52 protein-coding genes and 1 tRNA gene (1 of these 53 only partly in view) are annotated in these 55494 nt (G+C 71.3%); 21 read left to right on the forward strand and 32 right to left on the reverse strand.

The features are described from left to right. From GC203_RS06960 to GC203_RS06970, 3 genes are all read left to right on the forward strand, one after another. Positions 1-628, forward strand: a 628-nt coding sequence (locus tag GC203_RS06960; RefSeq protein WP_293452793.1) for a TonB-dependent receptor, incomplete at its 5' end; no start/stop codon positions are given. Positions 629-699: 71 nt separating this feature from the next. Continuing rightward, positions 700-1227: a hypothetical protein gene (locus GC203_RS06965; protein ID WP_293452794.1), complete on the forward strand. Its 528-nt coding sequence runs from the start codon at positions 700-702 to the stop codon at positions 1225-1227. An 85-nt stretch (positions 1228-1312) separates the two neighbouring features. Next, entirely contained in the window at positions 1313-1588 is a 276-nt protein-coding gene (locus GC203_RS06970; protein WP_293452795.1) for a hypothetical protein, read from the forward strand. Between the two features lie 25 nt (positions 1589-1613). Here GC203_RS06970 and GC203_RS06975 read toward each other — a convergent pair whose 3' ends face one another. After that, the gene (locus tag GC203_RS06975; protein ID WP_293452796.1) at positions 1614-2510 is read right to left on the reverse strand and encodes a LysR substrate-binding domain-containing protein; all 897 of its coding nucleotides are present in this window, start codon (positions 2508-2510) and stop codon (positions 1614-1616) included. Between the two features lie 254 nt (positions 2511-2764). Here GC203_RS06975 and GC203_RS06980 point away from each other — a divergent pair, with 254 nt between their 5' ends. After that, positions 2765-3814, forward strand: a complete 1050-nt coding sequence (locus GC203_RS06980; RefSeq protein ID WP_293452797.1) for a histidine kinase — start codon at positions 2765-2767, stop codon at positions 3812-3814. Beyond that, on the forward strand, positions 3811-4650 hold the full coding sequence (locus GC203_RS06985) for a LytTR family DNA-binding domain-containing protein (RefSeq protein WP_293452798.1): 840 nt from the start codon (positions 3811-3813) through the stop codon (positions 4648-4650). The genes GC203_RS06980 and GC203_RS06985 overlap by 4 nt, the downstream gene beginning before the upstream one ends. A gap of 28 nt (positions 4651-4678) precedes the next feature. Here GC203_RS06985 and GC203_RS06990 read toward each other — a convergent pair whose 3' ends face one another. From GC203_RS06990 to GC203_RS07010, 5 genes are all read right to left on the reverse strand, one after another. Continuing rightward, the gene (locus GC203_RS06990) at positions 4679-5086 is read right to left on the reverse strand and encodes a hypothetical protein (protein WP_293452799.1); all 408 of its coding nucleotides are present in this window, start codon (positions 5084-5086) and stop codon (positions 4679-4681) included. An 81-nt stretch (positions 5087-5167) separates the two neighbouring features. After that, positions 5168-5926 carry a Sir2 family NAD-dependent protein deacetylase gene (locus GC203_RS06995; RefSeq protein WP_293452800.1) on the reverse strand — a complete coding sequence of 253 codons (759 nt, stop codon included), beginning with the start codon at positions 5924-5926 and terminating at the stop codon, positions 5168-5170. A 25-nt stretch (positions 5927-5951) separates the two neighbouring features. Further along, entirely contained in the window at positions 5952-6308 is a 357-nt protein-coding gene (locus tag GC203_RS07000) for a BON domain-containing protein (protein WP_293452801.1), read from the reverse strand. 224 nt (positions 6309-6532) lie between these two features. Continuing rightward, positions 6533-6823 carry a DUF167 family protein gene (locus tag GC203_RS07005; protein WP_293452802.1) on the reverse strand — a complete coding sequence of 97 codons (291 nt, stop codon included), beginning with the start codon at positions 6821-6823 and terminating at the stop codon, positions 6533-6535. Further along, positions 6816-7121, reverse strand: coding sequence for a YggT family protein (locus GC203_RS07010; protein ID WP_293452803.1), 306 nt, complete (start codon positions 7119-7121; stop codon positions 6816-6818). The genes GC203_RS07005 and GC203_RS07010 overlap by 8 nt, the downstream gene beginning before the upstream one ends. A gap of 96 nt (positions 7122-7217) precedes the next feature. Here GC203_RS07010 and GC203_RS07015 point away from each other — a divergent pair. Continuing rightward, positions 7218-7293 (forward strand) — tRNA-Ala (locus tag GC203_RS07015). A 13-nt stretch (positions 7294-7306) separates the two neighbouring features. Next, positions 7307-8050: a metallophosphoesterase family protein gene (locus GC203_RS07020; RefSeq protein WP_293452804.1), complete on the forward strand. Its 744-nt coding sequence runs from the start codon at positions 7307-7309 to the stop codon at positions 8048-8050. A gap of 22 nt (positions 8051-8072) precedes the next feature. Here GC203_RS07020 and GC203_RS07025 read toward each other — a convergent pair whose 3' ends face one another. The 8 genes from GC203_RS07025 to GC203_RS07060 all read right to left on the reverse strand — a co-directional run bounded on the left by GC203_RS07025 (position 8073) and on the right by GC203_RS07060 (position 17507). Next, positions 8073-8834: a PEPxxWA-CTERM sorting domain-containing protein gene (locus GC203_RS07025; protein ID WP_293452805.1), complete on the reverse strand. Its 762-nt coding sequence runs from the start codon at positions 8832-8834 to the stop codon at positions 8073-8075. 124 nt (positions 8835-8958) lie between these two features. Next, positions 8959-9597 (reverse strand): hypothetical protein, encoded by a 639-nt coding sequence (locus GC203_RS07030; RefSeq protein ID WP_293452806.1) that lies wholly within the window; start codon positions 9595-9597, stop codon positions 8959-8961. A 10-nt stretch (positions 9598-9607) separates the two neighbouring features. After that, positions 9608-10558, reverse strand: a complete 951-nt coding sequence (locus GC203_RS07035; RefSeq protein WP_293452807.1) for a hypothetical protein — start codon at positions 10556-10558, stop codon at positions 9608-9610. Between the two features lie 106 nt (positions 10559-10664). Next, the gene (locus tag GC203_RS07040) at positions 10665-11480 is read right to left on the reverse strand and encodes a LytTR family DNA-binding domain-containing protein (protein WP_293452808.1); all 816 of its coding nucleotides are present in this window, start codon (positions 11478-11480) and stop codon (positions 10665-10667) included. Beyond that, positions 11477-12562 carry a histidine kinase gene (locus GC203_RS07045; protein ID WP_293452809.1) on the reverse strand — a complete coding sequence of 362 codons (1086 nt, stop codon included), beginning with the start codon at positions 12560-12562 and terminating at the stop codon, positions 11477-11479. Before GC203_RS07045 ends, GC203_RS07040 begins: the two co-directional genes overlap by 4 nt. A gap of 175 nt (positions 12563-12737) precedes the next feature. Beyond that, positions 12738-15614, reverse strand: a complete 2877-nt coding sequence (polA, locus tag GC203_RS07050) for a DNA polymerase I (RefSeq protein WP_293452810.1) — start codon at positions 15612-15614, stop codon at positions 12738-12740. Positions 15615-15683: 69 nt separating this feature from the next. Next, entirely contained in the window at positions 15684-16361 is a 678-nt protein-coding gene (locus GC203_RS07055; protein ID WP_293452811.1) for a laminin B domain-containing protein, read from the reverse strand. Positions 16362-16697: 336 nt separating this feature from the next. Continuing rightward, positions 16698-17507 carry an isocitrate lyase/phosphoenolpyruvate mutase family protein gene (locus GC203_RS07060; RefSeq protein ID WP_293452812.1) on the reverse strand — a complete coding sequence of 270 codons (810 nt, stop codon included), beginning with the start codon at positions 17505-17507 and terminating at the stop codon, positions 16698-16700. A 269-nt stretch (positions 17508-17776) separates the two neighbouring features. On the opposite strand from GC203_RS07060, the gene GC203_RS07065 reads away from it, so the two are divergent. Both GC203_RS07065 and recF read left to right on the forward strand, forming a co-directional pair. Then, the gene (locus GC203_RS07065; RefSeq protein WP_293452813.1) at positions 17777-18706 is read left to right on the forward strand and encodes a DUF808 domain-containing protein; all 930 of its coding nucleotides are present in this window, start codon (positions 17777-17779) and stop codon (positions 18704-18706) included. Between the two features lie 25 nt (positions 18707-18731). Then, the gene (gene recF / locus GC203_RS07070; protein ID WP_293452814.1) at positions 18732-19868 is read left to right on the forward strand and encodes a DNA replication/repair protein RecF; all 1137 of its coding nucleotides are present in this window, start codon (positions 18732-18734) and stop codon (positions 19866-19868) included. On the opposite strand, the gene GC203_RS07075 is transcribed toward recF, so the two are convergent. The 3 genes from GC203_RS07075 to GC203_RS07085 all read right to left on the reverse strand — a co-directional run bounded on the left by GC203_RS07075 (position 19829) and on the right by GC203_RS07085 (position 23071). Continuing rightward, positions 19829-21439 (reverse strand): TonB family protein, encoded by a 1611-nt coding sequence (locus GC203_RS07075; RefSeq protein WP_293452815.1) that lies wholly within the window; start codon positions 21437-21439, stop codon positions 19829-19831. The two genes, recF and GC203_RS07075, sit on opposite strands and share 40 nt — an antisense overlap. A gap of 116 nt (positions 21440-21555) precedes the next feature. Next, on the reverse strand, positions 21556-22419 hold the full coding sequence (locus tag GC203_RS07080) for a DUF4886 domain-containing protein (RefSeq protein WP_293452816.1): 864 nt from the start codon (positions 22417-22419) through the stop codon (positions 21556-21558). 31 nt (positions 22420-22450) lie between these two features. Continuing rightward, the gene (locus tag GC203_RS07085; RefSeq protein ID WP_293452817.1) at positions 22451-23071 is read right to left on the reverse strand and encodes a TetR/AcrR family transcriptional regulator; all 621 of its coding nucleotides are present in this window, start codon (positions 23069-23071) and stop codon (positions 22451-22453) included. Between the two features lie 89 nt (positions 23072-23160). Here GC203_RS07085 and GC203_RS07090 point away from each other — a divergent pair, with 89 nt between their 5' ends. Next, positions 23161-23652, forward strand: a complete 492-nt coding sequence (locus tag GC203_RS07090; protein WP_293452818.1) for a hypothetical protein — start codon at positions 23161-23163, stop codon at positions 23650-23652. A gap of 13 nt (positions 23653-23665) precedes the next feature. On the opposite strand, the gene GC203_RS07095 is transcribed toward GC203_RS07090, so the two are convergent. Further along, positions 23666-25267 carry a TonB family protein gene (locus tag GC203_RS07095; RefSeq protein WP_293452819.1) on the reverse strand — a complete coding sequence of 534 codons (1602 nt, stop codon included), beginning with the start codon at positions 25265-25267 and terminating at the stop codon, positions 23666-23668. Positions 25268-25433: 166 nt separating this feature from the next. Here GC203_RS07095 and gyrB point away from each other — a divergent pair, with 166 nt between their 5' ends. The 4 genes from gyrB (at position 25434) to GC203_RS07115 (ending at position 31509) form a co-directional block, all read left to right on the forward strand. Continuing rightward, positions 25434-27863 (forward strand): DNA topoisomerase (ATP-hydrolyzing) subunit B, encoded by a 2430-nt coding sequence (gene gyrB / locus GC203_RS07100; RefSeq protein ID WP_293452820.1) that lies wholly within the window; start codon positions 25434-25436, stop codon positions 27861-27863. A 223-nt stretch (positions 27864-28086) separates the two neighbouring features. Then, positions 28087-28629 (forward strand): PEPxxWA-CTERM sorting domain-containing protein, encoded by a 543-nt coding sequence (locus GC203_RS07105; RefSeq protein WP_293452821.1) that lies wholly within the window; start codon positions 28087-28089, stop codon positions 28627-28629. Positions 28630-28848: 219 nt separating this feature from the next. Next, complete coding sequence (locus tag GC203_RS07110; protein WP_293452822.1) at positions 28849-31077, forward strand: TonB-dependent receptor; 2229 nt, start codon at positions 28849-28851, stop codon at positions 31075-31077. Positions 31078-31155: 78 nt separating this feature from the next. Further along, the gene (locus GC203_RS07115; protein WP_293452823.1) at positions 31156-31509 is read left to right on the forward strand and encodes a hypothetical protein; all 354 of its coding nucleotides are present in this window, start codon (positions 31156-31158) and stop codon (positions 31507-31509) included. Positions 31510-31513: 4 nt separating this feature from the next. On the opposite strand, the gene GC203_RS07120 is transcribed toward GC203_RS07115, so the two are convergent. The 8 genes from GC203_RS07120 to GC203_RS07160 all read right to left on the reverse strand — a co-directional run bounded on the left by GC203_RS07120 (position 31514) and on the right by GC203_RS07160 (position 41142). Further along, positions 31514-33439 carry a pyrroloquinoline quinone-dependent dehydrogenase gene (locus GC203_RS07120; RefSeq protein WP_293452824.1) on the reverse strand — a complete coding sequence of 642 codons (1926 nt, stop codon included), beginning with the start codon at positions 33437-33439 and terminating at the stop codon, positions 31514-31516. Positions 33440-33529: 90 nt separating this feature from the next. Further along, the gene (locus tag GC203_RS07125) at positions 33530-34369 is read right to left on the reverse strand and encodes a LytTR family DNA-binding domain-containing protein (protein ID WP_293452825.1); all 840 of its coding nucleotides are present in this window, start codon (positions 34367-34369) and stop codon (positions 33530-33532) included. A gap of 62 nt (positions 34370-34431) precedes the next feature. After that, positions 34432-36276, reverse strand: coding sequence for a DNA helicase RecQ (gene recQ / locus GC203_RS07130; RefSeq protein ID WP_293452826.1), 1845 nt, complete (start codon positions 36274-36276; stop codon positions 34432-34434). 58 nt (positions 36277-36334) lie between these two features. After that, positions 36335-36808: a BLUF domain-containing protein gene (locus GC203_RS07135; protein ID WP_293452828.1), complete on the reverse strand. Its 474-nt coding sequence runs from the start codon at positions 36806-36808 to the stop codon at positions 36335-36337. 60 nt (positions 36809-36868) lie between these two features. Then, a complete protein-coding gene (locus GC203_RS07140; protein ID WP_293452830.1) occupies positions 36869-37627 on the reverse strand; it encodes an enoyl-CoA hydratase/isomerase family protein in 759 nt (252 codons plus the stop codon). Between the two features lie 133 nt (positions 37628-37760). Further along, positions 37761-38804, reverse strand: coding sequence for a TauD/TfdA family dioxygenase (locus tag GC203_RS07145; RefSeq protein ID WP_293452831.1), 1044 nt, complete (start codon positions 38802-38804; stop codon positions 37761-37763). 11 nt (positions 38805-38815) lie between these two features. Further along, the gene (locus GC203_RS07150) at positions 38816-40564 is read right to left on the reverse strand and encodes an amidohydrolase family protein (RefSeq protein ID WP_366501533.1); all 1749 of its coding nucleotides are present in this window, start codon (positions 40562-40564) and stop codon (positions 38816-38818) included. A gap of 119 nt (positions 40565-40683) precedes the next feature. Beyond that, positions 40684-41142: a hypothetical protein gene (locus GC203_RS07160; RefSeq protein ID WP_293452832.1), complete on the reverse strand. Its 459-nt coding sequence runs from the start codon at positions 41140-41142 to the stop codon at positions 40684-40686. Between the two features lie 170 nt (positions 41143-41312). On the opposite strand from GC203_RS07160, the gene GC203_RS07165 reads away from it, so the two are divergent. The 3 genes from GC203_RS07165 to vsr all read left to right on the forward strand — a co-directional run bounded on the left by GC203_RS07165 (position 41313) and on the right by vsr (position 44094). Beyond that, a complete protein-coding gene (locus GC203_RS07165; protein ID WP_293452833.1) occupies positions 41313-42437 on the forward strand; it encodes a DNA cytosine methyltransferase in 1125 nt (374 codons plus the stop codon). Positions 42438-42577: 140 nt separating this feature from the next. Beyond that, positions 42578-43567, forward strand: a complete 990-nt coding sequence (gene cysK, locus GC203_RS07170; protein WP_293452834.1) for a cysteine synthase A — start codon at positions 42578-42580, stop codon at positions 43565-43567. A 128-nt stretch (positions 43568-43695) separates the two neighbouring features. Next, complete coding sequence (vsr, locus tag GC203_RS07175) at positions 43696-44094, forward strand: DNA mismatch endonuclease Vsr (RefSeq protein ID WP_293452836.1); 399 nt, start codon at positions 43696-43698, stop codon at positions 44092-44094. On the opposite strand, the gene GC203_RS07180 is transcribed toward vsr, so the two are convergent. The 5 genes from GC203_RS07180 to GC203_RS07200 form a co-directional block, all read right to left on the reverse strand. Then, positions 44091-44546, reverse strand: coding sequence for a hypothetical protein (locus tag GC203_RS07180; protein ID WP_293452838.1), 456 nt, complete (start codon positions 44544-44546; stop codon positions 44091-44093). The two genes, vsr and GC203_RS07180, sit on opposite strands and share 4 nt — an antisense overlap. Beyond that, positions 44546-44905, reverse strand: coding sequence for a glycine zipper 2TM domain-containing protein (locus GC203_RS07185; protein WP_293452840.1), 360 nt, complete (start codon positions 44903-44905; stop codon positions 44546-44548). Before GC203_RS07185 ends, GC203_RS07180 begins: the two co-directional genes overlap by 1 nt. A 95-nt stretch (positions 44906-45000) precedes the next feature. Further along, positions 45001-45468 (reverse strand): OsmC family protein, encoded by a 468-nt coding sequence (locus tag GC203_RS07190; RefSeq protein WP_293452841.1) that lies wholly within the window; start codon positions 45466-45468, stop codon positions 45001-45003. Positions 45469-45479: 11 nt separating this feature from the next. After that, the gene (locus tag GC203_RS07195) at positions 45480-47264 is read right to left on the reverse strand and encodes an acyl-CoA dehydrogenase C-terminal domain-containing protein (RefSeq protein WP_293452842.1); all 1785 of its coding nucleotides are present in this window, start codon (positions 47262-47264) and stop codon (positions 45480-45482) included. Positions 47265-47432: 168 nt separating this feature from the next. Continuing rightward, positions 47433-47900, reverse strand: coding sequence for a MerR family DNA-binding transcriptional regulator (locus GC203_RS07200; RefSeq protein ID WP_293453188.1), 468 nt, complete (start codon positions 47898-47900; stop codon positions 47433-47435). Between the two features lie 228 nt (positions 47901-48128). Between GC203_RS07200 and GC203_RS07205 the strand changes: the two genes are divergently transcribed. Beyond that, entirely contained in the window at positions 48129-50555 is a 2427-nt protein-coding gene (locus GC203_RS07205; RefSeq protein WP_293452843.1) for a zinc-dependent metalloprotease, read from the forward strand. A gap of 116 nt (positions 50556-50671) precedes the next feature. Here the strand turns inward: GC203_RS07205 and GC203_RS07210 are convergent, their stop codons facing one another. Next, complete coding sequence (locus tag GC203_RS07210; protein WP_293452844.1) at positions 50672-52369, reverse strand: lysine--tRNA ligase; 1698 nt, start codon at positions 52367-52369, stop codon at positions 50672-50674. Positions 52370-52499: 130 nt separating this feature from the next. Between GC203_RS07210 and GC203_RS07215 the strand changes: the two genes are divergently transcribed. The 3 genes in view from GC203_RS07215 to phnD are tightly spaced (each overlapping or abutting the next) and all read left to right on the forward strand, a layout consistent with a single transcriptional unit that may run on beyond the window. Further along, positions 52500-54032: an alkaline phosphatase D family protein gene (locus GC203_RS07215; RefSeq protein ID WP_293452846.1), complete on the forward strand. Its 1533-nt coding sequence runs from the start codon at positions 52500-52502 to the stop codon at positions 54030-54032. Then, entirely contained in the window at positions 54025-54801 is a 777-nt protein-coding gene (locus GC203_RS07220) for a hypothetical protein (protein WP_293452848.1), read from the forward strand. Before GC203_RS07215 ends, GC203_RS07220 begins: the two co-directional genes overlap by 8 nt. Next, positions 54798-55494, forward strand: partial view of a phosphate/phosphite/phosphonate ABC transporter substrate-binding protein gene (phnD, locus tag GC203_RS07225; protein ID WP_293452850.1) — the 5' portion only. It continues 299 nt past the right edge of the window; only the first 697 of its 996 coding nucleotides appear in the window; its start codon is at positions 54798-54800; the stop codon falls past the right edge of the window. The genes GC203_RS07220 and phnD overlap by 4 nt, the downstream gene beginning before the upstream one ends.

The raw sequence follows: 55494 nt of genomic DNA on the forward strand, positions 1-55494 counted from the left end.
CGTCGACACGACGCTGAACACCGGCGCCCTGCGCACGAAGGGCATCGACTTCAACGCGTCGTACCGGACCGACCTCGACATGATCGGGATCGAGAACGGCGGCGGGATCAACATCAGCTTCGTCGGCACCTGGCTCGACACACTGGAAACCCAGACCCTGCCCGGCGACCCCTATTACGACTGCGCCGGCTACTACGGCACCATCTGCTCGGTCTCGGGCGGCCTGACCTCGCCGAACCCGACCTGGCGCCACAAGGTCCGCCTGACCTGGAACACTCCGTTCGAGGCGGGCGACTGGTTCCACGACTTCGCCCTGTCGCTGCAATGGCGTCACTTCAACAAGGTGAAGCTGGACGCCTACAGCAATGATCCGGCGCTCAACAACCCGGGGCTGCAGTACGAATCGGACCGGGTGCTCGGCTCGCGCGACTACTTCGACCTGACGGCGACGTGGACGGTGAAGGACAACCTCAACTTCCGCGCCGGCGTGAACAACCTGTTCGACAAGGATCCGCCGCTGACGGGTTCGTCGAACTGCCCGACCGGGCCCTGCAACGGCAACACCTGGCCGCAGCTCTATGATTCCTTCGGCCGCTACGCCTTCATCGGCCTGACGGCGGACTTCTAGAGACGGGGCGACAGCCTCGGGAGGCCCGGATGGTTCGCCATCCGGGCCTCTTTCGTTTCAGGAGGACGGCGATGAGACTTCCTGCGACCCTGGCGGCGCTGGCCGGCGCGATCCTCGGCCTCGGCGCGTCGCCGGCCGGGGCCCAGACCCCGGCGCCCGGGCCCTGCGCCGCATCGGAATTCGGCCAGTTCGATTTCTGGGTCGGCCGTTGGGACGTGAGGGTGACCGGCCGCGACAAGGTGGTCGCCCACAGCCTGATCGAGAAACTCTACGACGGCTGCGCGATCCGGGAGAACTGGGCGCCGCTCCAGGGCGGGGCGGGCGGCAGCCTGTCGGGCTACGACGCCCTGAAGCGGGCCTGGCGGCAGACCTGGACCGACGCCTCGGGCGGCTGGGCGGAGTTCGAGGGCGGCTGGAACGACGTGGCCATGGTGCTGACCGGGACCTGGCCGGACGCGCAGCATCCCGACCGCCGCGTGCGCATGACCTACACGCCCGGCGAAGACGGCTCGGTGCGCCAGTTCGGGGAACAGTCGGACGACGGCGGGAAGACCTGGGCGGCGAGCTTCGACTTCACCTACCGCAAGGCGCCCGCCTGAGGCGCCGGCCTGAGGCGTCCGGAGAGGCGACTTTGCCCCTCGCGCATCAGGGTTTAGTCTTCCGCCTCGGAAACGGACGAAGACCATGAGCGATGCTGTCGGCCCCGGCGACCTGGTTCTCTGCGTCAACGCGGCCCCCAACCATGTGACGGGGCGCGCGGTGCCCCTGCAGGCCGGGGAGACCTACCGCGTCATCGCGGTCATGGAGTACGCCTGCCCGTGCGGGCGGTCCGACGCGCTGCTGGACGTGGGCGTCGACTTCGCTTGGTGCCAGACGCGCTTCCGCCTCCTGCCCAAGCCCAAGGCCCAGGCCAGGACGCGCCGGGTCTCGGCGCCCCGGGAAAAGGAAACGATCCGCTGAACGAACGGCCCGGCGCCGCGCGGCCTCAGGCGGCGTGGAGCGCGGGCGGCGGCGCGGTCTCGCCGAGCACGCCGGCCAACCAGTCCACGAAGGCGCGGATCGCGTCGGCGCGGGGCGAGCCGGGGCTCCAGACGGCGGCGTAGTCGTCCGGCAGGGCCGCCTCGGCCTCGAACAGGCGAACGAGCCGGCCGGCACGCAGGTCGTCGCGCGCCAGGAGGCCGCGCGCCAGGCAGACGCCCGCCCCGCTGCGCGCCAGAGCCAGGGCCGCGCCGTGGCTGTCGGCCGTGAGCGCGGCCGGCGTCGGCAACTCGCCCAGGCCCACCTGCTCCAGCCACAGCCGCCAGGGGTGTTCGGGCTGGTGGATCAGCGGCGCGCGGACGAGATCCTCGGGGCGGCGGGGCAGGTCGGCGGCCGGCGCGGCCACGGGGAACAGCGTTTCGCCGGCGAGGCGGCGCTGGGTGAGCCCGGCGCAGGCGCCGGCCCCGTACAGCACGGCGAGGTCGGCCTCGCCGGCGCCGACCTCGGCGACGCCGGCCGCGGTGCGCAGCTCGAGCTCGCGGTCCGGATGGGTGGCCAGATAGCCGGGCAGGCGCGCGGCCAGCACGCGCTCGACGAGACCGGCCGAGGCGGTCACCACCAGGCGGGCGCGGCCGGGCCGCGCGGGCGTCTCGAAGGCCTCCGAGATCAGATTCAGGCTGAGCCTCAGGCGGCTGACGAAGGCGCGGCCGGCCTCGGTGAGCGCCACCGTGCGGCCGTAGCGATCGAAGAGGTCGACGCCCAGCCGCAGCTCCAGCGACCGCACGGCGTGGCTGATCGCGCTCTGGGTCAGGTTGAGCTCGTCGGCGGCCTTGGTGAAGCTCTCATGGCGGGCGGCCGCTTCGAAAGCGGCGATGGCCCGGAGCGAGGGCGGACGAACGGCCACGGCGCGGATTCCTCCCGAGGAGACGGCTTCGACGGGAGCATGCCCGAGCCCGCGGCGGACTCATGAGAAATGCGGCCGGGGGGCCGTTTTGCCGGACCAGCGGCGCGACTTTGCGGCGAGCGGCGACCTGGCGTCGACAAACGGCCTTGGTCGCGCCGCGAAATGCCCGACAATGCGACGCTTGGCGGCCAGGACCGCCGAACGGTTGGAGCGTCGACGGCGGCCGCTGGGGCGCGGAGGCTCCGGGAGTGGGCATGCGGCGTCTGCGCCTCAACAACTATCTCGTGGCGAACTTCGTCCTCTGGACGCTGACCTATGTGATCGTCACGGCGCGCATGCTCGCGGACCCGATGCCGTACGCCGGCTCGATGGCCCTTCGCCGGCTGTTCATGGCCGCCTGCGGATTCCTGGCCTGCGTGGCGATCGGGCGGATCCTGTCGGCGCTGGCCGAGCGGCCGATCTGGCAGCGCCTGGTGGCGGCCACGCTGCTCTCGGTCGCCGGCGGCTTCGCCTATTCCTACCTGAACTACATCGTCTTCTACATGGTCGCGCCCCTGTGGAAGATGGAGCCGCTGACGCCGATCTCGCTGGCGTTCACCGCCTCGATGTTCTTCTGGACGTTCATCTCCTGGTGCGCGCTCTACTTCGCCATCCGCTACGAGGAGGATCTGAAGGAGAAGAACCTGCGGCTGGTGTCGACCCAGGCGCTGGCGATCGACGCGCAGAACCGGATGCTGCGCTACCAGATCAATCCGCACTTCCTGTTCAACACCCTGAACGCGTTGTCGTCGCTGATCCTGGCGCGCGAGAACGACCGGGCCGAGCGGGTGGTGCTGTCGCTGTCGAGCTTCCTGCGCCACACCCTGGAGAAGGAGCTGCCCGACAAGTCGCCGCTCTTCGAGGAGATCGAGGCCCAGCGCCAGTACCTGCTGATCGAGCAGGCGCGCTTCGAGGACCGGCTGAACTACATCGAGGACATCCCGGCGGAACTGCGCGACGCGCTGGCCCCCAGCCTGATCCTCCAGCCCCTGGTGGAGAACGCGGTGAAGTACGGCGTCGCGCGCTCGACGGCGCCGGTGACCATCACCATCTCGGCGGCGGCGCAGGACGGCCGCCTGCGCCTGTCGGTCGCCGACGACGGCGGCCAAGGCGAAGGCCAGGCGCCGCCCAAGCTGGGGCTGGGCCTGGAGAACGTCCGCCGCCGCCTGGACCTGATCTACGGCAAGGCCGCCGAACTGACCTGCCGGCCGCTCCGGCCGCACGGCTTCCTGGCCTCTGTGGAGATTCCGCTGGAACGGGCATGACCAAGATCGACCTCTCACCGCCCCGCGCCGAACCGGCGCAATCCGGGCCCCTGCGGATCGCGCTGGTGGACGACGAACCGCCGGCCCTGCGCCGCCTGGTCCTGGCCATCGAGCAGATGACCGATGCGGTCGTCGTCGGCCAGGCGACGAACGGCGCCGACGCGATGGAGCTGATCCGGCGCGGCGGCGTGGACGTGGTGCTGCTGGACATCCGCATGCCCGGCCTGTCGGGGCTGGAGCTGGCCCGTGCGGTGGGCCGCGACAACGCGCCGGCCTTCATCTTCGTGACCGCCTTCTCGCAGTTCGCCGCCGACGCCTTCGAGCTGGCGGCCGTGGACTATCTGCTGAAGCCCGTGGAGTTCGAGCGGCTGGGCGAGGCCCTGGACCGGGCGCGCCAGAGCCTGGGCTCGCGCGCCGCGGCGCTGCGCATCGCCGAACTGGAGCAGGTGGTGGCCGCGCTGCAGGCGGGCGAGGCGGAGTCGTCGGCCGAGGGCTTCCTGAGCGAGCTGTGGGTGCCGGATCGCGGCGACCGCGTGCGCCTGCCGGTCGACCTGATCGACTGGGTCGAGGCCGAGCGCGACTACGTGCGCATCCACAGCCGCGGACGCAGCTTCCTGGTGCGCAAGCCCATCCGCTCGTTGCAGTCCGAGCTGGATCCGGCCGCGTTCCTGCGCGTGCACCGCGGCGCGCTGGTGCGGCGCGACCGCATCGTGCGCCTGGCGCGGCGCCCGGGCGGGCCGTCGGCGGTGGTCCTGCAGTCGGGCGCCGAGGTGCCGGTGGCGCGCCGTCAGGCCGCCCTGGTGCGCAAGCTGATCGGCGCGCGGGCCGAGGCCTGATCCGGCCGCCGCTCCCGCGGATCGCGCGCTAGAGCGGCGCGCAGCTGCTCATGTTGACGGGCTTGGCCTCGGTGCGCGTCCAGGTCCCGCCCGTCTTGGAGAACAGCGCGAAGGCCGAGCCGGGCTTGCCGGAGGAGCCGTCGGCGTTGCGGCCGTTGAAGCGCATGGCGGCGACGACCTTGGCCGTGACGCCCTTGGCGATCTCGTCCTGGCCGATCTCCTGAGCGGCCTTGCAGGTCACCTCGAAGCTCTCGCAGCCCTTGCCCTCGACCTTGTTCCGGCAGGCGACGTGGTGCGTCTCCAGGTCGGCGCGCCAGTCGAGGATCTCCTTCTCGAGGCCGGCGTAGGCGCCCTGGCCGGCGCTGTCGCCGCCGCCCTGGCTGCATGCGGCGAGGAGAAGGGTCACGGCCAGACCGGCGAAGGCGGGTTTGATCACGAAGAACTCCGAAAGGAATGCGGCGCAGCCCTTAGCCCAACGATCAAGGCCATGTCGTGACGAAAAGATCGCGGGTCGAAATTAGTTGGCCGGCGCCGCCGCCGTCATCACCGGACCGATCTCATCGTGCAGGACGAGGTCGGCGAAGGCGTCGATGTCGGTGGGCTCGCGATTGACGATCGCCAGCCGGGCGCCGTTGCGCTTGGCCAGCAGCGGGAAGCCCGCGGCGGGGTAGACCACCAGCGAGGAGCCCAGCACCAGGAACAGGTCGCAGGCCAGGGTCTCGGCCTCGGCGCGGGCCATGGGCCCGGCCGGCATGGCCTGGCCGAACGAGATGGTGGCGGTCTTGACGATGCCGGCGCAGTCGCGGCAGGCGGGCAGGTCGCCGGTGGCCTCGTAGAGCGCCTTGAGGTCGTCGAGCTCGTGGCGCAGGCCGCATTCCAGGCAGGTCGCGTAGCTGGCGTTGCCGTGCAGCTCGATCACCCGGTCGGCGGGCACGCCGGAGGCCTGGTGCAGGTTGTCGACGTTCTGGGTGATGACGGCGGCGCAGCGGCCCTGGGCGACCAGGCGGGCGACGGCGTGGTGGCCGGCGTTGGGCTCGCGGCCCACCCAGCCGGCGCGGCCGCCGAAGGCGCGCGTCCAGGCCTCGCGGCGGCGCTCCTCGCTGGCCACGAAATCCTGGAAGTAGATGGGCTTCATCTTGCTCCACACCCCGCCCGGGCTGCGGAAATCGGGGATGCCGCTCTCGGTGGAGATGCCGGCGCCGGTGAAGACCACGAGGCGGCGGGCGTCGGCGATGAGCCGGGCGAGGTCGCTGCGGCCGGAGTTTGCGTCGCTCATGGCCGCAGCTTAGCCCGGGCTCGCGCTAGTTGACGAACCCGGTGGCCCAATGGTCGGGGCCGGGCGGCGGCGCGTTGGGATCGGGCCGGTCGATGCGCCGGGTCCCGGGGTGGTGGGCGAGCAGGTTGCGCACGGCGGCGACGCCGGGCGTCGAGCGGGCCAGCATCTCGGCGTGGGCCGCGTCGGAGGCGCCCGGCGCCTCGCCGACCAGGGTGATCACGCCGGCGTCGGCGAAGACCTGGACGCCGCGGGCGTCGAGCAGGCGGTCTTCGGTCAGGCGGGCGACCACGGCGGCGCGCAGGCGCGCGTCCTCGGCGGTCCATTCCCGGGGCCCCTTGCCCGCATGGGGGCCATCATCATCGGACATGGCATCATCGGGCATGGCAGGTTCCTCCTCTCGGAAAGCTACGCCTGAGTTCAACACGCGAACGGCGGCGGCGTTCCAGGCGCAGGCGGCGAACCGGGGGAGGGGATCGGCCCGGCCTTGGTCGGGGATGCCAGGTTCGTGGGCCGGGCCGATCGAGCCGTTCCTGTCCGACAGGCAAGTCGTTGAACGGCGTTCGCAATAACACGCGGGATCGACGCCGGTTCCCGCCGGGGCGGCGATTACGGCGCGCCGAACGCCCGGGCGATGTCGTCGGCGCCAGCGCCGGCGATCTTCAGGCGCTTCACGCGCGCGCCCGCGCCGGCGGCGAGGGTGACGGCCGAGCGGGGGACGCCCAGCGCCTTGGCGACCAGCGCGATCACCGCGGCGTTGGCGGCGCCGTCGGTGGGGGCCGAGGCGACGCGCACCTTCAGGAGGGGGCGGCCGTCGGCGTCGCGCGTCCAGCCCTCGACGGCGTCGCGGCCGCCGCGCGGGGTCACGCGGACGGTCAGGTGCGCACTCGGCTCAGCCAATGAGCGGATAGACCAGACCGTGCAACCACGGGAGCAGGAAGCGTTGCGCTGCCTGAATGACAATGATCGCGATGATCGGGCTGATGTCGACGCCGCCGAGCGGCGGAATCATCCGCTGGAATGGCCGCAACACTGGACGGGTCAACGCATCAAGGGTGCGAACCACTGAGTACGCGAACTGGTTGCGCAGGTTGACCACGTTGAAGGCCACCAACCAAGAAAGGACCGCGCTGGCGATGATCGCAAAGACCAGTAGCGTGAGGATGCTGCTGATGATGCTGAAGATGAAGCTGCCCATCGCCCCGCTTCTACCGGCCTTTGCGGCGGAGGCAAGGCCGCGGCGTTCGAGGCGCTTGACAGGAACGGCCGCAATCGCCTTATTCCGCGCCTTCCTGGGGCCGTAGCTCAGTTGGTAGAGCGCCTCGTTCGCAATGAGGAGGTCAGGGGTTCGACTCCCCTCGGCTCCACCAGGAACCTTCCATCATGACCGGACAGAGACCCTCGCCGAAGCCGCCCTCCACCAGCGGCCGGCTGGTCTACGCCGTGGGCGACGTGCATGGGCACGCCGAGGCGCTGGCGCCGCTGCTCGACCAGATCCGCCGCGACGCCGCCGAGGCGGCGCCGGCCCAGCGGCCGCTGCTGATCTTCCTGGGCGACTATGTGGACCGCGGACCCGACAGCCGCGGCGCGGTCGACCTGATCCTGGCCGCCGAGGCGGACGCGGCCTTCGAGGTGGTTGCGCTGAAGGGCAACCACGAGGACGCGATGATCCGGTTCCTGGAGGAGCCCGGCTTCGCCCAGGCCTGGATCGACAACTGGGGCGAGGCCACGCTGCGCAGCTATGGCGTCGACCCCTGGGGCGGCGAGGCGGTGCAGGCGCGGTTCGGCGCCATCCTCCCGGACGCGCACCGGGCGTTCCTGGGCCGGCTGCGGCTCAGCGTCACGGTCGGCGACTACCTGTTCGCCCATGCCGGCGTCCGGCCGGGCGTGGCCCTGGCCGAACAGGCCGAGCGCGACCTGATGTGGATCCGCTACGAGTTCCTGCATTCCGACGCCGATTTCGGAAAGGTGGTGGTCCACGGCCACACGCCGTCGGAGCAGCCGGAGCTGAAGGCCAACCGGATCAATGTGGACACCGGCGTCTACTTCACCGGCGTGCTGACCGCCGTGCGCCTGGAGGGCGCCGACCGGCGGTTCCTCCAGGCCCGAGGCGCGCCGTCGCGCTGAGGCGCGCGGCGGGGCTGTGGCGTCAGGCGAGCCCGCAGGCGACGCCGCGACGGCGGAGCGTCGCGCCGAGGCCCGCGAAGCCCACGATCATCAGGGCCCAGGCGCCGGGCTCCGGCACGGCGCCCGCGTCGACGGCGCTCACCGTGAGGTGCGTCGGCGCGCCGACGAAGGCGTAGTAGTTGTCGTAGCCGCCCTTGTCGGGATTGAAGGCGTCGTAGTTGAGGAACTGGGCCTGGGAGGCCGCGGCGGACGGCCCGCTGTCGAAGGCCCCGGTCAGGCTCGTCGGGGTCTCGGCCGCCGAGTAGAAGTCGACATAGGCGTACTCGTAGAACGAATAGCCCGACGTCACGGGGTCGTAGTCGTAGCCCGCGACCTGGCTCATCGAATAGTCGTAGGTCGGGGTGTGGTTGTACTGCTGGCGGGCGAAGTCGTAGGTGACCCCATCGAGCCGGAAGACGTCGGTGACGCCGTTGATGGTCACCGAGGCGGCGATGATCGGGGTGTTCTCGGAATAGCCGCTGATCCGGTCGTAGTGGCTCGATCCGTCGTCCATCGTGGTGTGGAAGTCGAAGATCGAGGTGTCGTAGGTGAAGCTCGCCGAGAACGTGGCGCCCGAAAGATTGCCGCCCAGGCCGAACAGGTCGTCGGTGTCGGAACCGCTCGAAATCACCCCGGTATAGGTGGCCACCATCACGGCGGCGGAGGCGGGGACGGCCGCGGCGAAGATGCCGGCCGCGCAGGCGGCGGAAGCGCAGAGGACGCGAAGGGACGGACGGGCTGACACGAAACACTCCTGATTGAAGGTGGCGGCTAGGGAGGCCGCACGCTCGCCGATCGCTCTAGCCCGGCGCCGTCGGCGCGGGCGGGCGGCGCGACGAAGATTCGACGAAGCGGCGCGCGCGGCCGGCCTAGGGCGCGCGGCCCTCGATGCGCAGGGCGACGCGCCGGTTGCGCGCCCGGCCCTCGTCGGTGGCGTTGTCGGCGACCGGCCGCGAGCCGTCGTCGTAGGCCCGCGTGGCGCCGAGCTCGGTGTACCAGGGATGGCCGTAGTTCGACTTGACGACCAGCTTCACCGCGCCGGCCTCGACCGGCTCGATCCGCACGACCTGGCCGGCCTTGTTGCGCTCGAGTTCGAAGCTCGCGCGTCGGGTCAGGGTCGTCTCGCCGGGCCCCGCCCAGACCTCGATCTCGCGCGCCGAGATGCCCGGATGGTCGGGCTCCTCGTCGAGATGGTTGTCGAACACCAGGGTGGTGATCCAGGTCGGGCGATCGAAGCGGATGACGGCCCAGTGCGGGAAGGGCGCCATGCTCGCCGAACTCCAGATGAGGGCGCGCACCGGCGCCCCGGCCTCGTCGTAGTCGGAACGCGAGGGGGTCAGGTTCGAGGCCTCCCAGCCCGAGCCGAACTCTGAGCTGAAGCCGGAGACGCGGGCGCCGTTCTCCTGGAGGAACAGATTGTCCTCGGGCGCTTCGGCGGCCCGCGCCGCGCCGGCGAACAGGAAGGCGAGCGCGGCCGCGGCCGAGGCGAGGAGAGGGGTGCGGAACAAGGGCCGGCTCCTATCTTGCGAGGAAGGCGTCGAGCGGCGACAGGTCGAGCGCGTCGAGCCAGGCGCGGAGCCCGGCTTCCGGCGCCGCCTGCGGTTCGGCGATCGAGTACTCGGCGACCACCACCTGCACGGCGCCCTTGTCGGCCACGGGCCGCATCAGGTCGGGCGCGATCTGGTAGAGCGGCGAGGCGTCGGGCGCTCCGACGACGGCGTAGGCCCAGAGGCTTTCGCCCGAGGTCGCGGCCGAGATGGCGGCCTGGGCGTCGAGCTCGGCCGGCGACAGCGCCGCGCGGCGGGCGCGCAGCCCGGCCAGCTGGGGATCGGCGATCTCCGCCCCGCCGTCGGCGGAGATCCGCTGGAGCTCGGCCTCCCAGAAGGCGAGGTGGTCGCGAACCCGGAAGGGGACGATCGCGCGCCGTCCCCCCGCCCGATACAGCCGCACGGCGGCGTTGTTGTAGGCGATGACGCCGGTGCGCTCGAAGGTCTCGGCGTCCCGCGGGGAAAGCGGGAACACCGCGGGACCGCCTTCGTTCGGCGGCGACGGCAACGCGTGGGCGACGTCGCCGGGGGTGTTGAACGACAGCGTCACGCTGGCCGGCGTCAGATAGTCGGCGCGGCCCTGGTCCAGCGTGCAGCCCGGCCCCCAGACCTTCGGCGCGTGCAGTCCGACCCAGGCGCTGGCCGTGAAGGCGCCGCCTTCGACGACCGGCAGGGTGACGGAGCGATTGGCCTGATAGCGCACGTTCGGGATGGCGTTGAGGCGAGGGTCGCCGCGCAGCATCCGTTCCGCCGCCTCGGTCGCGCCCTTGAGGCGGGCGTAGATCGGCTTGCCGAGCGCATCGCCGGCGCCGGTCACCGGCCTGGCGCGCGTCGGCGCCCAGCAGTCGCCGGCGACGGCGGGCCCGGCGAGGGCCAGGGCGGCGACGAGGATCGGCGCGGCGTGGCGCGAGGGACGAGGCATGGCGGGCTCCGAGGCGGCGGTCGGCGTTTCGGGGCGCGCTCAATAGCGGCGGTTCGCCGATCCGCGCGGCGCCTGCGACGAAGTTTCGACGAAAGCGGCGGCGCGCTCAGGCCGGGGCGGCCTCGAACGGCGGCGGATCGAGACGCAGGGCCGCCAGCAGGTCCTCGGCGTATGTGGGGCCCACCTGGACCACGGCGCCGTCGCGCAGCACCACCGCGTAGAGACCCTTGCCGAGCCGTTGCAGCGCGGTGATCGCGTCGGGCCGCACGAACGCCGAGCGGTGCACCCGCAGCATCTGGCGCGGGTCGAGCCGCTTCTCGAGCGAGGCCATGGTGGCGCGCAGGATATGGCTGCGCACCGAGGTATGGAGCAGGACGTAGTCGCGGGCCGCCTCGATCCAGTCGATGGCGGCGACCGGGACCCGGACGATCCCGTTGCGGCCGGGCGCCCAGAGCTCGTCGTCGTAGCCGGCGGCGGGCGCGTCGGGACGTTGCGCCGCCTTGAGGCTGGCCAGGACGCTCTCCAGTTCCGCCGCGCGGCCGGCGCGGTCGCGCAGCTCCCGCCGTCGGCGCGCACGGTCCACCGCCACGCGCAGCCGTTCGAACTTCACCGGCTTGAGCAGGTAGTCGGCGGCCTCGACCTCGAAGGCGGCGGGCGCGTAGTGGTCGAACGCGGTGACGAAGACGACCTCGGGCGCGGACCCGGCGTCGAGCCCCGCGGCCACGGCGATGCCGTCCTGGCCCGGCATCTGGATGTCGAGGATGACGAGGTCGGGCTTCAGGGCCGCGATCACTCCGGCCGCCTCCAGGCCGTCGGCGGCCACGCCCACGACGGTCGCGCCGGCCAGGCCCTCGAACGCCGCCCGCAGCCGCTCGAGGCCGAGCGGCTCGTCGTCGACCAGCACCACGCGCAGGTCGCTCATTCCGCCGCCGCCCGACCGGCCTCGGTCTCGAAGGGCAGGGTGACGACGCAGGCGAAGCCGTCCGCCGTCGGCTCCGCCGCGAGCCGGCCGCGGTCGCCGTACAGCACCTCCAGCCGCGCCCGCACGTTCGCCAGGCCCACGCCCGCGCCCGGCGCGGCGACCGCGCGGGGGACGGCGGCCCCGTTGTCGGCGATCATCAGCACGAGGTCGTCGCCCGCCCGCCGCGCGGAGATCGCGATCCTCACCGGCGTCCGCGACGGGGCGACGGCGTACTTCACCGCGTTCTCGACCAGGGGCTGGAGCAGGAAGCAGGCGACGCTCGCCGAGCCCAGGCCGGCCGGACAGTCGATCTCCACCACGAGGCGGTCGCCGAAACGCACCTTCTCGATGTCGAGGTAGGCCAGGATGGTGTCGAGCTCCTCGGCCAGGGTGACGGCGCGGTTCGGGTCGGCGGCCAGGCTCGCGCGGAGGAAGTCGCTGAGCTTCTCCATCATCTGCTCGGCCTCGGCGTTCCGCTGCTTGAGGATCAGCGACGAGATCGCGTTCAGGGTGTTGAAGAGGAAATGGGGATTGAGCTGGAACCTGAGGGCGGCGAGCTGCGCCTCCTGGGCCGCGGCGCGCGCCTCGGCGAGCTGGCGTTCGCGGATCCGCATCGCCTCGTTGGAGATCATCAGTCCCACGATCGCGGCGAAGAAGGCGTAGAGCCAGACGTAGATGATCACGTTGATCGACAGGTTCACCGGCGGCTTCAGCCCGGGCGCCAGGGCGGCGAACAGGGCCTTGAGCAGCATGATGTCGAGGCTGGCGTGCAGATAGGCGCAGGCCAGGACGGCCACGGCGAGCGCGCCGAAGCGGGGCAGCCGCGGCCATGAGACGCTCGCGAAGATCGCCAGATAGAGCGCGGGGAACAGCGCCAGGTGCGGCAGGACCGAGGCGACGTTCGCCACATAGGCGATCGGCGGGTACCGGAAGGGCTCGATCAGCACCGGAGCCAGGAACACGATGTAGCTGAAGCCCGTGAACGCCAGCGACAGCTGGGCCGCCGGGCGCACGTTCGATCGCCATGTCCGACGCGGGTTCATTCCGGGCGGATCATAGAGCCCGGCGCGCGCGGGCGCGTCCGGCTTCGTCGCACGGAGGTCGGGCTTCGACGCATTTATGTCCGCCACGGCCGCCCTCTGGGGCCCCGAGGCTCGACGCCTTGAACTCGCGCGCGAACCCTTCGCCGCGCCGGCTTCCGCCTCGGCGGATCGCGCACTAGTGCGCGTCGTCCCAGTTGGCGGCGGCGCGGGCGTCGACGACCAGCGGGACGGAGATCTGCAGGGCCGGTTCGGCGGCGCGCTCCATCACCTTGCGGGCGACCGCGATGACGGCGTCGGCCTCGGCCTCGGGGGCCTCGAAGACCAGTTCGTCGTGCACCTGCAGCAGCATCTTCGCGCTCAGGCCGGCGTCGGTCAGGGCGGTGGGCATGCGGATCATGGCCCGGCGCATGACGTCGGCGGCCGCCCCCTGGATGGGCGCGTTGATCGCCGCGCGGTCGGCGAAGGCGCGTTCGGCCTGGCTCTTCCCGCGGGCGGCGGGGATGTGGACCTTGCGGCCGAAGATCGTGGTGACGAAGGCCTCGGCGCGCACCTGGCGGGTCATGCGGTCCATGTAGGTGCGGATGCCGGGGAAGCGCTCGAAGTAGGTCTTGATGTAGGCGCCGGCCTCGTCGCGCGGGATGCCCAGCTGGTTGGCCAGGCCGAACGCCGAGATGCCGTAGATGATGCCGAAGTTGATCGCCTTGGCCCGGCGGCGCGTCTCGGATGGCATCCCCTCGACGGGCACGCCGAACATCTCCGAGGCGGTCATGGCGTGGATGTCGAGGCCGTCGGCGAAGGCCTTCTTGAGCTGGGGGATGTCGCCGATGTGGGCCAGCAGGCGCAGCTCGATCTGCGAGTAGTCGGCGCTGATCAGCACGTGGCCGGGCTCGGCGATGAAGCAGCGCCGGATCTTGCGGCCCTCTTCGGTGCGGACCGGGATGTTCTGCAGGTTGGGATCGGTGGAGGCGAGGCGCCCGGTGGTGGCCGCCGCCAGCGAATAGGAGGTGTGGACGCGGCCGGTCTTGGGATTGATCGCGGCCACCAGGTTGTCGGTGTAGGTGCCCTTCAGCTTGGAGAGCTGGCGCCAGTCGAGCAGGGTGCGGGGCAGTTCGTGGCCCTGGGCGGCCAGCTCCTCCAGCATGGAGGCGTCGGTGGAGGCCGCGCCGGTGGCGGTGGTGCGGCCCGAGGACAGCCCCATCTCCTTGAACAGGATGTCGCCGATCTGCTTGGGGCTGCCCAGGTTGAAGGGCCGGCCGGCGAGGCGGTGGGCCTCGGCCTCCAGCTCGCCCATGCGCACCGAGAAGTCGTTGGAGAGCACGCGGAGCTGGTCGGGATCGACCTTCACGCCGGCCAGCTCCATGCCGACCAGCACCGCCGGCATCGGCCGCTCGGTGGTCTCGTAGACCGTGGCCAGGTGTTCGTGCGCCAGCCGCGGCTTCAGGTGCTGCCAGAGCCGCAGCGTCACGTCGGCGTCCTCCGCCGCGTAGCAGGTCGCCGGCGCCAGCTCGACGTGCTTGAAGCTCTTCTGCGCCTTGCCGGTCCCGGCCACCGTCTTGAACGAGATCGGCTCGTGGCCCAGCAGGCGCATGCTGAGCTCGTCCATGCCGTGGCTCTTGTGCAGGCCCCCTTCGAGCGTGAAGGAGATCAGCATGGTGTCGTCGATCGGCCCCACCTCGACGCCGTAGCGGGAGAGCACGGCCAGGTCGTACTTGGCGTTCTGGGCGACCTTCAGGACCGAGGGGTCCTCCAGCATCGGCTTCAGCCGCGCGATGGCCTCGTCCAGCGGGATCTGGGTGAGGTCGGCGGTCTCCTCCAGGGCCAGGCCCTCGGCGGCCTCGTGGCCCACCGGGATGTAGCAGGCCTCGCCCGGCGTTATGCCCAGCGACACGCCGACGAGGTTGGCGCTGGCGGCGCCCAGGGCGTCGGTCTCGGTGTCGAAGGCGACGACGCCCGCCTCGTAGGCGCGGGCGATCCAGCGGTCGAGTTCGGCCAGGTCGCGGACGCACTTGTAGCCGTTGACGTCGATCGGCGCCTGGGCCGGCGCCTCGGGGGCCTTGGCGGCGGGCGCCGGGGTGGCGGGGACGGCGATGCCGCCGCCGGCCTCGCCCGCCTTGCCGTCGCCGATGCGCCGGGCCAGCGTGCGGAACTCCATCTTCTCCAGGAAGCCCTGGAGGACCTCGGGGTCGGGATCGTCGGCGACGAGGGCGTCGAGCGGCTCGGGCAGGGGCGTGTCGCAGTCGAGCTGAACGAGCTGGCGCGACAGGCGGATCTGGTCGGCGAACTCGATCAGGGTTTCGCGGCGCTTCTGCTGCTTGATCTCGCCCGCGCGGGCGAGAAGCGTGTCGAGGTCGCCGTATTCGTTGATGAGGGCCGAGGCGGTCTTGATCCCGATGCCGGGGGCGCCGGGCACGTTGTCGACCGAGTCGCCGCACAGGGCCTGGACGTCGACCACCTTGTCGGGGGCGACGCCGAACTTATCCATCACCTGGTCGGGGCCGATCTTCAGGTTCTTCATGGTGTCGAGCATCGACACCCGGTCGCCGACGAGCTGCATCAGGTCCTTGTCGGACGAGACGATCACCACCTCGCCGCCCAGGTCGCGCACCTTGCAGGCATAGGCCGCGATGAGGTCGTCGGCCTCGTAGCCCGGAAGCTCCAGGCTGGGCACGCCGAACGCGCGGGTGGCCTCGCGCACCAGCGGGAACTGCGGCACCAGATCCTCGGGCGGCGGCGGCCGGTGGGCCTTGTACTGGTCGTAGAGGGCGTTGCGGAACGTCTTCTCGGAGTGGTCGAACACCACCGCCAGGTGGGTCGGGGCGTCGGCGCTGGTCTTCATGTCGACCAGCAGCTTCCAGATCATGTTGCAGAAGCCCGACACCGCGCCGATCGGCAGGCCGTCCGACTTGCGGGTCAGCGGCGGCAGGGCGTGGAACGCCCGGAAGATGAAGCCCGAGCCGTCCACGAGGTAGAGCCGGATCGCCGGCCCGTCCTGGGTGTTGTCGCGCGGCAGGTCGGGCAGCGTCTTGGGGGCGGCGTCGAGGGTGTCGGTCATGCCGCCAAGATAGGGCGCGGCGGACGGCAGGTCATCCGTCCTGCGCGGCGATTCCGGACGTGCGGCGGGTCAGGCCGCGGCGCGCCCGCCTCGACGCAGCGCCGCGCCCATGACGCCGAAGCCCGTCACGGCCAGCGCCCAGGCGGCGGGCTCGGGGACCGCGCCCGAGGTCAGCACCACATTGTCGAGCCGCGCGGCGTCCTCGCCGCTGTGGAAGTCGGCGTTGATGGCCAGCTGGTCGACGTGGCGCAGCGCCTCGGCGAAGGCGGCTTCGGACACCTGGGTCCCGGTCAACAGGCCCGGGTCGCCCAGGAGGAAGGTCGCGGCGCTGATAACGATCTCGTAGTGGGTGAAGCCGCTGGCGGCCGGCGGGGTCGTGACGACGCCGCCGTAGTAGAGCTGGCCGGCGCTGCGGAAGGTGACGAGGGCGGTCACGACGTCGCCGTCGTTGAGGTCGTCGCCGAGATCGAAGCTCAGGGTCCCGCGGTTGGCGGCCCGCTGGTCGCCGCGGAAGGCGGCCGGCGCCAGGAAGGCGTTGTAGGGGAAGGCGTCGGCCACGGTGATGAAGCCGGCCGGGTCGTAGGCGACCGGGCCCGTCGAATTGCCGACGGTGAAATCGCCGTCCAGCCAGCCCTCGGCGCCGTCGTCGAAGGTGCTGGCGGCGATGACGGCGGCCGCGGCGGGCGTGGCCAGGATCAGCGCGGCGGCGGCGGCGAGGCCGCCCAGGCGGGCTTTGGAGACGGGCAAGCTGGGATCGATTCTTCTGTCACAGGTCCGGGCGAGAGTGCGGCGCACGGAACGCGCCGGACCCCCGGACCCCGCCTAGGGCGCAAACCGGCCCGCAGGAATCGATCCCTGCTCACGACGGTTGTGAGGGGGATTCACAGCGCCGAGGTTTGGGCCTCAATGCCACCAATATTCGCCGTCATCGCCCGGCTTGTCCGGGCGACCCATGAACACGGACATCGGCCGGTCTGGCGTCGCCGCCGCGTCCTCGTCTGCGCGCCCTGTGTTCATGGGTGGCCCGGACAAGCCGGGCCATGACGATCCATAATATTTTCAATATGTTGATCGGATCAGGCCCTAGCGGCTGAAGCGCTTCTGGAGCTGGGGCGCGCCTTCGCCGGCGGCGATCAGGGCCGCGGAGTCGCCGGTGGCCAGGAAGGCCGAGGTCGCCCGCGACAGGGCCGCGAAGGCCGCGCGGAAGGTGCCGGTCCCGGCGCTGAGGCGGCGTGCGCCCAGCCCGGCCAGCGCCTTGGCGTCGGGGACGCCCGGCCAGGCGATGACGTTCAGCGGCGCGGGAATGGCGGCGGCCAGGCGGCCGATCAGACCGGCGTCCACCGCGCCGGGCACGAAAACGCCGCTGGCGCCGGCTTCGACGTAGAGCCGGCCGCGCCGGATCGACTCGGCCTCGGCGGCGTCGCCCTGGGCCAGGCCCTTCAGATAGATGTCGGTGCGGGCGTTGATGTAGAGGGCCACGCCGGCCTTCTCGGCGGCGGCGCGGGCGGCGGCCACCTTGCGGGCGTGCAGGTCGGGATCGCGGGCGCCGTCCTCGAAGTTGATGCCGACGGCGCCGGCCTCGATCACGCGGGTGATGTTGTCGGCCAGGGTGGCGAGGTCGTCGGTGAAGCCGCCCTCGAAGTCGCAGCTCACGGGCACGTCCACGGCGCGGACGATCTCGGCCACCATGGCGCAGGTGACCTCCACCGGCAGGATGTCGCCGTCGGCCTGGCCGTGGGCCCAGGCGACCGCGGCCGAGGAGGTGGCGATGGCCTCGGCGCCGGCGTCGGCGGCCACGGCGGCGCTGGCCGCGTCCCAGGCGTTGGGCAGGACCAGGACGTCGGGCCCCTGGTGCAGTTTGGCGAAGTCGGCGGCTTTGGTGGCCTGGCTCATTGGATTTCCCCATCCTCGATGCGTCGTTCGGCGCAAGGACGTGGATATGGGGAGCGCTGTGACATCCCGCTGGCGGAATTCGGACATGAACGGAAGGTCGCGCGGAGAAACGAACCACGGATTTCGCGGATGAACACGGATGGCGTCCGGATGCGTCGGGCGCATCCGTCAAATCCGTGTCATCCGTGGTTCTCTGGCCACCGACCGGATGGCTCTTTACGCCGGGCCCGCAACCGCCTAGCCGGGCGTGGAACGGGGAGACGTGGCGCATGGCGTCGGGACTGGTGGCGTTGCTCGACGACGTGGCGGCGATCGCCAAGGTGGCGGCGACCTCGCTCGATGACGTGACGGCCGCGGCGGGCAAGGCCGGGACCAAGGCCGTGGGCGCGGTCGTCGATGACGCCGCGGTCACCCCCAGCTACGCCATGGGCTTCACCCCCGACCGCGAGCTGCCGATCGTCTGGAAGATCGCGGTGGGGTCGCTGCGCAACAAGTTCCTGTTCCTGGTCCCGGGCGCCCTGGCGCTGAGCGCGTTCGCGCCGTGGGCGGTGACGCCGATCCTGGTGCTGGGCGGGACCTATCTGTGCTTCGAGGCCGGTGAGAAGATCCTCGAGGCGATCCTGCACGAGGACCATGCCGACGAGGCGGGCGAACTGGCCCTGGGCTCGGCGGAACTGGAGCGCCAGAAGGTGTCGGGCGCGATCCGCACCGACCTGATCCTCTCGGCGGAGATCGTGGCGATCTCGCTGTCGAGCGTCACCGACCGGCCGCTGCTGGTTCAGGCCGGGGCCCTGGCGCTCGTCGGCCTGTTGATGACCGTCGGGGTCTACGGCGCCGTCGCCCTGATCGTGAAGATGGACGACATCGGGCTGCACATGGCGCGCCGCCCGGCCGCGGCGGCCCGCCGGGTGGGCCGGGCGCTGGTGAAGGCGATGCCGATGGTGCTCTCGGCCCTGTCGGGGATCGGGACCGTGGCCATGCTGTGGGTGGGCGGCGGCATCCTGCTGCACGCCCTTGAGCACTACCACGCGCCGGTGATCCCGGACCTGGCCCACGCCATGGCCACGGCGCTCGGAGACGTAGCTCACGTGGGCGGCCTTCTGGCCTGGACCGCGACGGCGCTCTACGCGTCGGCCCTGGGCCTCGTCCTGGGCGGGGTGCTCGCGGGCGGCCTGCATCTGGCGCGGCATCGACGCTGACCGGGGGCGAGGCTAAACACCGCCCGTGCGCACGGTCCTGACCCGCCTCTCCCTGACCGAGTTCCGGTCCTACGCCGCCCTGAGCCTGGAGATGGACGGCCGCTCGGTATGGCTCGCCGGGCCGAACGGGGCGGGCAAGACCAACCTGCTGGAGGCGGTGAGCTTCCTCATTCCCGGCCGCGGCCTGCGCAACACGGTGCTGACCGAGATGGGCCGGCGGCTGCCCGGCGAGCGCGAGGGCCGCGCCTGGGCCGTGTCGGCGGTGGTGCGCGCGGGCGACGACGAGACCCGGCTGGGGACGGGGGTCGAGCAGGCCGGCGGCGCCCGGCGGCTGGTGCGGGTCGACGGCGAGCCGGCGCCGCCCGGACGGCTGGCCGACCACGTCCGGCAGGTGTGGCTGACCCCGGCGCAGGACCGGCTGTTCCTGGAGAGCGCGGGCGACCGGCGCCGCTTCTTCGACCGGCTGACCTACGCCGGCGAGCCGCCGCACGCGGGCAACGTCCAGGCCTACGAGAAGGCGATGCGCGAACGCATCCGGCTGCTCACCGACGGGTCGCCCGACCGCGCCTGGCTGGAGGCGCTGGAGGCCCAGCTCGCCGAGCGCGGAACCCTGATGGCCATGGCCCGCGCGCGCACGCTGGGGGCGCTGTCGGCCGAGATCGCCACGCGCGGCGAGCGGCCCTTCCCGCAGGCGCGGCTGTCGCTCACCGGGGAGTGGGAGCGCCTGGCGCTGGAGGGGGCGGCCTTCGACGACCTGCAGGACCGGCTCGCCCGCGCCCTGGCCCAGGGCCGCGACCGCGACGCCGCCGCCGGGCGCGGCCTGGTCGGCCCCCACCGCACCGACCTGTCGGTGGTCCACCTCGGCAAGGACCGGCTGGCCGCCGAGTGCTCCACCGGCGAGCAGAAGGCGCTGATCCTCAACATCGTGCTGGCCCAGGCCGCCCGCCTGGCCCGCGCGGAGGGCCAGCCCGCGCCGATCCTGCTGCTGGACGAGGTGGCGGCCCACCTGGACGTTCGCCGCCGCGCGGCGCTGTTCGACGAGATCGAGGCCCTGGGCCTGCAGGCCTTCCTGACCGGCACGGACGAGATGCTGTTCGAGGGCCTGGCCGGCCGCGCCCAGGGCTACCGCGTCGAGGATTCGGGGCTGGCCGCGGTGGGGTGAGCCTTTGGTTTGGCTGCGACGTCGATTCCGCACGCCCGGGTCTTGCAGAACTCTCTGCGCGCGTCGTCTGTGACGCGCTCCATCTCATATTTCAGAGCGTTCAACAGCGCTGTTTCGGCCTTGTCCCCACGCTCCTTCTGCGCCTTCCAGCCGGGCGAGTCTCGGAAGGCCAGAAGCGCGGTCAGCTGGTCTTCACTGAACGTCGCGGCAAGGGCGGCGACGTTCTCTTCCTGCACGACATCGAGCGCCTCCCGCACGCCCTGGCGACAAGCTTCGATGAGCCTTTCGAAGGTCTTCGGGTCGGCGCCGTCGGGCGTATGGCCCTGGATCACCAGCAGCTGCGCCTCGATTTTGCGGCGGTAGGTTTCCATGGTTTCGTCGCCGCGCCCGAGCCTACGCGCGAGCTCGACAGCCGAGGTCGTGCGGGGTGTTGGCAGCGCGACGGGCTCGCTCGGCGGGGGTGAATTGAAACCAATGCGCAAGGTGACCTGCTTGCCCTCGGCGCCGGACGCGAGGCGATACTTGTCGACCAGTTCAAGCGCCGCCGCCCCGAAGCCCAGACCGGAAGGGAACTCTTCCTCCACAACGCAATGATCCAACCGCCCGTCCTTCAATGCCGCGCAACTCGCGCGGACGGCGCCATCGAGCCCGACGAGCTGGGCGACGTCGGGTTTCGAGCTCGATATGTCCTTTGCAGACGGCTCCGATAACCACTTCGGGCTGTCGATCCGCTCATCGTCCGGTTCGGCCGCGCGCCAAATCCGTTTCGCGTCGGACTCGGTTAGGCAGGCGTCGCGGCGACAAAAGGCGTCGTGGGATGCGACACGGAACGCGCGTGGGAAGTCGGCGCCGATCTGTCGCTGGAGAGCCGCAAAGCGCGTGTCGCTTTTGATCTCGCGGCCCGGGCCCGTGGCGAAATCGGCGATCGCGGCCATCTCTGCGACGCTGAAGACCGAGGCGAGAGCGCGCGCGTAGACCTGACGGAGATCGTCGCGACGGGCGGCGAGTGCGAAGCGCAGCGCTTCGGCCGCGCTGGTCGCCAGTGCCGGCGCGTCGGCATCGGCCTTCACGTCGGACAGCAGAGCCTCTTCGACCTTCGGGAGGGACGCCATGACATCCATGGCGTCGACCAGACGCAGACCTTCGCGAAGGGCGCCCGGGCTCGTTGGCTCCGGGGGGGCTTCTGCGGCTGTCCGATCCTCGGGGAGGCTGAAACGGATGGGAATTCGAACTTCCCCGCCATCCACCGGCCTCCCGTCGAACAGCTGCGGCCGCATCTGAAACCATTGGCTCATGGCTAGAGCCGCCTTGCCGAAGCCGAGCCCCGCCGGCTCCTCCGACGCCACCCCGCAACCCACCAGCCGGCCCAGGGGATTGACCTTGCATTCGACGATGACGAGCGCCTCGATGCCAAGATGGTTGGCTATCTTCGGATAGTTTTCGGCGAGTGCCTGTGGGCTGGGCAGTGTCTCCCAATCCGGGTTGGTGACTGTCGCGCGCTTTGCGGGCCCGGCTGTCGCGGCGGTCGACGCCAGAGCCGCGAGGGCCGCCACCGCGATCCGCCAAACCATTCATCCCCCGAAATTTGCCGCTGCGATGTCCGCGCAGCTCCACCATAGGACGCGGGGCGGCCGTCGCTCAATCTCTGCTCAACGCGGGCGCGGAACCCTTTGCGGTGCGCCGAGTGTCAGCGCGCCGCCAGTTCGTCGTGGGCCGCCTGGCGCAGGCCCTGGGCGATGGCCGGGGACAGGCCGAGGTCGACGGCCGCCTGCTCCTGGGCGCCCAGGCTCAGCGGATCGACGCCGGTGACCTGGCCGAAGATCACCAGGGCGGCGAGGTAATAGCCCTCGGCGCTGGCGTGGTACTGGTCCCAGGTCCAGAGGCTGACCTTGCCGAAGTCTATGCCGTCGTAGGGGTTGGGGTCGGCGACGCCGGCATGCACGGCGCGGGTCCAGGCCGTCCCGACCGGGATCGCCGCCGTCAGGTCGGGCGAGGCCTTGAGCGCCTGGGCGCTGGCCGCCGCCAGGTCTTGCGCCATGGCTTCGATGGGCCGGCCGGCCCAGTGCCCTTCGGGCCTGAACGTCTGGTCGGCCCGCGACCAGGTGCTCTCCAGATAGACCTTCACCTTGGGGTTGGCGGCCTTGAAGATCCGCGCCAGCTCGGCGGCGGCCTGGATGTGGGCGGCGGGATCGCCGGGCTTGGCCGGGTCGAGCGTGCTGTAGCCCTGGAGGATCACCACGTCCCAGGCCCGGTCGATCACCGCGCGGCGGTTCGCCAGGTGCCAGGAGAGCGGCTTGCCGGGGGAGGTCTCCAGCGAGACGTCCTCGGTGAGGCCGGCTTCCTCGGCGAAGGTCCGGAACAGGGCCGGCACGCCGCCGATCCCCTCGCCGTTGAGGTCGGTGACCTTGTCGGGCCGGAACCGCATCACCGGCGAGCGGGCGCCGAAGGTGAAGCTGTTGCCGACAAACAGCACGGACTCGGCCGACGCCGCCGTCGCGGCCGCCGCCAGCAGGCCGGCGGCCAGGATCCCGAGCACCCGCAGGCGGTTCATCGTTCGCTCCCCCAATTCCGTTTTGGACAGGCTAGGGCGCGGCGTCGTCGTCCGCCAGGGGCCGGCCGCCGCGGGCGTGCAGGTCGGCCAGCAGGGTCCGGATCGCCCAGCCACAGGCCTTGGCGATCTCCGCGCCCGACAGGCCCCACTGCTGGCGCATCTCGATCCAGGCCTGGCCGCCGTGCAGCAGCTGGATGACCGCCGCCGCCATCGTCGCCTCCCGGTCCGACAATCCCTCGGTCGCCGCCGCCGTGGCCTGGCGGAAGGCCGCCGAGCGCTTGGCGCGCACCGACAGGCGCATGGCGCGCCCCTGGGGCGTGCTCTGGGCGATGGTGATCAGCTCGGCGTCGCGGTCGAAGGCGGCGTACATCGGTCCCAGGAGGGCGGTCAGCGCCCCTTCCTCGGTGGGCAGGCCGGCGGCCGAGAAGCGCGGATTCAGCCGTTCCCACAGCGCCGCCATCAGGCTCTCGCGGTCGGGGAAGTGGCGGTAGACCGTCTGGCGCGAGACGCCGACGCGCTTCGCCAGCGCGTCGTGGGTGGCCTGCTCCAGCTCGCCGGCCGCCATGGCCGCGACCAGGGCGTCGACGATCAGGTTGCGGGTCTGGGCCTTCTGGCGCTCGCGCAGCGAGGGCGGCGGGGTTTCGGTCGGCATGACCCAGCACTACCGCCTGAAATTTCGCGTGACAACTTGTAAAGTCGCGTTACAAAACGTCCCACGAAACCACGAACTTCGAGACCAAGATGATCTTCCACCTGTCCATCGCCGCCCGTGATCCCCGCCACGTGGCCTCCGTCATCGCCGAGCTGTGGGGCGGCGAGGCGCTTCCCTTCCCGCCGGTGGCGCAGGGTTCCTGGGTCGCCATGGCCGGCGACGAACGCGGCACGACCATGGAGGTCTATCCGGCCGGCGCCGAACTGCGGCCCGCCGAGGGCGACGCCGACGCCACGGCGGCGATGAACCCGTCGCCGGCCCGGCATGTGGCGACCCACGCGGCCATCGCCTCGCCGCTGAGCGCCGAGGCGGTGCAGGCCATCGCCGCGCGCGAAGGCTGGCTGTCGAAGTACCGCAAGCGCGGCGGGGTGTTCGGGGTCATCGAGTTCTGGCTCGAAAACGCCGTCATGCTGGAGGTGCTGACCCCGGAGATGCAGCAGGAGTACACCGGCTTCATGTCGCCCGACGCCTGGCGCGCCATGCTGGCGGCCGGCCCGCCGGGGGCGGCGGCGGCGGGCTGAGCGGGCCGGAGGGCTATCGGCCCGGCGCGGGCTTCTCTGGCGGCGGAGGCGCGGTGGCGCTCGGCGGCGGGACGCACTCGCGGGACTCGCAAAACCGGGCGTGGGCGTCCTCGTCGATCCGCCAGGCGACATAACGCCAAGCGTTCCCCAGCGCGGTCGCCAGTTCCTTCGTCCTCTCGGCCTGCGCCTTGCCCGCGGGTGAGGTCCGAAATCTCAGGAGGCTGGCGAGCTGTTCTTCGGTGAATTCGGCGGCCATCAGCGTGGCGCTATGTTCGAGCAGTTCGGGCTCAACCTTCCGAAGCGCGTCGCGAAACGCCCTTGCGACTGACTTGTCGAACTCCGTTCCGTGCTCGGCGGCCGATACGAATGTGTTCGCGCCGGCCTCGAACTGCGTGGAGAGGGCGTCGACGTCCTGCAACTGGCGGGCCAGATCGAGCGCAGCAGCAGAGCGGGCGGGCGGAGGCTGAAATGCGGCGTCGGATTCCGTTGCGCCGAACCCGACCCGCACGACGACCCCGGTCGCGGGCGTCCGCGACGGCCTCTGGACCGAGTTGAGCCGATATTTCGGAGCGAGACTCTTCGCCGCGTCGCCGAAGCCAAGATTTGCGGGCGCCTGATCCTCCACGACGCAGTCGAGCGGCCGGTCGTCGTCGTCGAGTGCACACGTCAGGCGCACGGCGCCGGAAAGGTTCAGCAAGGCCGCGCCGGGCGGACGGCCGAGGCGCAGCGCCTGTTCGCTCGGCGCTTCGATCCACTGCGGATTGTCGATCACGCCCTTGGCGCGGTCCGGCCGCCAGACCCGTTCCACCTCGGCGGGCGAAAGGCACTTGTTGTCGCTGCAATAGGCGTCACGAGCATAGGCAAGCGTCGCACGCAGCGCATCTCGAAAGACCAGGCCGATCATCGTCCGATAGGTTGCGTTGTCAGTCAGCGCCCGCGAGGCCGGGGCTTCGGCGAAGTCGGCCATCGCCGCCAGTTCGCCCTGGCTGAAGACGGATGCGTAGGCGCGCGCAGCGTTCTCCCGGAACTCGGCCTTGTGCGTTTGGAGCGCGGCCCGCAGCGCGTCCGCCGCTTCGCCGCGGACCGCTTCCGAAGCCGAGGGATCGGGCGTGAATTCGATGCGCCGGGCGTTCGCCTCGAACCCGTCGACCGCCTGGTCGGAGAGCCGTAGCGAATCGACGATGCGATAGGCCTGCGTCAGGTCGTCGCCAGCGGGAGGTTGCGGAGGCGGGCCTGGCCTCTCGCCGGGGAGGCTGAACCGGATGGGAATCCGAACCTTACCGCCGTCGACAGGCAAGCCGTTCACGGTCTGCGGCCGCATCTTGAAGCTTGCGCTCATGGCGAGCGCAGCCTTGCCGAAGCCGAGATCCTTGGGTCGTTCGAGCTGGACGCCGCAGTCCTCCAACTCGCCCCTGACATTCACGCGGCAGCCGATGACGGCGTAGCCCTCGACCGTCAAGGCGCTGGCGATCTTGGGGTATAGCCTGTCGAAGTCCGTGGGCCCCGGCAGGGTGATCCAGTCGGGATTCGTGATGCTGCTGACCGGCGGCGCCGCCGACGCCGGCGACGCGATTGCAGCCAGCGCGGCGACCGCCGCGGCGCCGTATATCCTCATGGCCATCCCCCCCAACGCCTGCGGCGCCGAAACGCGTGCAGAATCAGCCCCGAACCCTATATAGAGAGGGTACTTCCCTGGCTCTGCGCGACGCGCGCGGCGCCACCATAGGGCGCCCGGGTCATCGAGCCCAACCTCTCCGAGCGGCGCCCCAGTCGGACATGAGATGAGCGAAGACAGCGAGACGCCGGAAAACGGCAATGGCGCGGGCGAGTACGGCGCGGAATCCATCAAGGTTCTCAAGGGCCTGGACGCGGTCAGAAAACGTCCGGGCATGTACATCGGCGACACCGACGACGGCTCGGGCCTGCACCACATGGTCTACGAGGTGGTCGACAACGCCATCGACGAGGCCCTGGCGGGCTACGCCACGCGCGTCGAGGTGATCCTCAACGCCGACGGCTCGTGCACCGTCACCGACGACGGGCGCGGCATCCCCACCGCCATCCACGAGGGCGAGGGTGTCTCGGCGGCCGAGGTCATCATGACCCAGCTGCACGCCGGCGGGAAATTCGACCAGAACAGCTACAAGGTCAGTGGCGGCCTGCACGGCGTGGGCGTGAGCGTGGTCAACGCGCTCTCCGACTTCCTGAAGCTGAAGATCCACCGCAACGGCCAGGCCCACGAGATGGAGTTCCGGCTGGGCGACGCGGTCTCGCCCCTGGTGGTGACGGGCAAGTCGCCGCTGCGCGAGAACGGCGAGCCGCTGACCGGCACCGAGGTCACCTTCCTGCCGTCGCTCGACACCTTCAAGTTCATCGAGTTCGACCTGAAGACCCTGGAGCACCGCCTGCGCGAGCTGGCGTTCCTCAACTCGGGCGTGACGATCTGGCTGAAGGACCTCCGCGGGGCCGAGCCGTTCGAGGAGGTGATGCACTACGACGGCGGCATCGAGGCCTTCGTGCGCCACCTCGACAAGGCCAAGTCCCCGCTGATCAAGACGCCGATCGTGATCAAGGGCCGCCGCGAGAACGTCGAGGTCGACATGTCGCTGTGGTGGAACGACGGCTACCACGAGAACGTCCTCTGCTTCACGAACAACATCCCCCAGCGCGACGGCGGCACCCACCTGGCGGCCTTCCGTTCGGCGCTGACCCGGATCATCACGAGCTACGCCGAGGCCTCGGGCGCGGCGAAGCGCGAGAAGGTCAGCGTCTCGGGCGAGGACGCCCGCGAGGGCCTCACCTGCGTGCTGTCGGTGAAGGTGCCCGACCCCAAGTTCTCGTCGCAGACCAAGGACAAGCTGGTCTCCTCCGAGGTGCGCCCGGCCGTCGAGGGCCTGGTCGGCGAGGGGCTCTCGACCTGGTTCGAGGAGCACCCCAACGAGGCCAAGCTGATCGTCCAGAAGATCGCCGAGGCCGCCGCCGCCCGCGAGGCGGCGCGCAAGGCCCGCGAGCTCACCCGCCGCAAGTCGGCGCTCGACATCACCTCCCTGCCCGGCAAGCTGGCCGACTGCTCCGAGAAGGACCCGGCGAAGTCCGAGATCTTCCTGGTCGAGGGCGACTCGGCCGGCGGCTCGGCCAAGCAGGCGCGCAACCGCGAGAACCAGGCGATCCTGCCGCTGCGCGGCAAGATCCTGAACGTGGAGCGGGCCCGGTTCGACAAGATGTTGTCGTCGGACCAGGTGGGCACCCTGATCACCGCGCTGGGCGCCGGGATCGGCCGCGACGACTTCGACATCGAGAAGATCCGCTACCACCGGATCGTGATCATGACCGACGCCGACGTCGACGGCGCCCACATCCGCACCCTGCTGCTGACCTTCTTCTACCGGCAGATGCCGCAGGTGATCGAACGCGGCTATCTCTATATCGCCCAGCCGCCCCTCTATAAGGCGACCAAGGGCAAGTCGGTGCGCTACCTGAAGGACGACGCCGAGCTCGAGGCCTATCTGATCGACGAAGGCGTGGACGGCGCCGTCCTGGATCTCGGCGACGGCACGCGGATGGCGGGCCAGGACCTGCTGGCCCTGGTGCAGAGCGCCCGCAGCGCCAAGGCCAACATCGAGCGCCTGGCCAGTCGGGCGCCGGCCTTCGCCATCGAACAGGCGGCCCTGGCCGGCCTGCTCGGCAACGCCGAGGACGTGGCCGAGGCCGCCCGCCGGCTCGACCTCTACGCCGAGGAAGGCGACGGCGCCTGGGAAGGCGAGCACGCCGCCGGCGGCGGCTACGTCTTCAGCCGCGTGCGCCGCGGCGTCTCCGAGCGGCTGGTGCTGGACGAGGTGCTGCTGCACGCCGCCGACGCGCGCCGCCTGGCCGAACGCGCCGCCAAGATGAGCGAGACCTTCGCCAAGCCGGCCGTCTTCACGCGCCGCGAGCGCACGACCAAGGTGCGCGGGCCGCTCGACCTGGTGAACGCGGTGATGGACAACGGCCGCCGCGGCCTCTCCATCCAGCGCTACAAGGGCCTGGGCGAGATGAACGCCGAACAGCTCTGGGAGACCACGCTGGACGTGGAGGCCCGCACGCTGCTGCAGGTGAAGGTCGACCACGCCGACGACGCCGACGACCTGTTCGCCCGGCTCATGGGCGACGTGGTCGAGCCCCGCCGCGAGTTCATCCAGGAAAACGCCCTGGACGCCGAAGTCGACGTCTAGATCGACGCGCCTGGCGTGATCTGTTCTGCCAGGACATCTTGGCTTCGGCCGATACAAGCTTGACCGTTGCTTGGCGGGCGACCGGTTCTACGGTCACGCGCCAAACCTGCGGCGTGCAAGTCTTTCCCCGCTGAGGGGAACTCCGTTTCTGTGGCTCGGACGGGATGCCAGATTGTCGGCCGACCACAGGTCAGCGTGACAGTAGCGGGGGTAAATCATGCGGATGCGACAACTTCTTGCGGCGGCGTCCATGGCCGCGGCCGTGCTCGGCGGCGGGACGGCCCATGCGGCGCTCGTCTTCGTCGGGAGCTGGCAGGTCGACGAGGGGCCGAGCTGGAGCTCCAGCCCGCCCGACGGCCCGCTCGCCTACACCGGCCAGGAAGCCGCGGCCCTGCTCTTCGGCGGCAGCGCGGGCGACTACGTCATCTCGACCCAGGGCGTGGATCCGAACGCCGTGGACTTCAACGCCTGGTACTCCGTGATCGGCTACGCCGACGGGGTGCTCTTCGCGCAGGACTACAGCAGCAAATATCTCGGCCTGTACTATGGTCCGACGAGCGGATATCCGGACCAGGACATCGGCGCGGCGGCGTCGGCCTATGTCAGCGACAACGCCACGGGAGCGACCTACACCAACTACGCCTTCATCGACGATGGCCAGGGCGGCGTGGGCGGGGTGCCCGAACCGGCGACCTGGGCGCTGATGATCACGGGCTTCGGCCTGGCCGGCGCGGCCATGCGCCGCCGGGCGAGCCTGACGGCCTGACGCCGTCGACTTCGACGCTTCGAAGCGCCGCCGCCCCTCCGGGCGGCGGCGTTTTTCGTTGTGGGCCGCCCCGCCACACGACTGTTGCGCCAAGACAACGCTCGGCGTCAGATTTGTGACAACGAAGCGGCAAATGGCGCCGGTTGCGTACCTCCTGGTGTAGCTAGGGCCGCAGAAGGCGAGTCCCTCCCCCTCGCCGTCAGACAGAGGTTCCCAAGAATGAAGACGTCCGCGACGTTGCGCGCCCTGCTTGTGGCCGGCGCATCGGCCACCGCGTTCGCCATGGCGCTCCCGGCCCAGGCCGAGGAAGCCACCGTTGGCGAGGTGATCGTCACCGCCCAGAAGAAGTCGGAAAACATCAACGACGTGCCGCTGTCGGTGACCGCGGTGCAGGGCGCCAAGCTGGACGCCTTCCGCTCGGGCGGCGGCGACATCCGCATGCTCTCGGCCCGCGTGCCCAGCCTGACGCTGGAATCGAGCTTCGGCCGCACCTTCCCGCGTCCCTACATCCGCGGCCTGGGCAACACCGACTTCGACCTGAACGCCTCGCAGCCCGTGAGCTTCGTCTACGACGAGGTGGTGCTGGAGAACCCGGTCCTGAAGGGCTTCCCGCTGTTCGACATCGACCAGGTGGAAGTGCTGCGCGGCCCGCAGGGCACCCTGTTCGGCCGCAACACGCCCGCCGGCGTGCTGAAGTTCGACAGCGCCAAGCCGACCAAGGAATTCACCGGCTACGGCTCGGCCTCGTACGCCACCTACTCGACCATCAACCTGGAAGGCGCCGTCTCGGGCCCGATCCTCGGCGAGACGCTGACCGGCCGCCTGTCGGGCCTCTACCAGCACCGCGACGACTGGGTGGACAACACCTTCACCGGCGAGAAGAACGCCAGCGAGGGCTACGACCAGTTCGCGCTCCGCGGCCAGCTCCTGTGGGCGCCGACCGACCAGTTCAGCGCCCTGCTGAACGCCCACTACCAGCACCTCGACGGCACGCCGCGCGTGTTCCGCGCCAACATCATCGCCGTGGGCGGGGGCTTCGTTCCGGGCTTCAAGCGCGACGAGATCGCCCAGGACGCCCAGCCGCGCGCCGTGCAGAAGGTGGAGTCGTCGGGCGTCAACCTGAAGCTCAACTACAAGCTGGCCGAAGACGGTCCGGAGATCACCTCGATCACCGCCTTCGAGCGCCTGCACACCTATTCGCGCGCCGACATCGACGGCGGCTTCGGCGCCGCGTTCGCGCCGCCCTCCGGCCCGGGCTTCATCCCGTTCCCGTCGGAGAGCGCGGACGGGATCCCGATGCTGGGCCAGTTCTCGCAGGAGACGCGCCTGTCCGGGAAGAACGGCGCGCTGGGCTACACGATCGGCGCCTTCTACTTCCATGAAGACGTCAAGATCGACAGCTACGACTACAACACCCTGGCCGGCGGCGCGCTGGACGGCTTCGCCTACCAGCACCAGAAGACCGAGAGCTGGGCGGGCTTCGCCAACCTGGACTACCAGGTCAACGACAGGCTGAACGTCGGCGGCGGCCTGCGCCTGTCGTACGACAAGAAGAAGTTCCTGGCCCAGCGCACCATCTCGCCGATCGGCGGCGGCGCCACGGGCGTGCTGCGGGCCAGCCCCAGCTCGAACGAGCTCAGCTACAACGTCAACGCCACCTATGCGGCGACCGACGACCTGAACCTCTACGCCCGCATCGCGCGCGGCTACCGCGCCCCCTCGATCCAGGGCCGGCTGCTGTTCGGCGACAGCCTTTCGGTGGCCGACAAGGAAACCGAGATGTCGTACGAGGCCGGCGTGAAGGGCAAGCTGCCCAACGCCCGCGTCCGCTTCGACGCCGACGTGTTCTACTACCGGGCCAGCGACCTGCAGCTCACCGCGGTGGGCGGCGGCGCCAACTTCAACCGGCTGTTGAACGCCGACCACGCGACGGGCTACGGCTTCGAGTTCAACGCCGAGGCCGAGCCGATCGACCGGCTGATCCTGACCGCGGGTCTCTCGTACAACCACACCAAGCTGGACGACCCGAACCTGGCCACCGCGCCCTGCGGGTCGGGCTGCACGGTGCTGGATCCGGCCGGGGCGCTGGCGGGTACCGTCAACATCGACGGCAACCCCCTGCCGAACGCGCCGAAGTGGATCGCCAACGTCACGGCGGGCTACTCGTGGCCGATGGCCTCGGGCGAGGTCTTCGTCTTCACCGACTGGGCCTATCGCTCGAAGATCAACTTCTTCCTCTACCAGTCGGCCGAGTACCAGGACGGCCACCTGCTGGAAGGCGGCCTGCGCCTGGGCTACCGCGCGGCCGGCGGCGCATGGGAAGTGGCGGCCTTCGGCCGCAACATCACCAACGACAAGAGCCTGGAAGGCGGCATCGACTTCAACAACCTGACGGGCTTCGTGAACGATCCCCGCACGGTGGGCGTGGAAGTGAAGGCCAACTTCTAGGAATCTGAGTCAGATCAAGGCGGGCGGCCGCAGACGGCGGTTCCCTGGCGAGGCGGAAGCCCAACCCGGGAGCCCCAGATGCGTGTCGCCCTTCTTGTCTTGGCCGCCGCCTGCGCGGCCGCCTCGCCGACATTCGGCCAGCCCGTTCTCGATCGCGCCGCCTACGCCGCCGAGATCGCCGACCAAAACCACCGAACCGACCTGCTGAACGCCGCCACCGTGCAGCGCAACGCAGAGATCGACGCGCGCAACGCCGCGACCAAAGCGGCCTACGAGGCCGCGGTGGCCGACCATCGCCGCGCGCTCGAGGCGCACGACGCCGCCGCGGCCCAGGCGGAGACGGAACACCAACGGGCGATGGAGGCCTGGCGGGTCGCGGTGGCCGCCTGCAAGGCCGGCGACCTCTCGGCCTGCGCCGGGCCCAAGCCCTAGTCCGTCAGGGAGCCGCCGGGTCGAGGGCGTAGGCGATCAGCGCGTCGCTCTGGACTTCCTCGGTGATCTTGGCCGAGCCGCCCGCGGCGATCACCACGTACTGACGGCCGCCCACCTCGTAGGTCATCGGTGTGGCGTGGGCGCTGGCGGGGAGTTCGGCGTTCCACAGCTCCTCGCCGGTCTCGGCGGAGAACGCCCGGAACCGGCGGTCCAGCGTGCCGCCCGAGAAGACCAGACCGCCGGCGGTGACGATCGGTCCGCCCAGGGCGAGCGAGCCCTTCGCGACCTCGCCGATGCCGGGCGCGATGTCTTCCAGCGAGCCCAGCGGCGTGCGCCAGGCGATCTCGCCCTTGGCCAGGTCAAGCGCCACCAGTTCGCCCCAGGGCGGCGGCACGCAGGGCGCGCCCGCGACCGGACCGCGCAGCGGCTGGCGGCTCATGGCGTAGGGCGTGCCGTGCTGCATGGTGGTCTCGGCGCGCAGGTCGCCCCGGTCGCCGCCCTCGAACTTCTCCTTGGGGATCAGGCGGACTTTGACCGGCAGGTTCGAGACCGAGACGATCAGGCGTTGGCGCCTGGCGTCCCAGGCGAAGCCGCTCCAGTTGATGCCGCCCACATTGCCGGGAACGGCGAGCGCGCCGGTCAGGCTGGGCGGCGTGAAGATCGAGGTTCCGCTGAGCTCGGCCAGGGCGGCTGCGCAAGCGCGGCGATCCTCGTCGTTGAGCCCGAACGCCTGATCGGGCGTGAAGGTCTGGGGCGCGAGGCCCGGCAGGGTGACGGGGAATGGCTGGGTGGGCGAGGCGGTCTCCCCGGGCGTGTCGCTGGGCGGGACGGGCCGCTCCTCGATGGGCAGCACCGGCGCGCCGCTCGCCGGATCCAGAGCGTAGACCATGCCGGTCTTGTTGCCGGCGATGACCACGGGCGTTTCGCGGCCGTCCAGGGTGAGGGTCGTGGCCAGCGGGGCGGCGGCGGTGTCGTAATCCCACAGGTCGTGGTGCACGAGCTGGAAGCCCCAGGCGAGCTTGCCGGTGCGCACGTCGAGGGCGACCACCGAGTTCGACCAGCGGTCGTCGCCGGGGCGAAGGCCGCCGTAATAGTCGGGGCTGGCCGAGCCGGTCGGCACGAACACCAGATGGCGGGCGGGATCGGCGGAGAGGATCGTCCAGGCGTTGGCCGCCCCCGTCTTCCACGCCTCGGGTGCGACGCCTTCGGGCCGCTCGATCGGCTCCCACGACCAGAGAAGCTCGCCCGTGCGCGCATCGAAACCGCGGACCACCCCGTCCGGCATCTCGGCGTCGCCGTTGTCGTCGATCGCCGAGCCCACCACGACGACGTCGTCGACCACCACGGGCGGCGAGGTCATGTGGTAGTAGCCGGGCCGATAGCGTTTCACGTCCGTGAGGCTGACCTGGCCGTCGGTCCCGAACTTGGGGCAGGGCCGGCCGGTCGCCCCGTCGAGGGCCACGAGGCGGGCGTCGAGCGTCGCCTCGAAGATGGACAGCGCGCAGAGCGCGCGGCCGCCCTTCGGATCGGTCCAAGCGGCGACTCCACGATTGATGAGGCCGTCGCCGTACGGCAGCCGGCGGTCGATCTTCGGATCGAACGCCCAGAGCCGGCGGCCGGTGGCCGGATCGAGCGCCACGACGCGGCTGAAGGGCGTGGTCAGATACAGCCGGCCGTCGACCATCAGGGGGGTCGTCTCGAAACCGCTGCGGGGGCCGTCGGAGCCGTCGGCGATGTCGCCGGTGTGGAAGGTCCAGGCGGGCTTCAGGCGGGCGACGTTGGCCGGCGTGATCTGGTCCAGCGGCGAGAATCGCGTCCCGCCGGGGTCGCGGCCATAGGCGCCCCATTCGTCCGCCTGCGCCCCGCCGCCACCCGCCAACGCGAGCGTGGCGGCGGCTCCGAGCAATATCCTTCGCGCCAGTCCGGCCATGTCCCAACCTCCGATGCGGCGACCATGGCGGGGCCGACCAAGAGCGTCGAGACGGCTGGGACGAACGGCGGCGTGGCGGGGACGAACCCCTCAGGCGGCCACGGCGTCGCCGCCGCGCAGCGCTTCGAGCGCGGCGGGGAAGCGGCGGGACAGGGGCGCGGTCACGCCGCCGGACAGCTCCAGACGCATGTCGCCGCTCGACGTCGGCGCGACGACGCGGACGTGGGCGGGATTGACCAGCCACGAGCGGTGCGTACGCAGGAAGCCGGCGTCCGCCAGGTCCGCCTCCACCTTGGCCAGCGTGTCGCGCGCCAGGGTCCGGGCGCCGTCGGCCAGATGGAACTCGACGTAGTTGCGCGCCGAGTTCACCGCGACGATGTCTTCGACGGGTGCGCGTAGCGTCCGCGCTCCGTCCCGCACAACGTAGAGGCGCGGCTCGCCCTTCGCCGCGGACGCCGAGGCGTGAAGCCGCGCCGCCCAGTCGGACGTCCAGATCACGGCGGCGTAGACCACGTAGGCCAGCACGTCCTTGCGGTACTCGTAGAGCGGCTGCCACCAGCCGTAGGACCAGCCGGCGATAGCGAAGGCGGCTTTGCGCAGCGCCAGGAAGCCCACGATGTGCAGGACGCTGAAGGCGATGGTGGCCGGCGCGTGGACGAGCACGAAGCGCAGCCACCGGCCGCGCCCGGGCGGCGCGATCCGCAGCGTCCAGGCGACGAACGGCACCAGCGCCAGGTGAGCGAGGCCGCTGGAGTATTCCAGGATGAACGGCCTCACCGGCTGAAGGTCGGGGTTCTCGGCGAGCCGGGAGAGGGCGTTGACGGTGTTCTCGAGGGCGAAGAACAGGCCGATCGCGATCCACGCGGCCAGCAGCGCGCCCCGGGAACGGGCGGCGGCGGCTTTCTGATCGGACGTCGAAGGCGTGGTCATCGCGAACGAAGGCGGGTGGCTCGCTCCTGACTAGCGTGTCCAGGCGCCGGGCGGGAAGGTTTTCACCCGCCGAACCCCTCCACCACCTCCAGCACCGCCGCGCCGTAGTGCGCCAGCTTGGCCTCGCCGACGCCGTTGAGGCGGGCCAGCGCCGCGCGGGAGCCGGGCCGGACCGTGGCGATCTCGGCCAGGGTGCGGTCGTGGAAGATGACGTAGGGCGGCACGTGCTGGGCCTTGGCCTCGGACGCGCGCCAGGCCCGCAGGGCCTCGAACAGCGGCCGGTCGGCGGGCGACAGGGCTTCGGTCTCGCGGCTCTTGCGGCGCGACTTGCCGCCGCGCTCGGTCTCGTGCGGCTTCAGCATGGCCACCGGCCGCTCGCCGCGGAAGACGGCGCGCACGGCGTCCGGGTCGCCCAGGCCCACCAGCGGGCGGCCGTCGTTGGGATCCTCGCGCAGCAGGCCCTCGAAGAGGAGCTGTTCGACGAGATCGCGCCACTGGCCGGCCGGGAGCTCCTGGCCGATCCCCCAGGTCGAGAGGCCCGTCTCCCAGTCGCTGACGTCCTTGGTCTTGCCCAGCAGATGGTCGACCAGCCGGCCGCGCCCGAACCGCCCGTTCAGGCGGTGGGCCGCCGACAGCGCCTTCTGGGCGGGCACGGTGGCGTCGACGGTCTCGACGCCGCCCGAGCAGACGTCGCACTGGCCGCAGGGCTCGACGCCCTCCTCGCCGAAGTAGCGGCGCACGGCGGCGGCGCGGCAGCCGGTGCCGTCCAGCATGGCGTAGAGCTGGCGCACCTTGCGCGCCTGGACCTGCTTGACCGCCTCGTCCATCTCGCGCTCGGCCGTGCGGCGCAGCGCCCAGGCCATGTCGGAGGCGCCGTAGAGCGTGATGCCTTCGGCCGGCTCGCCGTCGCGCCCCGCCCGGCCGATCTCCTGCCAGTAGGCCTCGATGGAGGCGGGCGGGTCGGCGTGGATCACGAAGCGGACATCCGGCTTATCGACCCCCATGCCGAAGGCGATGGTGGCCACCATCACCGCCGCGTCGGCCTCCAGGACCTCCTCCAGCCGGTCGGTGCGCACCTGCTTGTCGAGGCCGGCGTGGTAGGCGAGCGCGGGCACGCCCGCCGCGCGGAGGGATTCGGCCAGGGCTTCGGTCTTGTCGCGGGAGCCGGCGTAGACCACCCCCGAACGGCCGGGCCGGGCGGTCACCAGCTCGATCACCCGCTTGCTCGCCCCGCCCCGCTTGCGCTCGGCCGACAGGATCAGCTCGGGGCGGGCGAAGCTGGCGACGAACTCGGCCGAGTCCTCCAGGCGAAGCTCGGCGCGGATGTCCTCGCGGGTGCGGGCGTCGGCGGTGGCGGTGACGGCCAGCCGCGGCACGGCGGGGAACAGATCGGCCAGGCGGCCCAGCATCCGGTACTCGGGCCGGAAGTCGTGGCCCCACTGGCTGACGCAGTGGGCCTCGTCGATGGCGATGATCGAGAGCGACAGCCGCGAGAGCCGGTCCAGCATGTGGGGCTGCATCAGCCCTTCCGGCGACACGTAGAGCAGGTCCAGCTCGCCGCGCTCGATGCGCCGCCAGGTCTCGGTGCGCTCGTCGAGGCCGATGTTGGAGTCGAGCCGCGCGGCGGCCACGCCCGATTGGATGAGGGCGGCGACCTGGTCGGTCATCAGGGCGATCAGCGGCGAGACCACCAGCCCCAGGCCGGGGCGCAGCATGGCGGGGATCTGGTAGCAGAGGCTCTTGCCGCCGCCGGTGGGCAGCACGGCCATGGCGCTGCGCCCCGCCATCACCTCGCCGATGACGTCGGCCTGCAGGCCGCGGAAGTCGGCATGGCCGAAGGTGCGGCGCAGGACGTCGCGCGCGGCGTCGAGCGGCGAGGGCCGCGCTTCGGCGAGGGCGGAGGTCATCCGATCCTTATGGACCCGACTCGCCCGTGGGCGCCATGCGCGGCGCGTGTTTTCCGGGTCAGACGATGGCGTCGAGCGTCGTGCGGTGCTGGATGCCGCGCACCGCCTTCAGCAGCCGCAGGGCGCCCGCGCCCGACAGCGTCGCGGGCCGGAAGGCCTCGCGCTGCGCCAGGGCGTCGAGGATCGCGTCGTCGGCCGCGCTGAGGCGGCGGGCGCACATGTTCCAGTCGCCGAACTCGCGGGCGTCGGCCGGGCCGGCGGAGAGCAGCTTGAGGTCGTCGTGCCGCGGATCGTCGAGGATCCGGCGATAGGTGGTCATGACCGCCTCGGCGGCGCCTTCGAGCGCCTGGACGAACCAGCCGTCGTGAACGAGCAGGAGGCCGGTCAGGCCGACCTCGCGGTTCCGGGCGATCGAAGCACGGATGATCTCGCCCAGGGCGTTATCGAGGTCGCCGGGCGCGATGCGCTGGCGGCTGGCGTAGATGAGGCGGTGCAGCGTGCGGCTGCTGGAAATCGCGTCGAAGTCGGACATGCGGAGGCTCTTGAAGAGATCCGCACCCTCTCAAATCAGGCTCAAGATTCGGCTAACGGGTCAGCCGGCCTGCTTCACCGACTTGCTCTGGAATCCCGCGATTCGCTCGGCCATGTCAGGGCCGCGCCCCTCGCCGCGGTAGATTTCGTGGGCCAGGCCCTCGGAAAGCGTGAGGCCATCTGTCGCACGCAGCAGGCGCTTGTTGGCGCGGTGGCTGAACCAGGAGTTGGCCAGGATGTCGGCGCAGAGCTGCGCCAGCCGGTGGTCGAACTCGGCGTCGGGGACGCAGAAGTCGGCCAGACCGATGGCGGCGGCCTCCGGCCCGCGCACGGTGCGGCAGGTGAGCATCATCTCCCGCGCGCGATAGGTCCCGACCCGGCGCGGCAGGCGCTGGCTCATGCCCCAGACCGGGGTCAGCGCCCACTTGGCGTGGGTGTCGGCGAAGCGCGCGTCCTCGGCGGCGAAGACGATGTCGCCGGCCAGGGCGAGCTCCAGCGCGCCGGTGTAGCAGTGGCCGTGGACGGCGCTGATCACCGGCTGCGGCAGGTCGGCCAGCCGCTCGATCACCTTCGACTGGAAGAAGGGCTCGGGCAGCTTCTCGCCCGTGGCGATGTCGGAGAGGTCGTGGCCGGCGGAGAAGCAGCGCCCGGCGCCCTTCACGACCACCAGGCCCACGGTCTCGGTCTGGCCGGCGATGGCGCGCACGTGGGCGTCCAGTTCCCCGAACAGCTCGACGTTCAGCGCGTTGAGCTTATCGGGCCGGTTCAGCGTGAGGATCGCCGCGCCGTCGCGGTCGGTGCGGAGGACGAGGTCGGTCATTGCGGTTTCCTGGCGCGAGGTCGGAGCGAGGCCCCCTCCACCGCGTTCCGCGGTCCCCCTCCCCCGCGTCGCGAGGGAGGAGCGCTCCTCCCCCGCTGGCGGGGGAGGTGGCCCGAAGGGTCGGAGGGGGCGCTCACGCTTGAGCGTCCATGCGGCTGATCGAGAGCTTCTTCGCCCAGTGGGTTCCCATGCGGTTCACGAACTGGGGCGGGCGTTCCGTGAGCACCTCGGTCTCCAGCCACAGGCGCTTCAGGTGGCGGATCTTCCCGGCGGCGCGGTCGTCCACGTAGGGCGTGCGGCCGTGCAGGACGTGGAAGTTGTTGATGAACTGCAGGTCGCCGGGGCGGAAATCCATGATCACGGAATACTCGCCGCCCTCGGCCGTCTCCTGCATCCAGGTCAGGGCCTCGGCGGCCGCCTCGGTCAGGCGCGGGGCGTCGGCGTGGCGCTGGCTGGCCAGGATGTAGGGCCGGATCAGGCGGATGAAGAGCCGGTCGTTCAGCCGTGTGAACACCGGCATCAGGTACCAGCCGGGGCGGCCGGGCGCCTGTTCGCCGCGGTAGTCGAAGGGCTGCGGCTTGTAGAGCTCGGCCGCCAGGTCGGGGCGTTCGCGCACCAGCCGGTTGTGCAGGGCCACCGAGTTGCAGACCGCCGACAGCCCGCCCGAGACGCCGGTCTGCAGGCACATCAGGCCCACGAGGTCGGAGCCGTCGCAGTGGAAGTCGAGGCCGACGAGGCCGATCTCGTTGCCGCGGCTGGTGGGGTCGCCCGGCGCCTTGCCGTGGTCGGTGACGTCGCCCAGCAGGTGGCCCTTGGCGTTCTGCGGCCAGGGCTTGCCCAGGTGCATGCCGATTCCCCAGTAGGCGAGGCACATCTGGTCGTTGGTCCAGCGCTCGCGAGGCAGGCCGCGGATCAGGACGAAGCCGCGCCCGTCGATCAGCTCCGCCTCGATGGCCTTCAGGCGGGGCGCGAGCGTCGGCAGCGGGAAGTCGGCCTTGCCGATCGCCATGAAGTCGGCCGACCGCGCCGCGGCGTGGGCCACGGCCGCCTCCAGTTCGTCCACCTCGGCGGGGGAGAGATGTTCGGTCCAGGCGGCCGGGTCGGCCATGTCCTTCGCCGTCCACTCGCAGGCCGTCTCCAGGACCTCGGGGCGGAACTCGGGGGTCACCGCATTCATGGGCCGGCCTCCTATTCCGCGGCCATGGCGGCCGGGGCGTGGGTGGCCCCGCGCAGCAGCCGCCCGGGCAGGGCGCCCGTGGGCTCGCCGTCGCGGTAGGTGACCTGGCCGGCGACGACGGTGGCCGTGTAGCCTTCCGCGCGCTGGATCAGCCGCCGCCCGCCGGTGGGCAGGTCGTAGGTCACCTGGGGCGCCTTCAGCTTCAGGTGGTCGTAGTCGATGACATTGAGGTCGGCCCGGTAGCCGGGCTGCACCAGGCCCCGGTCGTAGAGGCCGATCAGTTCGGCCGTATCGCGGCACTGGCCCTTGACCATCTTCTCCAGCGGCAGCGTCGGGCCGCGCTTCCGGTCGCGCGTCCAGAAGGCCATGTTGGTGGTCGGGAACGAGCCGTCGCAGATCATGCCGACGTGGGCGCCGCCGTCCGAGAGGCCGGGGACCACGCAGTCGTGCTGCAGCATCGTGCGCACATGGTCGAGGTTATTCTCGGCGTAGTTCAGGAGCGGCAGGTAGAGCATGCCGCGACCGTTCCCCTCCCCGCCGTCCAGCATGTGGTCCAGCGCCACCTCGTAAGGATCGACCCCGCGCGCCGCGGCGATGGCGGCGATGGAGCGGTCGGGCGTGGGTTCGTAGTCGGGTTCGTCGCCCATGGGATAGATGCGGTCCCAGGCTCGGGCGGGCGACAGGCCGGGCGCGCGGGCGTTCTCGGCCTCCTCGGCCAGCAGGCGGGCGCGGAAGCCGGGGTCGCGCAGGCGGGCCACGCGCTCGGCCAGCGGCAGGGCCTTGATCTCGCGATAGCTGGGGTGGCTGGAGAACGGATTGACCGTCAGCTCCAGGCCGAACAGCACGCCCACCGGCCGGGTGGCCACCTGGGCGCGGATGGTCAGGCCCGCCGCCTTGGCCTCGGTCATCTGCGCCAGGAAGAACTTCCAGGAGTCGGCGTTCAGCGGGCTCTGCAGCAGCGAGAAAGACATCGGCCGGCCCGACCGCTCCACCACCCGGCGCAGCATGGCGAACTCGTCCTCGGCGTCGCGGAAGTCGGAGACCACCTGCAGCGCGCCCCGGCCGGCGGCGGCCATGCCCATGGCGATGCCGGTCAGCTCGTCCTCGCCGGCGGTCAGGGTGGCGATCGGCGAACCGTCCGAGCTGCGGTGGTTGAGGGTGCGCGAGGTGCCGAAGCCCAGGGCGCCGGCTTCCATCGACCGCTTGGCGATGGCCGCCATGGCGTTGATGTCGGCCTCGGTGGCCGGCTCGCGATCGACGCCGCGCTGGCCCATGACGTAGACGCGCAGCGCCGCGTGCGGAAGCTGGCTGCCCACGTCCACGTCGAAGCGGCGCTTGCCGAGGCTGTCGAGATAGTCGGGATAGCTCTCCCAGTTCCACGGCAGGCCGTCGGCCAGCACGGGGAAGGGGATGTCCTCGACGCCCTCCATCAGCCGGATCAGCCGGTCGTGGTCGCCGGGCCGGCAGGGGGCGAAGCCGACGCCGCAGTTGCCCATGACGACGGTGGTGACCCCGTGCCAGGACGACGGCTGCATGCGCTCGTCCCAGGTGGCCTGGCCGTCGTAGTGGGTGTGGACGTCCACGAAGCCGGGCGTGACGATCTGGCCGCGGGCGTCGATTTCCTCGGCGCCTGCGCCGGCGATGCGGCCCACGGCGGCGATGCGGCCGTCGCGCACGCCGACGTCGGCTTCGAAGCCCGGCGCGCCGGTCCCGTCCACCACGGTCCCGCCCCGGATGACGAGGTCGAAGGCCTTGTCCATGGCGTCCTCCCGATCCGCGGTCCACGTACCGCGTTTTCCGACATTAAACCCCCTGCCCCAGGGGGAGGGTCAAGCGGAAGCCGAGGAAGGGTCCGGACGGCGGGCGCCGGCGCGGAGGGTCAGCTCGCCTTGGCTGCCGGCGCCGCCGGCTTCGCAGGCGCGGAAACCTTGGTCGCGCAGCCCTGCAGGACGTCGGTGGTGACGTCCACCTCGGCCGTGTAGGGCATCCGCTTCTGCTCGGGGTTGTTGTCGCAGAAGCTGGAATAGAGCGTGACGGTGAAGACCTGGTTGTCCGGGCTGATGGCCTGCCACTGCGCCTGGCCCGGCTCGATCGTCGCCCCTTCCGCCGTGGCGACGACATCGGCCTCGCCCTCGCGCTTCAGGGTGAGGGTCGTGCCGTCGATGGTCAGCGACCAGGCGGGGTCGTCGCCCCGCGCCGTGATGACGCCGCTGATGTCGATCTTGGAGGGCGGGTGGCTGGGCGCGGGCGCCGGGCCTTCTTCGTCGCGGGTGCAGCTGGCGAGAATGAGGGCCGCGCCCAACGGGACGAGCGCCGCGATGAGAAGTTGTTTGCTCATGGTCCCCCCATACCGGATCGGCTGTGGTCGGCGCCAGGGGCCCCGCCCGGCGACATGGCGACACGGGCCTCGTCGTCGCGACCATCCGGGTCTTCGAGGTTGGCCCGCCGCGCGCGCGGGCCGCGGGCGCATCTTCCGATCCGCCCGACGCAGGCTAGACTCGCCGCGAGATGAGTCGGCCGCCGCTCTCCTTCTACGAATTCTTCGCCGGCGGCGGCATGGCCCGGCTGGGCCTCGGCGACGGCTGGCGCTGCCTGTTCGCCAACGACTTCGACCGGGTGAAGGCGGCGACCTACCGGGCGAACTTCCCCGACGCGGACGGCCATTTCCACGAGGGCGACGTCTGGGCGCTGGACGCCGCCGGCCTGCCCGGCCGCCCCGACCTCGCCTGGGCCTCCAGCCCCTGCCAGGACTTCAGCCTCGCCGGCGCCCGCGCGGGCCTGAACGGCGGCCGCTCCTCGGCCTTCTTCGGGTTCTGGCGGCTGATGGAGGCGCTGGACGGCGAGGGCCGCGCGCCGCGGGTCATCGTGATCGAGAACGTGGTGGGGCTGCTGAGCTCCCACGGCGGGGCCGACTTCGCCGCCCTGGGCGCGGCGCTGGCCGCCCGCGGCTACCGCTTCGGCGCGCTGGAGATCGACGCGGCGGCGACGCTGCCCCAGTCCCGGCCGAGGGTGTTCGTGGTGGCCGCGCGCGAGGCGCCTCCGGCCCTGACCGGCGACAGCCCGTTCCACACCCGCGCCGTCCGCCAGGCCGCCGCGACGCTGCCGCCCGAGGTGGCGGCCCATTGGGTGTGGTGGCGGCTGGCCGCGCCGCCCGCGCGCAACACCGACCTCGCCGCGATCCTTGAACCCGACTCCGCCGTCGCCTGGCATACGCCGGACCAGACCGCGCGCCTGCTCGGACTGATGGGGCCGCTGCACCGCGCGCGGGTGGAGGCCCAGAAGGGCCGCGCCGTGGGCACCGTCTTCCGCCGCACGCGCCTCGAGGACGGACAGGTCGCCCAGCGCGCCGAGGTGCGGTTCGACGGGCTCGCGGGCTGTCTGCGCACGCCGCGCGGCGGCTCCTCGCGCCAGGCGATCCTGGTGGTGGAGCGGGGCCGGGCGCGCTCGCGCCTGCTCAGCCCGCGCGAGGCCGCCCGGCTGATGGGCCTGCCCGAGAGCTACCGCCTGCCGCACGGGGTGACCAACGCCCTGCACGTGGCCGGCGACGGGGTGGCGGTCCCGGTGGTGCGCTGGCTGGCGCAGGAGCTGCTGGAACCGCTGCTCAGCCCCGCGGCGGCGATGGCGGCGGAGTAGCTGGCGGCGACAAGGCGGGAGGATCGATCCGCTCCGCCCCCAGGCCCGCGCGCCTTCTTCGCACGCCCGGCTGGCGAGAGGCGTTCGGAAGTCCTAGGTTCCGCTCACGAAGGGCAGCCGAAACGCCAAGAGGCCCGATCATGGACGCCACCCCCGACAAATCCTACGACGCCGCGCGCTACCATCGCTCGGGCCGCGGCCGGATCTACGACTCCGTCCTCGACCTGATCGGCGACACGCCGCTCGTGCGCCTGCCGCACCTGACCGCGGCGCTGAAGCCCAAGGCCGAGGTCGTCGCCAAGCTGGAGTTCTTCAACCCGATCTCCTCGGTGAAGGACCGCATCGGCGTGGCCATGGTGGAGTATCTGGAGGCCAAGGGGGTGCTGAAGCCCGGCGGCCAGATCGTCGAGCCCACCTCCGGCAACACTGGCATCGCCCTGGCCTTCGTCTGCGCGGCCAAGGGCTACAAGTGCACCCTGGTGATGCCCGAGAGCATGTCGCTGGAGCGGCGCAAGATGCTGGTGCTGCTGGGCGCGCACCTCGAGCTGACCCCGGCCGAGAAGGGCATGGCCGGCGCCGTGGCCCGCGCCAAGGAGATCGTCGACGCCAACCCCGGCGCGGTGATGCCGCAGCAGTTCGACAACGCCGCCAACCCGCTGATCCACCGGGTCTCGACCGCCGAGGAGATCTGGAACGACACCGACGGCCGCGTCGATGCGGTGATCTCGGGCGTCGGCACCGGCGGCACCATCAGCGGCGTCGGCCAGGTGCTGAAGGCGCGCAAGCCCTCGGTGAAGATGATCGCCGTCGAGCCCCAGGCCTCGCCGGTGCTGTCGGGCGGCCAGCCCGGCCCGCACAAGATCCAGGGCATCGGCGCGGGCTTCGTGCCCTCGATCCTGGACCGCGGCGTGATCGACGAGGTGGTGCAGGTCTCCAACGACGACAGCTTCGCCATGGCCCGGCGCGTGGCCCGGGACGAGGGCATCCCCGTGGGCATCTCCTCGGGCGCGGCCCTCACGGCGGCCTTCGACGTCGCCAGCCGCGACGACATGGCCGGCAAGCTGGTGGTGGCCATCATCCCGAGCTTCGCCGAGCGCTACATCTCGACCGCCCTGTTCGACGGGCTGTGATCCGGCCGCGCCCCCCAAGGCCCTCTCCCCCTTGCGGGGAGAGGGTTGGGAGTGGGGGTGTCGTCTCCGAGAGTCCGGTTCTCGCACCCCCACCCCCAGCCCCTCCCCGCAAGGGGGAGGGGAGCGACGTGTTCGACCCCGAGAAGCGCTCGGCCGTCATGCGGCGGGTGAAAGGGCGCGACACCTCGCCGGAGCTGAAGGTGCGCAAGGCGCTGACCCGGCTGGGCGCGCGCTACCGTCTTCACCGGAAGGACCTGCCCGGCAGTCCCGACATCGTCATGCCGGGCCGCCGCCTGGCGATCTTCGTCCACGGCTGCTTCTGGCACGGCCACGACTGCGCGCGCGGCGCCCGCGTCCCGAAGCAGAACCGCGACTACTGGGTGGCCAAGGTGGGCCGCAACGTGGCCCGCGACGCCCGGACCGCCGAGGCGCTCGCCGCGCTGGGCTGGCGCGTCGAGACGATCTGGGAGTGCGAGCTGAAGGACGCCGCGACGCTGGAGGCGCGGCTCGCGGCGCTCCTCTCCTAGCTGACGCCGTCCGGCGTGCCGTTCTTGGCGGGCGGCGGCGCGCAGTTCCCGGCGCGGGCCTGGACCACGTAGAGCAGGGCGCGGGTGTGGGCGTAGGCGTTGTGCTCGGCCAGCGGCGTGGTGGGATCGCCGGTGAGCAGGCTGGTGCTCTCGCCGTCGCCGCCCGGCTGGGTCAGGGCCTGCTGGTTCCAACGCGAGAGCTGGGTCCCGCAGGCGGCCGCCACGGCCTCGGCGACCGCGCCGGCCTCGTCGCGCGACGGAGCCAGGCTGTAGGCCCAGCGGCGCACGCAGTCGTCCAGCGCCGCGGCCTCGGCGGAAGCCCCGGGCGCCGGCGTCGCCTTGGGCGCCTTGAAGTCGAAGCACATGGCCGCGTTCGGCCGCTGCGCGGGCGGGCCGCCGCACCCGGCCAGGGCGGCGGCGGCGAGGGCCAGGCCCACCAGGGTCGGGCGCATCAGCGGCGGTCGCTCACCGGCTGCACGGCGACCACATTGCCGTACTGGTCGTAGTAGACCTTGCGGACCGCCCCGGCGGGCTCATGCGAGCTCGATGAGGTCCTGGAGGAGGTCCGGTTCGACCGCGAACTGGCGTAGCGCGGGGCGCTCTTGCACCCGGCCGCGCCGATCTCGTGGCCCACCACGGCGCCGCCCAGGCCGCCGATGAGCAGGCCGCCCGCGCCGTGCGAGACGGCGTTGCCCAGCACCGCGCCGCCCACGCCGCCCAGCACCGTGCCGGTGGTCTTGCGGCTCTTGCAGGTGGCTGCGTCGGCGTTCAGCGGCGCCAGGGCGAGGGGCAGCGCCAGGAGGGCGGCCACGCCTGCCGAAATCGATGTTCTGCGCATGATGGTCGGTGTCATCCCAGTTTCGTCCCGGCGCAGGTAACGCGCGAAACGCGATCGGGATGCAGGGCTCAGGCGGGGACGACCTCTTCCACCGTCACCTCGGTTTTCACCGAGTTGGCGATGAAGCACTCCTCGTGGGCTTCGTGGTGCAGGGCGTCGCGTTCGGCCTCGGTGGGGCGGCGGCCCTCGTAGGTGATCTCCGGCCGCAAGGTCACGCGGGTGACGGCCATGCGGTCGCCGTCGATCTTCTCCATCACGCCCTCGGCCACGTCGCGGTAGGCGGTGACGACGAAGCCCGCCAGCCGCGCCTTATGCAGGAAGGTGAGCATGTGGCAGTTGGAGAGCGCGGCGACGAACATCTCCTCGGGATCGACGGCGCCGGGCGCCGCCCACTTGCCGACCACATGGCGCGAGGCGGTCGCCGGCACCACGTGCTCGGCGAAGCTGACGGTGTGCGCGCGGCCGTAGCGGCCCTTGAGGAAGTCGTCAGGCGTCTCCCGCAGCGTCCACGCGATCGTCGCCCGATAGGTCGCCACGGGACCCCTCCTCAGAAAGCCTCGGCCGGAAGTTTCATCAGCAGATCGGCGCCGGTCTTCAGCTTCGCAAGGTGGGAGGCGGTCTCGGGCAGCACGCGCTCGATGTAGTAGCGGCCGACGGTGAGCTTGGTCTGGTAGAACGGGTCGGCGTCGCCCGCCGCGATCTTCGCCAGCGCCGCCTTGGCCTGCAGCGACCACATGTAGGCCAGCGCCGTCAGGCCGAAGAGGTGCAGGTAGTCGGTGGAGGCGGCCCCGGCGTTGTCGGGATTGGCGAGCCCGTTCTGCATCAGCCACATGGTGGCCTCCTGCAGCTCGGCCTTGGCCCGGGCGAGGCCGGTCGTGAACGGCTTCATGGCCTCGTCGGTCTCGGCGTCGACGAAGGCGTCCAGCTCGGCGAAGAAGCTCATCACCCCGCGCCCGCCGTCGGCGGCCAGCTTGCGGCCCACGAGGTCGAGCGCCTGCACGCCGTTCGTGCCCTCGTAGATCAGGGCGATGCGCACGTCGCGCAGGTACTGGCTGGCGGGGAAATGCTCGGTGAAGCCCGAGCCGCCGTGCACCTGCATGGCGTCGGAGCAGACCTGGAAGCCGCGATCGGTGAGGAACGCCTTCACCACCGGGGTCATCAGGGCCATGTAGTCGCGGCCCTTCTGCTGCACGGCCTCGTCGGGACTGGCGTGGGAGAGGTCGCCGTGCAGGGCGGTCCAGGTCATGAAGGCGCGGCCGCCTTCGACGATGGCGCGGGCGTCCATCAGCATGCGCCGCACGTCGGGGTGGACGATGATCGGGTCGGCCGGGCCGTCGGGGTTCTTGGGGCCGGTGAGCGAGCGGCCCTGCAGCCGGTCCTTGGCGAATTCGGCGGCGGCCTGGTAGGCGGCCTCGGCCTGGGCCACGCCCTGCAGGCCCACGCCCAGGCGGGCCTCGTTCATCATCACGAACATCAGGCGCAGGCCGGCGTTCTCCTCGCCGATCAGCCAGCCGGTCGATTCCTCGTGGCTGATGACGCAGGTGGCGTTGCCGTGGATGCCCATCTTCTCTTCCAGGCCCAGGCACTTCACCGAATTGCGCTGGCCGGGATTGCCGTCGGCGTCGGGGATGAACTTGGGCACGATGAACAGGCTGATGCCGCGCACCCCCGCCGGCGCGCCCTCGATGCGGGCCAGCACGAGGTGGACGATGTTTTCCGTCAGGTCCTGCTCGCCGCCGCTGATCCAGATCTTCTGGCCCGAGATGCGGTAGGTCCCGTCGGCCTGCGGGACGGCCTTGGTGCGCAGCAGGCCCAGGTCGGTGCCGCAGTGCGGCTCGGTGAGGTTCATGGTGCCGGCCCACTGGAACGAGGCCAGCTTGGGCAGGTAGAGCGCCTTCTGCTCGGGCGTGCCGCCCGCGAGGATGGCCGAATAGGCGCCGTGGGTGAGGCCCGGGTACATGGAGAAGGCCATGTTCGCCGAGCTGCTCATCTCGGAGAAGGCCAGGTTGACCACGTGGGGCAGGCCCTGGCCGCCGTACTCCGGCTCGGAGCCGAGGCCCGGCCAGCCGCCCTCCACCAGCTTGGCGTAGGCGTCCTTGAAGCCGTCGGGGGTCTTGACGGTGAAGTCGGGGCTCCAGACGCAGCCCTGCTTGTCGCCGACGCCGTTCAGGGGCGCGAGCACCTCGGACGTGAACTTGCCGGCCTCTTCCAGGATGGCTTCGACAGTGTCCATGGACGCGTCGGCGAAGGCGGGCAGGTTGGCGTAGCGGTCCAGCTGCAGCACGTCGCGCAGCAGGAACACGTAGTCCCGCACGGGGGCCTGATAGGTCATGGGAACTCCAACCTTCGATAGCGTCATGGCCCGGCGTGTCCGGGCCACCCATGAACACCGCGAAACCAGATGATCCGCAATGGCTCCGCGGCGCCTGCCCGTTCGACGCCGCATTCATGGATCCCCCGGACGAACCGGGGGCTGACGGCGTTCGACGGGCTGAAGGGCCTAGGCCTCGGCCCCGTCGAGCTGGCGGCGCAGCATCTGGTCGTAGTCGACGGCGCGCGGCAGCAGGTCGGGCCGGGTTTCGGCCAGTCGCTGTTCCATGGCGCTGATGCCCTTCTGCAGCTCCTCGATGGCGTGGTCGATGTCGAGCTTCTGCTGTTCGAGCGCCACGATCCGCTCGCGGAACTTCCGCAGGCTCTTGGCCGCCTGCTGGGCGCCGGATTCGTCGGCCTCGTAGAGGTCGAGGATCTCGCCGATCTCGGAGAGGGAGAGGCCGACCCGCTTGCCGCGCAGGATGAGCTGGAGCCGGGCCCGGTCGCGGTAGGAATAGACCCGGTTCATCCCGTCGCGCGCGGGGTTCAGCAGGCCCTTGTCCTCATAGAAGCGCAGGGCGCGCGGGGTGCATTTGAACTCCAGGCAGAGCTGGCGGATCGTGTAGGTCCGGGCCGGACGACGCAGGTCCATGGGCATCTCGGACATCCTCCCTCGGTTATCTCGTTAGTTGACAGCGTAAGGCCACGTTTCCGTTTACGTCAAGGGATAGCCGCAGGGTCAGTCTGCCCCTGCGTCAGGCTCGGCAGATCATCGGATCGTCATGTGGCGGCCGCGTGACGCGACGGTGTCAGCGGGCGGGTGGAAGGCCCTCAAGCAGCGGTCTAGGGTCGCGCCACGAGTCGTGCGGGGAGTTCCGACGTGAAGATGGGTTTGTGGGCAGGCGCGGCCTGTGCGGCGGTGTTGGCGGCGACGGGCGCGGCCCCGGCCTGGGCGGCGAGCCCGCCGCCGGCGGCCGATGCGACGGCGGGGCTGGCGCGGCAGGAGGGGCTGGTCCCGGTCTATGTCGACAAGGCCAAGGGCCGCATCCTGGTCGCCCTGCCCGCGCCCGGGGCGGACGGCGTGGCCGGTCGCTATCTCTATGTGACCGCGCTCAAGACCGGCCTGGGCTCGGCGCCCATCGGCCTCGACCGCGCCCGGGTGGGCGGCACGCAGGTGCTGGCCTTCCGGGTGATGGGCGGCAAGGTGCTGGCCGAGTTCGAGAACCCGCGCTTCCGCGCCGCCGGCGCCCCGGCCGACGAACAGGCCGCCGCGCGCGACGCCTTCGCCACCTCGATCGTCTGGACCGGCAAGGTCGAGGGGACCACCGCCGACGGGCGCCCCCTGGTCGACCTGTCGAGCTTCCTCACCCGCGACGTGGCGGGGATCGCGCGGGCGCTGAAGGGGTCGGGCGAGGCGGGCTGGAAGCCGGTGGCCGACCTCTCCATCGCCGAGCCGGGGGCGGTGAAGGTGTTCCCCGAGAACGTGGAGTTCGAGGCGATCCAGACCTTCGCCTCCGACACGCCGGGGCCCGAGGTGCGCAACATCGCCCCCGACCCGCGCACGGTCAGCCTGGTGGTGCGCCACAGCCTGGTGAAGCTGCCCGAGCCGGGCTTCGTCCCGCGGCCGTTCGATCCGCGCTCGGGCGCCTTCGACATGGCCGTGCTCGACTACGCCGCGCCGCTCGACAAGGACATCGTCCAGCGCCTGGCGGTCCGCTTCCGCCTGGAGAAGACCGATCCCACGGCCGCCGTCTCGCCGGTGAAGAAGCCCATCGTCTTCTACATCGACCGCGCCGCCCCCGAGCCGATCCGCTCGGCCCTTCGCGAGGGCGCCTCGTGGTGGGCCAAGGCCTTCGAGGCGGCGGGCTACAAGGACGCGTATCGCGTCGAGATCCTGCCCGAGGGCGCCGACCCGCTGGACGTGCGCTACAACGTCGTCAACTGGGTGGACCGCGCCACTCGCGGCTGGTCGTACGGCCAGGCGGTGGTCGACCCGCGCACGGGCGAGATCATCAAGGGCTCGGTGCTGCTGGGCGCGCTGCGCGTGCGCCAGGACATGCTGATCTTCGAGGGGCTGGTCGGGGCCGACAAGGACGGCCAGGGCGGCCCGAACGACCCGATCCAGGTCTCGCTCGCCCGGCTGCGCCAACTGGCGGCGCACGAGGTGGGCCACTCGCTGGGCTTCGCCCACAACTTCGCCGCCTCCAGCCAGGACCGCGCCTCGGTGATGGACTACCCGGCGCCGCGGGTGAAGCTGACCGACGGCAAGATCGATATCTCCGACGCCTACGGCGTGGGCGTCGGCGCCTGGGACCGCTTCATCGTCGACTGGCTCTATGGCGACGGCGACCCGACGGCCAAGGCGGCCAAGGCCATGCAGACCCTGCGCTACGTGGCCGACCAGGACGCGCGCGGCGTCGAGAGCGGCCAGCCGCACGGCGCGATCTGGGACGACGGCGCCGACCCGGTGGCCGAACTGGCGCGGGTGATGGCCGTGCGCCGCTACGCCATCGACCACTTCGGCCCGCAGGCCCTGCGCCCCGGCGAGGCGGCCCAGGCGCTGAAGCGCAAGTACGTTCCGATCTACCTGCTCCACCGCTACCAGCTCGAGGCGGCGGCCAAGCCGCTGGGCGGGGTCGACTTCAGCTATGCGGTGAAGGGCGATCCCGGCATGACCGCGCCGGTGGTTCCGGCCGACCAGCAGCGCGCGGCGCTTTCCGGCCTGCTGGCGGCCATGGCGCCGGCCGAGCTCGACACCCCCGAGGCGCTGATCCCGCTCCTGTCGTCGGGCCAGTCGGGCGACGAGGACCGGCAGTACGCCATCGAGGTGTTCGACGGGGCGGGCGGGCCGGTGTTCGACAGCCTGGCCGCCGCCGACGTGGCCGCCGGCATGGTGCTGGACGCACTGCTCTCGCCGCCGCGGCTGGACCGGCTGGTCGACCAGCACCGCCGCGATCCCGGGGAGCCGGGTGTGGGCGAGGTGACCGACCGGCTGATCGCCCAGGCGTTCGCGCCCGCCCAGGGGCGTCTCGCGGCGATCGCGCGCCGGGTGCAGACCCGCACGGCCCTGGAACTGGCGGCGGCGTCGCGGGACAAGGACGTGGCGCCGGAAGCCCGGGCCGTGATCGCCCAGCGGCTGGCCGATCTCGCCGCCTCGCTCAAGGCCAAGCCGGGCGCCGATCCCGACGAGCGGGCCCATCGCCTGCAGCTCGCCGCCCTGCTGACCGACAAGGACGAGCTCACCCGCGTCCTGGCCGAGCCGAAGCGCCGCCCCGAGCCGCCGCCCGGAATGCCGATCGGCAGCGACGAGTAGGCGGAGCGAGATCCTCCCCCCAAGGGGGAGGTGGCCCGTAGAGGGCCGCGCTCAAAGGCTGCTGAGGACCCCCTCAGTCGCTTCGCGACAGCTCCCCTAGGGGGAGCATCCGGGCCCTATGCCGCGACCAAGTCCCCCGCCAGGGCGCGGTCGATGAGGTCGATGGTGCGGTCGACGCCGAAGATGGCCACGAACGAGCCGAAGCGCGGCCCCTGGCTCTGGCCCAGCAGCACCTCGTAGAGGGCGGAGAACCACGCGCGCAGCGGCTCGAACCCGGCGTCCTTGCCCACCTCGAACACCTCGTTCTGGATCGCCTCGGCGTCGGCGCCTTCGGGCAGGGCCTTCAGCTTGGCGACCAGGGCTTCCATCGCCGCCCGCTCCCGGGCGTCGGGCGCGCGGAAGCGCTTCGCGGGCTTAACGAAGTCCTCGTAGTAGTGGATCGCGTAGCCGGCCAGCTTGTCGAGCAGCGGCTCGGACTGCGGCGTCGCGCCTGGCAGGTAGCGGGCGATGAAGGCCCAGAGCAGGTCCTTGGTCGAGGCGTCGGCCGCCGAGACCAGGTTGAGCAGCAGCGAGAAGCTCACCGGACTGCCCTTCTCGGGCGGGGCGCCGCGGTGGACGTGCCAGGCCGGATTGTCGAGCTGGGCGGCGTTGTCGCCCTCCGCCCGCTTGCGGTTCAGGGCGTCGAGCTGCTGGAGGTACTCGTCCGTCGCCTTGGGGATGACGTCGAAATAGAGCCGCTTCGCCGACTTGGGCGACTGGTACATGTAGTAGGTCAGGCTCTCGGGCGCGCCGTAGCGCAGCCATTCCTCGATGGTCAGGCCGTTGCCCTTGGACTTGGAGATCTTCTGGTTGTTCTCGTCCATGAAGAGTTCGAAGTGGAAGGCCTCCGGCGGCTCCCCGCCCAGGGCCTTCACGATCCGGTTGGAGACGCGGACCGAGTCGACCAGGTCCTTCCCCGAGGCCTCGAAGTCCACCTCCAGCGCCGTCCAGCGGGCTGCCCAGTCGGGCCGCCACTGCAGCTTCACATGGCCGCCGGTCACCGGAACCTCGGTCAGCGTCCCGTCCTCGTCGGGGAAGACGATGGTGCCCTTCTCGACGTTGCGCTCCAGGGTCGGCGCCTGCAGCACCTTTCCGCTCTTCGGGCTGATCGGCAGGAAGGGCGAATAGGTGGCCCGCCGCTCCTCGCCGAGCGTCGGCAGCATGATCGCCTGCACCGCCTCGAAGCGGTCGAGGATACGTAGCAGCACCTCGTCGAACCGGCCGGACTTGTAGGTCTCGGTCGAGCTCATGAAGGTGTAGTCGAAGCCGAAGCTGTCGAGGAAGGCGCGCAGGCGGGCGTTGTTGTGCGCGCCGAAGCTCTCGTGCTCGCCGAAGGGGTCGCGCACGCTGGTGACCGGCTTGTCGCGGTCCTCCTCCAGCATCTCGCGGTTGGGCACGTTGTCGGGGATCTTCCGCAGGCCGTCCATGTCGTCGGAGAAGACGATGAGCCGGGTCGGGATGGCGTCCTCGGTCAGGGCGCGGAAGGCGGTGCGCACGATGGTGGGGCGCGTGGCCTCGCCGAAGGTGCCCAGGTGCGGCAGGCCGCTGGCGCCGTAGCCGCACTGGAAGATCACGGGTTTCGCCAGCGCCGGCAGGGTCGCGACCGCCTCCAGGAACTTGCCCTGTTCGAACAGGGTCGCCGCCAGATCGCGCTCGGCGTCGGAGAGGCGCAGGCGGGTGATGCGGTCGAGCAGGAGGCGCGCCTGTTCGAACGGCCAGCTGCGGGCCTCGCGCGCCTGGTGGGACAGCCCCTGGAGAGTTTGACCTTGCGACATGGCGCGCGGCGTAGCGCCCGCGGCCCGTGGGCTCAAGGACAAAGGGGGGCGATGCGACAAGCGAGTGTCATGGTTGCGCCCTAGCGTCACCGCCTTTACCGCTGAGTCCTTCCTGGGATCCCATCGCCACATGGCCTCACGCAGAGCACTTCTGATCCGCGCCGCCGCGCTGGCGGGCGCGGCGCTGGCCCCGGCCGGCTGGACCCGGGCGTTCGCCCAGGCGCGGCTGGCCGACTATCCGTTCGGGCTCGGCGTTGCCTCGGGCGATCCCCTGCCGGACGGCGTGGTGCTGTGGACCCGGCTGGCCACCGACCCGAAGGCCATGGACGGCGGCATGACCCCCGCGCCTGTCGAGGTCGCCTGGGAGATCGCCGAGGACGAGCAGCTTTCGCGGGGCGTGCGGCGGGGCCGCGCGCTGGCCGCGGCCGAGGCGGGCCATTCGGTCCACGTCGAGGTGGCCGGGCTCAAGCCCGACCGGGACTACTGGTACCGCTTCACGGCCGGCGGCCACGCGACCCCCGTGGCCCGCACCCGCACCGCGCCCGAGCCGCAGGCCGACGTCCGGCGGCTGCGCATCGCCTACGGCTCCTGTCAGAAGTGGGAGGCCGGCTACTATCCCGCCCTCGCCCACCTGGCGGCCGACCATCCCGACCTGGTGCTGTTCCTGGGCGACTACATCTACGAGAAGGCCGCCTCGAAGGGTGACGTGGCGCGCCTGCATCCGCCCGAAGCCGCCGACGACCTGGCGAGCTATCGCCACCGCTACGCCTGGTACAAGGCCGACGCCGACCTCCAGGCAGCCCATGCGGCGGCGCCGTGGATGGTGATGTGGGACGACCACGAGGTCTCCAACGACTACGGCGACGACCAGGACCGCTCCAACCCGCCGCCGGCCCAGTTCCTGAAGCGCCGCGCCGCGGCCTACCAGGCCTACTGGGAGAACATGCCCCTGCGCCGCACGGCCCTGCCGGCCGGGCCGGACATGCATCTCTACCGCGCGCTCGACTGGGGACGGCTGGCGCGGCTCGCCGTCATCGACGACCGCCAGTACCGGGCCCACCGCGCCTGCGACGCCGATCCGGACAGCAAGCTGATCCCCGCCGCCTGCCCCGAGCGGTTCGAGCCCGGCCGCACCATGCTGGGCCGGCCGCAGGAGGACTGGCTGGCCCAGGAGTTGCGCGGGTCGACGGCCCGCTGGAACCTGCTGGGCCAGCAGACGCTGATGGGCCCGCTGGACACGCCCGACGGCCAGGTCAGCAACGACGGCTGGGACGGCTATGTGGCCACGCGGCGGCGGATCCTGGAGACCTGGCGCGACCACAAGGTGGCCAATCCGGTGGTGCTGGGCGGCGACGTCCACGCCTTCTTCGCCGGCGACATGTCCGTGGAGCCGGGCGGCCCGCCCGTGGCCAGCGAGTTCGTCGGCGGCTCGATCAGTTCGCTGGGCATGGACGCGGCGACCATGGCGGCGGTGCTGGCGGCCAACCCGCGCCTGGCGATGGGCGACGGCGAGACCCGCGGCTACGGGCTGGTGGACCTGACGCCCGACGCCTGCGCCGTCACCTTCCGCGCGGTGGCCTCGGCGCTGGAGCCGGTCTCGCCGATCCGCGACCTCGCCCGGTTCGTGGTGGAGAACGGCCAGGCGGGGCTGAAGCGTGCTTAGCCTGATCCTCGCCGCCGCCGTCACCCTCGCGCCGGCCCAGGAGGTGGCCCGACTGTCGGCCCCCGAGGCCGACCAGGGCGTGGCCGTGGACGCCGGCTACATCTACGCCATCGATAATGATCAGATCGCCAAATATGATCGTCGAACCGGCGAAAAGGTGGCGCATTTCCACGGCGATCCGACGAAGTTCCCGCACATGAACTCCTGCGCCGTGATCGGCGCGGAATTGATCTGCGCGGCGTCGAACTATCCGGCCGTGCCGATGCTCAGCCGGGTGGAGGTGTTCGATCCGGCGACGCTGGACCACCTCAGGACCATCGAGCTGGGCCACCAGTTCGGCTCGCTCACCTGGGTGGATCGCCGCGACGGCGCATGGTGGGCCGGCTTCGCCAACTACGACGGCCGCGGCGGCGAGCCCGGACGCGACCACACCTTCACCACCGTCGTGCGGTTCGACGACGCCTGGCGCCCGCACGAGAGCTGGACCTTCCCGCCGGAGGTGCTGGCCCGCATGGCGCCGCGCAGCAATTCGGGCGGGGCGTTCGGCGCCGACGGACGCCTCTACGCCACCGGACACGACCGGCCGGAGCTCTATGTGCTGGAGGTTCCCCGCGGCGGCGGCGTGCTAAGGCTGGTGGCGACCATCCCGATCCCGGTCGCAGGCCAGGCCATCGCCTTCGACCGCGGCGCCCGGCGCGTGGTCTACGGGGTCAATCGAGCCAGCCGCGAAGTGCTGGGATTCCGGCTGCCGCCGGTGGAGGGGAAATGAACCGTCGTATCGTGCTCGCGCTCGCCGCCGTCCTGGCGGTCTCGGCCTGCGGCAAGCCCGGCGCTCCGCCGCCGCGCAAGGAGATCGTCTTCTCGATCCTCTCGGCCGAGAGCCAGTCGAGCGCCGAGAAGGACTGGGCGCCGTTCCTGGCCGACATGGAGAAGGCGCTGGGCCGGCCGGTGAAGGCGTTCTACGCGTCCAACTACACGGCCCTGATCGAGGCGATGCGCTTCGACCAGACCGACCTGGGCTGGTTCACCAACCAGTCGGGCCTGGAGGCGGTGCGGCGCGCCGGCGGCGAGGTGTTCGCCCGCTCGGCCAACACCACGGGGATCGACGGCTACGAGGCGGTGATCATCGTCAAGAAGGGCTCGGGGATCACGCTCGACAAGATCCTCAAGTGCGACAAGACGCTGAACTTCGGCATGGGCGATCCGAAGTCGACGTCCGGCACGCTCGCGCCGATGACCTATCTGTTCGCGCCGCGGAAGATCGACCCGGCCCAGTGCTTCCGGACGGTGCGATCGGCCAATCACGAGAGCAACCTGTTCTCCGTCGCGAGCGGCGTGCTGGACGCGGCCACCAACAACACCGCCTCGATCGACCGGCTTTCGCTGCTCAACACCGACATCGCGCGGCAGACGATGAAGGACATCGAGATCGTCTGGCGTTCGCCGCGCATCCCCGAGGACC

The sequence above is a fragment of the Phenylobacterium sp. genome, assembly GCF_016124325.1.
In the GTDB taxonomy this organism is placed as follows: domain Bacteria; phylum Pseudomonadota; class Alphaproteobacteria; order Caulobacterales; family Caulobacteraceae; genus Phenylobacterium.

What these genes read in the sequence shown, in the direction of transcription:
- GC203_RS06965 (WP_293452794.1), top strand. Translation starts at nt 700, where the DNA reads ATGAGACTTCCTGCGACCCTGGCGGCGCTGGCCGGCGCGATCCTCGGC.
- GC203_RS06970 (WP_293452795.1), top strand. Translation starts at nt 1,313, where the DNA reads ATGAGCGATGCTGTCGGCCCCGGCGACCTGGTTCTCTGCGTCAACGCG.
- GC203_RS06980 (WP_293452797.1), top strand. Translation starts at nt 2,765, where the DNA reads ATGCGGCGTCTGCGCCTCAACAACTATCTCGTGGCGAACTTCGTCCTC.
- GC203_RS06985 (WP_293452798.1), top strand. Translation starts at nt 3,811, where the DNA reads ATGACCAAGATCGACCTCTCACCGCCCCGCGCCGAACCGGCGCAATCC.
- GC203_RS06995 (WP_293452800.1), bottom strand. Translation starts at nt 5,926, where the DNA reads ATGAGCGACGCAAACTCCGGCCGCAGCGACCTCGCCCGGCTCATCGCC.
- GC203_RS07000 (WP_293452801.1), bottom strand. Translation starts at nt 6,308, where the DNA reads ATGCCCGATGATGCCATGTCCGATGATGATGGCCCCCATGCGGGCAAG.
- GC203_RS07010 (WP_293452803.1), bottom strand. Translation starts at nt 7,121, where the DNA reads ATGGGCAGCTTCATCTTCAGCATCATCAGCAGCATCCTCACGCTACTG.
- GC203_RS07020 (WP_293452804.1), top strand. Translation starts at nt 7,307, where the DNA reads ATGACCGGACAGAGACCCTCGCCGAAGCCGCCCTCCACCAGCGGCCGG.
- GC203_RS07035 (WP_293452807.1), bottom strand. Translation starts at nt 10,558, where the DNA reads ATGCCTCGTCCCTCGCGCCACGCCGCGCCGATCCTCGTCGCCGCCCTG.
- GC203_RS07040 (WP_293452808.1), bottom strand. Translation starts at nt 11,480, where the DNA reads ATGAGCGACCTGCGCGTGGTGCTGGTCGACGACGAGCCGCTCGGCCTC.
- GC203_RS07045 (WP_293452809.1), bottom strand. Translation starts at nt 12,562, where the DNA reads ATGAACCCGCGTCGGACATGGCGATCGAACGTGCGCCCGGCGGCCCAG.
- polA (WP_293452810.1), bottom strand. Translation starts at nt 15,614, where the DNA reads ATGACCGACACCCTCGACGCCGCCCCCAAGACGCTGCCCGACCTGCCG.
- GC203_RS07060 (WP_293452812.1), bottom strand. Translation starts at nt 17,507, where the DNA reads ATGAGCCAGGCCACCAAAGCCGCCGACTTCGCCAAACTGCACCAGGGG.
- GC203_RS07065 (WP_293452813.1), top strand. Translation starts at nt 17,777, where the DNA reads ATGGCGTCGGGACTGGTGGCGTTGCTCGACGACGTGGCGGCGATCGCC.
- GC203_RS07075 (WP_293452815.1), bottom strand. Translation starts at nt 21,439, where the DNA reads ATGGTTTGGCGGATCGCGGTGGCGGCCCTCGCGGCTCTGGCGTCGACC.
- GC203_RS07080 (WP_293452816.1), bottom strand. Translation starts at nt 22,419, where the DNA reads ATGAACCGCCTGCGGGTGCTCGGGATCCTGGCCGCCGGCCTGCTGGCG.
- GC203_RS07085 (WP_293452817.1), bottom strand. Translation starts at nt 23,071, where the DNA reads ATGCCGACCGAAACCCCGCCGCCCTCGCTGCGCGAGCGCCAGAAGGCC.
- GC203_RS07090 (WP_293452818.1), top strand. Translation starts at nt 23,161, where the DNA reads ATGATCTTCCACCTGTCCATCGCCGCCCGTGATCCCCGCCACGTGGCC.
- GC203_RS07095 (WP_293452819.1), bottom strand. Translation starts at nt 25,267, where the DNA reads ATGAGGATATACGGCGCCGCGGCGGTCGCCGCGCTGGCTGCAATCGCG.
- gyrB (WP_293452820.1), top strand. Translation starts at nt 25,434, where the DNA reads ATGAGCGAAGACAGCGAGACGCCGGAAAACGGCAATGGCGCGGGCGAG.
- GC203_RS07105 (WP_293452821.1), top strand. Translation starts at nt 28,087, where the DNA reads ATGCGACAACTTCTTGCGGCGGCGTCCATGGCCGCGGCCGTGCTCGGC.
- GC203_RS07110 (WP_293452822.1), top strand. Translation starts at nt 28,849, where the DNA reads ATGAAGACGTCCGCGACGTTGCGCGCCCTGCTTGTGGCCGGCGCATCG.
- GC203_RS07115 (WP_293452823.1), top strand. Translation starts at nt 31,156, where the DNA reads ATGCGTGTCGCCCTTCTTGTCTTGGCCGCCGCCTGCGCGGCCGCCTCG.
- GC203_RS07120 (WP_293452824.1), bottom strand. Translation starts at nt 33,439, where the DNA reads ATGGCCGGACTGGCGCGAAGGATATTGCTCGGAGCCGCCGCCACGCTC.
- GC203_RS07125 (WP_293452825.1), bottom strand. Translation starts at nt 34,369, where the DNA reads ATGACCACGCCTTCGACGTCCGATCAGAAAGCCGCCGCCGCCCGTTCC.
- recQ (WP_293452826.1), bottom strand. Translation starts at nt 36,276, where the DNA reads ATGACCTCCGCCCTCGCCGAAGCGCGGCCCTCGCCGCTCGACGCCGCG.
- GC203_RS07135 (WP_293452828.1), bottom strand. Translation starts at nt 36,808, where the DNA reads ATGTCCGACTTCGACGCGATTTCCAGCAGCCGCACGCTGCACCGCCTC.
- GC203_RS07140 (WP_293452830.1), bottom strand. Translation starts at nt 37,627, where the DNA reads ATGACCGACCTCGTCCTCCGCACCGACCGCGACGGCGCGGCGATCCTC.
- GC203_RS07145 (WP_293452831.1), bottom strand. Translation starts at nt 38,804, where the DNA reads ATGAATGCGGTGACCCCCGAGTTCCGCCCCGAGGTCCTGGAGACGGCC.
- GC203_RS07150 (WP_366501533.1), bottom strand. Translation starts at nt 40,564, where the DNA reads ATGGACAAGGCCTTCGACCTCGTCATCCGGGGCGGGACCGTGGTGGAC.
- GC203_RS07160 (WP_293452832.1), bottom strand. Translation starts at nt 41,142, where the DNA reads ATGAGCAAACAACTTCTCATCGCGGCGCTCGTCCCGTTGGGCGCGGCC.
- GC203_RS07165 (WP_293452833.1), top strand. Translation starts at nt 41,313, where the DNA reads ATGAGTCGGCCGCCGCTCTCCTTCTACGAATTCTTCGCCGGCGGCGGC.
- cysK (WP_293452834.1), top strand. Translation starts at nt 42,578, where the DNA reads ATGGACGCCACCCCCGACAAATCCTACGACGCCGCGCGCTACCATCGC.
- GC203_RS07180 (WP_293452838.1), bottom strand. Translation starts at nt 44,546, where the DNA reads ATGCGCCCGACCCTGGTGGGCCTGGCCCTCGCCGCCGCCGCCCTGGCC.
- GC203_RS07195 (WP_293452842.1), bottom strand. Translation starts at nt 47,264, where the DNA reads ATGACCTATCAGGCCCCCGTGCGGGACTACGTGTTCCTGCTGCGCGAC.
- GC203_RS07200 (WP_293453188.1), bottom strand. Translation starts at nt 47,900, where the DNA reads ATGCCCATGGACCTGCGTCGTCCGGCCCGGACCTACACGATCCGCCAG.
- GC203_RS07205 (WP_293452843.1), top strand. Translation starts at nt 48,129, where the DNA reads ATGGGTTTGTGGGCAGGCGCGGCCTGTGCGGCGGTGTTGGCGGCGACG.
- GC203_RS07210 (WP_293452844.1), bottom strand. Translation starts at nt 52,369, where the DNA reads ATGTCGCAAGGTCAAACTCTCCAGGGGCTGTCCCACCAGGCGCGCGAG.
- GC203_RS07215 (WP_293452846.1), top strand. Translation starts at nt 52,500, where the DNA reads ATGGCCTCACGCAGAGCACTTCTGATCCGCGCCGCCGCGCTGGCGGGC.